Raw genomic sequence first — 57,671 nt, 5'->3', positions numbered from 1 at the left:
TTTTTCAGGCTGAATCCTGTTACCCAACCCATTGCATAATCAGAGTGCAGTTCGGCATTGTAATTGGCGCTACCTTTATAAATTTGTCCACGCAGTTTGATGTTACCTTCAATTTCTTCTAAGGCAGGACCTGCGTAAACACTTAAATTTCTATTGATATTCAAACCGATAAGCCCTGTCAAATTATGGCTGTCTAGTTTGGCTTGAGTACCTTCAGCGGGTTTATTTTCAAATTGAGAAACAAAGTCGCTGTGCCCACGATGTTGAAGGTTAATATTGAAAGGTTGATCATAAATGAGTCCTAGACTTATTTTTTCATTTAAATCTGTTTTTATGCTGCCACGTAAAGCACTATTATTGGCACTAATATTAGGAATTTCATTGGGATTGCCTTGGCTACTCAGTCCTTTATCCTGCCCACTCACATCTGGCATAGAATAATTATAAGAGAGGGATGCATAGGTTCCATTTTGAAAAAAATCAGTAATGGATTGTCCAGAGCGATCAAGGCCTGCACTGTACCCAGTACTGATGATAAATGGTGTTGTGACTAAAGCTGATAAGGTGTGATGTTTGATGCGTGAATACATTGGAGCCTCCAAATTCCTTTTGGGGCATACAACACACAAGTTTTTATTATGTTCTTGGGTGTTGTATGGATTGGTTTTATTGATTATTTAAAGCAGGGATTAAAAATTTCGACTTGATTTGGCATTAGGTAGTTGGTTTTTGGCAGGTATTCTCCCATCACCGAAGCTAAATCTTTTTGCTGTTCGACATTGGCAATGGTGTGTTTAAAACTGCTTGATGCAAGCATGTGTCTGATCTGGACAATAGTCATATCTGGGTCAGCAGCACCGTCTCCATCTTCTGCCATAGGTAACCAACCGATACCACATTCTGGTTTGGCATTACGCGGACGGTCAGCGACTCGACTTACGACAACAGTGTAATAACCATTTTGATCAACCGGAATTTCTTCATCAAATAAGCAATCATTGACGCGTGTATTGGCAAAACCTTGGTTTGAACAGATTGACCAATAACGCAAATCGCCCTGCGTCAAAAGCCCTTTATTGTTGAAGGTCTTAGAAACAGTAGGTGCTTTTCCACGCAGGACAAAGACCTTGCCATATTTTCTATTCACAACTGTTCTAATGTATTGATTATCTAAATTTGGATAAAAGCCACCTTCAGAGCGTCTTGCTTGTTCATTGATCTTGCCCGTAAAGATCCCTAAAAGGCTTTCTCGATCAAGTTGAATAAACCATTGTGCTGGATTCTGTGCTGGCCATGTATCTGGCTTTCCTGCCTGATGGATCAACTGGCGATATTCATTGGAAGGAATACTGACTGCAGCAGAAGTCAGTTGTAATGGCTGATTGGCTTTGAGTTGTGCGCAGGCTTGATCACCCTCTAATACACGACCATCTGCAAGCGTTAATTGAGGTGTTGGTAAACTTACACCTCCTGTGACGCTTTGTCCGTGATCAGGTAAGTAGATTCGATATAAAACGGTTTGTTGTTGTTTTCCATAGGCTGGAGCATATAGCTGGTTAACACTCTGGGCTTGACCGAGCTGTCCAACCTTGCGCTGTGCTGTCACAGGGGTGGTAGATACGTTTAAGCTGTACTCACGTTGTGATGGACTCCGTTGTTGCCCATAAACGAAGGGATTGCCAGAGTTATTATTTGGCTTGATTAAATAGTCTGCAACGGACTCAACTGGTTTCCCAGCTTCGTCATAACTAATAAAAGACATATAACGTGAACGTGGAAATTCACCTTTAAGTTTAAGACTTGCTCCTTGAGGGATGGTGAAAGTACCTGCCCAATAATAAACATTGGCGTCTGGGTAGGCGATATTGATATATGGATCAGCACTGACAGGACCACGAGCCCAAAAACAGGAGCGTGGTCCTGGAATAGCCTCAAGTGTTTGAGGAGCTGCTTGGGCTATGGTTTCTTGTGCTTGTGTTGCAAACGGGGTGGAAATCACGACGCTGCTGATCAGTAGCGGAATTAAAGTGTGTTTCATTTTATATCCTTGCTCATATGACTTTAATTTCTGAATCGAAACAGAACGGATTAAAGGTGCTTAATCTAGAAGCAGCATAGGAAGTTTGACTTATATTGTGTAATGGATTTTTTGTATGGAAGTTATAGCTTTTAGATATACCTAATAGCATCTAAAATAATAAAATTAAGGTATATTTTTAGGCAAAGGCGAATGGAAATGTTTTTTTAGTATGTTTATGAATCACAATAAAATATTCAGGGATGAGAAATGATTAAGCCAAGACATCTACAGCAAATTATGGTGTTAACTGAAATTGGAACGATCAATCAAGCGGCTGAAGCACTTTGTATGACCCAGCCATCGTTAACTAACAGTATTAAAAAATTAGAACATGACTTGGGTGTGACCTTGTTTGAGCGAACCAGTAAAGGCGTTAAACCGACTTTATATACCGAACATATTCTAAAACAAGCCCCTCAAATTTTGCAGCAGTTAGATACCTTACATAAGGAGATTAAACTCCTTTCAAGTGGTCAAGTTGGTGAAATACACATAGGAACAGGGCCTGTCATTATGCATGCATTGATGAAAGATGTGATTCCTTTATTTTCAAAGCAATATCCTGAAATTGAAGTACATCTATATGTTGATCATCCTAAAACTATTATTGAGAAAATAGAAAATGGCATTCTAGATCTAGGGATATTAAGTACAGAGTATGTTGATCTTACTGATGAGTTTATCTCGATTCCATTGCTGCAAGATCCAACCGTTTTTGTAGTGCGAACTGGACATCCTTTGTTGGAAATAGAAGATCTTAAGTTTGAACATTTAATTGATTACCCATTTGCTTTACCAAGAGTTGCTAAGCAAAAAAAGCAATGGCTAAAAGCCCAAACACATGCAGGACGATCAGCTCATATTAGTTTAACTGTGAACGACTATGACTTATTGCTTCATTATGTCATGCATAGTGATGCGATTACGGCTGGGCCAAGCCATTTATTTCAGTCATTACAAGGGGAGCGGGATGTCACGGTCTTAAATTATCAAAATCCTACTTTTTCATGGCATGCATGTGCTGTTTATAAATCGATTAGCATTCATTCGATCGGCATGAAACTATTTTTAGATATGATTCGAGAATGGTTTGAACTGAAGAATACTTGATTTTACTTTAGACCCATTCCTAATTTTTTCATATTGTCACTGTCAATCAATAAAATGCTAAAAAACAGCTCATTTTTTGCTTAATTTTCAATTTTTTGTGCCAATTAGTTTTTGAATAATAGAGTAATCAGCTTAGCTGTTAATCAATTTAGATTATTCAAGTTAGATTTCAGCTTGATGAAATAAGTCACAAAAAAGGCTTAGATAAATAAAGCCAGCTCGATCATCAATGAGCTGATGCTAGGGAAAAATTTAAGAATTAAGGAATAACACATGTCGGGATTGTGCATGGTTCAGCATAGAAAAAATGAATTGGATGTCTTACTCAAGAGTACAATCAGCGCCTGTGTCTCGTTTGTTCTGATTGAAAATAAGGGGGAATAGACATGATGATGATTCGTTATATCAAACAAAAAGATATTCATGATCTTTACCACTTGGCACAAAAAGCAGGCTTTGGTTTGACCTCTTTACAACCAGATATGGAAATACTGGCCGCACGAATTGATCGGGCGATTAAAACGGTTGAAGGCAAACTGGATAAGTCGGAGCAGGGCTATTTATTTGTGCTGGAAGATACCTCACTGCATAAAGTAGTTGGTGTATGCGGAATCGAGGTTGCCTTAGGTCTAAAAGAACCTTGGTACAATTTTCACATCGGCACACAAGTTCATTCTTCCGAACCCTTGAATGTTTATAAATCATTGCCGACCTTATATCTGAGTAATAACCACACTAACTGTAGTGAGCTATGTACCTTATTTTTAGATCCCGATTATCGTTTAAATAAGAATGGCAAGTTTTTGTCTAAGGTTCGGTTTTTGTTTTTATCAGCGTTTAGACAGTATTTTGAAGAAACCATTGTGGCTGAAATGCGGGGTTTTTCTGATGAAAATGGCCATTCACCATTTTGGGATGCGGTCGGTCATAAATTCTTTGATATGGAATTTACCAAAGCAGATTATCTAAGTGGTACAGGCAAAAAAGCCTTTATAGCGGAACTCATGCCACGGCATCCACTCTATGTCGATATGCTGCCTGATGAAGCGAAGGCGGTGATTGGAGCAGTTCATCCTAATACAGAACCCGCGTATAACCTTTTGATTGAAGAAGGGTTACGTTATAAGGGCTATGTCGATATCTTTGATGCGGGTGCAACCTTGCAGGCAGATATCGAGAATCTAAGAGCCATCAAAGACAGCCATGTGTTAACTGTCCATATTGAACAATCTGATCTCATTATGCTCGGTGATGAACCTTATATTGTAGCCAATGATGATTATGAAAATTATCGCGCCATTTTGACCTATAGCAAGCCAGACTCAAACCAAGTGACGTTGAGTGTAGAACAAGCCCATCAGTTACATGTGAAAGAGGGTGCATCGGTACGTTTGCTCAATATCAATATTGCAAATCAGAACAAGCGTTGATGGGCTATGTATAAGTAGAAAATTCACAGATTTAGATGTTAATTCACAACACTTTTACTGTATTTTTTAGCCATATTTTTATTTATATCGATGCATAATTTTTACTATCCTCGATATTCATATCTTTCTCAGATGGAGTGAAATTAGGATAATAGAGCATATTTCATGTTAATTGGGTAATAATTGAGCGAAAATGAAAAGCATCATCTTCAACTCGTTTGGGGATGAGATATGATGCTTGCGGCTAAAATATCTTTGATCAATAACAACAGGTTTTAGTGTGTAGAACAGGGATCTAATACGAACCATTTACAAGTGAGGTGTGTTGATTAAGCTATTAATTTCAAAATAATTTTAGAAAAATGGAACTTTTAAATTAAAGCATTTTAAAAATATTTTATTTTTATTAAGCATTTATAACGGTTGCTGCAAACTGGAGTAAGGATGACATGAGTCAGAATAAAGGAACGCAACTTCTGGATGAAGATTTGCAGGAAAGTTCGCAAGACGAAGAAAAATTACAACGCTCGCTGACCAATCGTCATATTCAAATGATCGCAATTGGCGGTGCAATTGGTACAGGTCTATTTATGGGCTCTGGAAAGACCTTAAGTATTTCAGGTACTTCAATTGTTTTAACTTATTTAATTATTGGTTTTTTCTTTTTCTTTGTTATGCGGGCAATGGGTGAACTATTGCTGGCAAATACCAACTTTAAGACCTTTGCCGATTTTGCGACAGCCTATATCGGTCCTTGGGCGGGTTTTTTCCTCGGTTGGTCTTATTGGTGTAACTGGATTATTACTGCAATAGCCGATGTCATCGTGATTGGGGGATATATGCAGTTTTGGTATCCTGACGTACCTGTTTGGATACCTGCATTTACCTCGTTGGCTATTCTGACCATATTGAACTTTGTTGCTGTTCGAATGTTTGGTGAGTTGGAGTTTTGGTTTTCGTTGATTAAGATCTCCGCCATTATTTTGTTTATCCTTGCGGGTATTTATTTAATCAGTACTGGCTTTACTTCACCCAATGGTGTTAAGGCATCTATGAGCCATGTGTTTGAAACTCAGTCGATGTTTCCTTATGGCATCACCGGCTTTTTAGCAGGTTTCCAAATTGCAATTTTTGCCTTTGTTGGAATTGAATTGGTCGGAACTACCGCCGCTGAAACTAAAGATCCGCATAAATCTCTGCCTAAAGCGATTAACTCAATCCCATTACGTATTTTATTGTTCTATGTTGGCGCATTGATATGCATTATCGCGGTCACATCTTGGGCAAAAATTTCACCTGAAAAAAGTCCATTTGTTGAAATGTTCACGTTGATTGGTTTGCCGATTGCTGCTGGACTGGTTAATTTTGTCGTTGCAACTTCTGCCTTATCTTCTGCAAATAGCGGCATCTTTGCGACTAGTCGGATGCTCTATGGTTTGGCGTTGGATAATGATGCACCAAAGAGTTTTAGTAAATTATCGAAGAAAAAAGTACCTATTCGAGGTCTAGTTTTTTCAATGACCTGCGTCACCATTGGAACCTCTATTTTATTTATTGTGCCGAATGTCATGACGGCGTTTACGATTATCTCAGCATTGACCTCAATTCTATGTGTATTTACCTTCATGCTGATTATTCTTTCGTATATTGGCTATCGTAAGAAATTTCCAGAGTTACATTTACAGTCGAAGTTTAAAATGCCTGGCGGTTTGGTCATGGCATGGCTGACGATGCTATTTTTGATATTTACAATTGTGATCCTTGCTTTAGACCACGATACTCTTATTGCATTGGGGCTTTCACCAGTGTGGTTTATTGGTTTATTGATCGCCTATCGCTATAAAAAGAAAAAGATGCTGCAACTTGATCTGATAAAAACCAGAACAGTGGACTATGTTTAAGCTGGGTTGATTGGTGATTATAGATTGAGATACTTGTAAAAATAAAAAAGCAGAGCCGAAGCTCTGCTTTTTCGAGTCAATCAGTTTTAGATCTTGCTGATCAAATCATTGATTTGTTTTGCTTGTTCAGCTGCATTACCAGTATAAGTTGCAGGTGTTAATTCAGCTAGACGAGCACGTTCGTCTGCAGGAACTTGTGCAAGTTCATCGCCATTGACGAAGTTCACCATCATCTCACGTGTCATTGCCTGACCACGAGTAAGAGCTTTTAATTTTTCGTATGGCTTTTCAACGTTATAACGACGCATAACAGTTTGAATTGGCTCTGCAAGAACTTCTTGGGCTTGGTTTAAATCTTCATTTAAACGAGCAGCATTCAGCTCAAGTTTACCAACACCTTTTAAGCAAGCATCAAAAGCAATTAAGCTTTGCGCAAAACCAACACCCATATTACGTAATACAGTTGAGTCAGTGAGGTCGCGCTGCCAGCGAGAAACAGGAAGCTTTTCACCTAGGTGACCTAAAACAGCATTAGCAATACCTAAGTTACCTTCTGAGTTTTCGAAGTCAATTGGGTTTACTTTGTGCGGCATAGTTGAAGAACCAACTTCACCATCTTTTAACTTTTGTTTGAAGTAACCAAGCGAGATATAACCCCATACGTCACGGTTAAAGTCGATTAAGATGGTGTTGTAACGACGTAGAGCATCAAACAATTCAGCCATATAATCATGTGGCTCAATCTGCGTGGTGTATGGGTTGAAGCTTAGGCCTAAAGATTCGACAAATGCTTGTGCATGTGCAGCCCAATCAATTTCTGGATATGCAGAAAGATGTGCATTGTAGTTACCTACAGCACCATTGATTTTGCCGAGTAACTCAACATTTTCAAACTGCTTGATTTGACGGGCCAAGCGATATGCAACGTTTGCCATCTCTTTACCCAAGGTAGTAGGGCTTGCAGTTTGACCATGTGTACGAGACAACATTGGTTGTTCAGCATGTGTTGTTGCCAAAGCTGAAATCGCATTGAGAAGTTGCTTCATGCTTGAAACTAAAACTTCACGGCCATTTTTCAGCATAAGCGCATGAGACAAGTTATTGATGTCTTCAGAAGTACAAGCAAAGTGAATAAATTCGCCTGCATTTTGTAATTCATCAATGTTGGCAATTTTTTCTTTAAGGAAATATTCAACTGCTTTTACATCGTGGTTCGTAGTGCGTTCAATTTCTTTAATGCGGTTTGCATCTTCTTCAGAGAAGTTTGAAACGATTGCATCTAAAGCAGCATTGGTTTCATTTGAAAATGGCGCAACTTCAATAATTTCTGCACGATTTGCAAGTGCTTGTAACCAACGCACTTCAACCGTGACACGAGCGTGGATTAAACCAAACTCAGACAAAAAAGGGCGTAGGGCATCGCATTTGCTAGCGTAACGTCCATCAAGTGGCGAGAGTGCGGTTAAAGCATTCATACAGATTCCTTAATTTTGGAATAAACATAAAAATAAATTCGTTGTAGCATCGGTCTATACCACCTGATACTGCAAACGAGCGAGAGCTTGAATATCTTGCAATAATTTGCGTTTACTAAAGATCATACTCCAAGAGCTTCCACCGAGCTGTTTCCATAAATGCGCAAGTTGTAAGCCTGTAAATAAGCATGCACGAATACGGTTGGTATGATTGATGTCTTTAAATGCTTCGGCATTACCACGTACTAAAATACGCGGATTAATCTGTCCTGCCGTTTCTACATAGGTTTGTGCAAGGTTGGCAATGATACTTGGGTGTAAATAGTTATTATCGAAAAAGGAGAGTTGCTTTAAGATTTTTTGTTGCGAGCTTTCTATAATTTTTACGTATTCAGGGTTACTGTAGACTTTCTTTTCCAACTGCAACAGGGCCATCGCATAGGACATGGGTAGTTTTGCTGTCGACATTTTTGGAACACGGGATTTTGGTGCGGTATTAAAAGGCTGAGTAATACAGCCTTCTAATGTTTTTAATCCGAGTGAAATGTCTGCAAGTTGATTAAAAAAATCTAAGGTCTGAGTGGCATTGTTTGCCGCAGGACGAATATTTAGACTGGCTTTAATCAATAGTTCAAAATAGAAATTACCACTATCACCAATGCTTTGCTGACCAGCCATCGCAGTCATATGTGTTAACTGAGTTGCCTGAAAGACTGCGGCCAATGCTAGAGCACGGTTCTGTCTAACATTCAACGCTTGAGTGTGCTGAAAGGGTAACTCGACCATGCTTCGCTTCCAATTTCCTTAAATAAAATCTGGTTCAGGTGCATTGGTATGATGAATAACACCACCACCTAAGCAGACCTCTCCAGAATAGAACACCACGCTTTGTCCTGGAGTCACAGCGCGTTGCGGCTCATCAAACTCAACACGGATGCCATGTTCAGTCTGTTCATCGCGATAGATGGTACACGCTTGATCTGGCTGACGATAACGGGTTTTCGCTGTGCAGCGGAATCCAGCCGATGGAATGTCCTGTTCACCTGCAACCCAATCAATTGACTCACTCCAAAGCTGCGTACTTTGCATCAGTGGGTGTTCATGTCCTTGACCAATCACCAAGCGATTATTGGCAATATCTTTATGTAATACGAACCATGCACCTTCTTGTACACCTTTCATACCACCGATACCGATACCACCGCGTTGACCCAGCGTATAGTACATCAAGCCATGATGTTCACCAACTTCTTTACCTGATTCCAAAACAATTTTTCCGGCTTGTGCAGGTAGGTATTGTTTAAGGAAGTCAGTAAAGCGACGCTCACCAATAAAACAAATACCCGTTGAGTCTTTTTTCTTGGCTGTTGCTAAATCAAGTTGTTCTGCGATGCGACGAACTTCTGGCTTTTCAATTTCACCGACAGGAAACAGGGTTTTGTTAATTTCACGGCCATGAACTGCATGTAGGAAATAGGTTTGGTCTTTATTGTTATCAACACCACGGAGTAATGGTGCATAGGTTTCGCCACGCGAGTTTTGCATGCTCGCACCACGACGTGCATAGTGACCTGTTGCAATAAAGTCTGCACCCAAAGTCATGGCATGATCGAGGAAGGCACGGAATTTAATTTCTTTATTACACAAGATATCAGGGTTTGGTGTGCGACCTGCAGCATATTCAGCCAAGAAGTGCTCAAAGACACGATCCCAATATTCCATTGCAAAGTTGGCAGTATGCAGTTTGATGCCAATTTTATCTGCAACGGCTTGAGCATCTGCCAAGTCTTCCAGTGCTGTGCAGTAATCCGTACCATCATCTTCTTCCCAGTTTTTCATGAAAAGGCCTTCAACTTGATATCCTTGTTGAAGTAATAATGCGGCAGAAACGGAGGAGTCTACACCACCAGACATACCGACGATGACACGTTGTTGCATCTAATTAAGCATCCAAATGAGAAGTTAATGAGGGAGAAAAAGGGTGCTCATAAATAAGCGATAAAGGATATTTTTTGCCAGCTAGGGCATCTTCAACGGCTTTTAAAACCAATGGGCTACGTGCACGTGCTGTTTCTTGTAACTCATCCAAGTTCATCCATACAGCACCAACAATACCTGTATCCAGTTGCGCATTTTCTTCAACTGCCGTGACATGGGCCAAGAAGCAAAAACGGTAGTAGGTACGATCAGGAAACATTGGTGGGGTATAGGTATAGATCCCAAGCAGATGATCAATTTCAACATGATGACCTGTTTCTTCTAAGGTCTCACGGATCGCTGCATGAATAATGGTTTCGTCGCATTCGACATGACCTGCCGGTTGATTAAACACAGTATGTACAAAGCCTTCGCTGTGTTCTTCAACAAACAGAAAACGTCCGTCTTTTTCGACAACAGTGGCGACTGTGACATGAGGTGTCCAAGCGGTCATAGAAAGCACCATGATTTTAAAAAACGTATTCTACAAAATTTGACTGTTTTTGGCTACATAGGAAGGTTAATTGGCTAAAGCGGAAGAAAAATATTTGTTGTGATCCGTGTGTATTTGATGTGTTGAGAATCGAAAAGGAATTGCTTCAAAAAAACAGAATGTGCTAGTGTGTTTTTTGACCGCAAGGTAAAAATAATAATTCCGTCTAAGCGATGTATTATTTGCTTAGGCCTTTCAATAATTTAGAAGTAGAACAGATGAAGAATTAGGCTCATATACAGCACACGGAGTTGAAGTATTATGCAACATATTAAAATTAAACCTGGTGTCGCTTTAGCAGAACAAGCAGAGATTGGCCATAATCGCTGGCATCCAGATATTCCATTTTTAACATCGGTGAAACCAGGGGAAGAAATTCTCATTGAAAGTCTGGATTTTCTGGACGCTCAAATTAAAGATACCGATGATGTGTCTGATGTAAAACATGTTGATCTCACTCGAGCACATCCTTTGACAGGACCTTTTTATGTCGAGGGTGCTGAGCCAGGCGATTTATTGGTGATCGATCTTTTGGATATTCAACCGATCTCAGCAGTTGGTTTTTCAGGTGTGTTTGCGAAAGAAAATGGCGGTGGCTTTTTAGCGGATTATTTCCCTGAAGCAGATAAGGCAATTTGGGATTTAAAAGGATTATTTGCAACATCACGTCATATCCCTGGTGTTCGTATTGCTGGCTTAAAACATCCTGGATTAATGGGGACGCTTCCTTCACATGAGCTTTTAAAAGAGTGGAATCGTAGAGAGGCGTTATTGGTACCTAAGGGACAGGCAAATCCACCTGATCCAAGAACTGCGGTGTTACGAGGTGTGACAGGGGCAGAGTTTGATCGGATGGCAGTTGAAGCTGCTCGTACAGTGCCGCCGCGTGAACATGGCGGTAATACCGATATTAAAGATCTAGCTGCGGGCAGTCGTATTTATTTTCCTGTGTATCAGAAAGGCGCTGGCTTCTCGATGGGTGATCTACACTTCTCACAAGGTGATGGCGAAATCGGATTCTGTGGTGCGATTGAAATGGATGGGGTAACGCGTGTTGGTTTTGACCTGATTAAAGGAGGAATGGAAAAATATAATATTGATTCACCGATCTTTGTTCCAAGCAATGTCAGACCTAATTACGATCAGTGGCTAACCTTTGAAGGTATTAGCGTGGAAAATGGGGTAAATCATTACTTGGATGCCACGGTTGCTTATCGTCAGGCCTGTTTAAAAGCGATTAAATATCTTGAGAATTTTGGATTTACGGGATCTCAAGCCTATATGTTGCTGACCGCTGCACCTGTTGAAGGGCGTATCGGTGGCATTGTGGATATTCCAAACTGTGCCTGCACAATTTCTTTACCAACTTCTATCTTTGAGAAGAATATTTTGCCGCAAGGTGCCTTAAACGAAAATAAGTTTTGGGGATATCGTTAGTCTTGGGTGAATGCAAGATTGATCGCTAAAGAAGGATTTTAAGATGCCACTGTATGATTTTAGATGTGAGTGTTGTGAAGGGATTTTTGAGCAGAGTGTCCCAATGGCCAGTATTGCAAGGGATAACACATCTTGCCCGTATTGCCAGAAATCCATGTTGTTGAAACCAATGATTACAGGGCATCAAAAGATCTCAGTCAAAAATAAATGGCGACCCTCATCGAGTGCCGAGCAACTGGCAGGGCCCTTGGTTGAAGGGCCTGGGACCAGCAAAAAAAGTGCTCGGACTTCAGTGTTGCATAACTGCCGAGGTGTGAATTGTTCTTTATGTGAGCTTTAATATCTCACTATTTTAGTGTTTAAGACACATATTTAATCAGCATTTAACACCTGTTATATGCTGATTTTAAAATTACTTCTCTTGATCTAAATAATTATTCTTCACTTTCACATAATGACGTGCTGAATAAGGAAGGAATTCCATTTCTTTTTCGGTCAACGCACGAACTTGCTGTACTGGGCTCCCGACATAAAGATAGCCACTTTTTAAGACTTTGCGTGGCGGCACCAGACTACTTGCACCAATCATCACATCATCTTCAATAACAACATCATCTAACACCACGGTATTAATCCCGATCAAGACACGATTACCAATGGTGCATCCATGTAAAGTCACATGATGCCCAACAGTTACATCTTCTCCAATGACCAGCGGAGAACCATTCGGTTTAGATTGATTTTTGTGGCTGACATGCAACATACAGTGATCTTGCACATTGCTGTTTTTGCCGATTTGAATCGAATTTACATCACCACGAATCACAGCAAAAGGCCAGACGGAAACATTCTCTGCTAATTTGACATCACCAACTACAACTGACATCTCATCTACATAGCAGCTTGAATCAACGTCAGGTTTTTGGTCTAAATAAGGACGGATGTTCTTTGGCATAATGGCTTTCGATCGGAAAATTTAAAGGAATTATAAAATAAAAAAGCATCCATGCCCAAGAGCATGAATGCTTAATCGTACTCTTCTAAAATTTAGAATAAGTTACTGAAGAACATTTTGATATGGTCAATCATACGTGCAAAGAAGCTAGCTTCTTCAACAGGTTTTAATGCAACCAGTGGTTTTTCAGCAATCACTTTGCCATCGAGACTCGCGACTAATTTACCAACCACTTGACCTTTGGCTAAAGGTGCATTCAGTTTTGGTTGAACCACAAGCTGAGTTTTAATCTTGTCTGCTTGGCCTTTAGGCATGGTGACATTGAAGTTTTCAGCTAAGCCAATTTGAACTTCGTCTTGTTTACCAAACCATACTTTTGCTTTAGCAAGAACTTGGTTAGCAGGTTGAACGTTTGCAGTTTCAAAGTTTGCAAAGCCCCAAGCCAATAATGTACGTGTTTGGCTGGCACGTTCATTCATGCTTGGTGTACCAAAGATCACCGAGATCAAACGCATTGGACCGCGTTTACTTGACGTGGTTAAGCAGAAACCTGCTTCATTGGTATGACCTGTTTTTAAACCATCAACACTTGGATCTGTATAAAGAAGGGCATTACGATTGCCTTGCTTAATCCCGTTGAAAGTAAATTCTTTTTCAGAATAGATTGGGTAGTATTTAGAGCTATCTTTGATAATGTGCTGAGCAAGAATTGCCATATCTTTTGCTGTTGAATAATGACCATCAGCTGGCATACCTGTTGAGTTGATGAAATGCGTATTCACCATACCCACACGTTTTGCTTCTTGGTTCATCATGTGGGCAAAAGTACCTTCATTGCCCGCAATGTGTTCGGCCATTGCTTTAGATGCATCATTACCTGACTGGATAATAATACCACGTAGCATTTCTAAAACTGTTGCCGTGCCATTTAAAGGAACGTACATACATGATTCAGAACTGCTACCACGACACCACGCAGATTCATTCATGCGTACTTGTTCGTTTTCAGTCAATTCACCCTTTAAAAGTTTCTGCTCAATGATGTAGCTTGTCATCATTTTTGTCATTGAAGCAGGTGCAAGTTTTTCATCTTCGTTTTTAGCAGCGAGAATCTGTCCAGTCTCGTAATCCATCAATACATAAGATTTATTATTTAATTCTGGTGGAGCAGATAGGACAGTTGCTGCATATGAAAAGCTTGGCAAAAGGAGTAATGCAGCAAGAGCGCTTTTTTGAGTCATTCTAGGTGGTTCCAATATCTTGTATGAAGCAGACGAGCCTAGCATTTTAGGACAAAGCAAAGCCGACTTCTACGGGGGAAGTCGGCTTTTTCATACAGTATTGTAACCTGAAGCTTAATTGGTCGGATTATTTCGAGTAATAATTACGAACATCATCACAAATCTGGCGGTTATCATCATCAGAAGCTGCTTTTGCGTCAGCACGCGCTTCTTTTAATGCCTCTTGGTAGTCCTTGCCTTTGACGCGTTTATTAAGGGTTTCAACGGCATTCGCTTCATTGTTTAAATAAGCTTTAACGAGGTTGTCATAGGCTTTATTAAATTTTAAATCTTTGCCAATTAAACTTGGACAAATTTCAGAAAGAACATAGATAGCAGCAAGTTCTTGCTTGGTCACACTATCAGACATAGGCGTGACTTCAATCTTTTCAGGTTCTGACTTTTTTTCAGCTGCAAATGCTGTTGGCGCAAGTGCACTTGAGGCGATGAGGAATGATAAACCTAGTGTTTTAAAAACATTTTTCTTCATAACAAATCAAACTCAAAAACAAGACTTAAAGAATTTGAACAACTTATAGCACAAAAGCATGTTAAAAAATGTATGTTTGCTGTAGGAAGCGTGGAGAAAATGTGGGTATAGATATACAGAATATAAAACGTAGTGATCTTTTTGAGGTTTGATGAGCCATGTTTTGACATGCTTGCTTGTACATGGTTTGCTTTAAAAGTAGGCGATTTAAGATGAGTTTGTTTTAATAGGGTTGCGATGAGCATGGATGAAGCCACTGCGCCACAAGAGAGGCACGCAAAGTAAATAAAAATGTGAGAGAAAATAAGAAATCTGTAGATAGTAGGAGTAATAAGATGAAAGCAAAATTCACAGGCGGTGTTGATATTGCACTTAAACTTCCACCACATCAATTTGAAGCTACCGTTAAGTTTTATCGTGATGTGATTGGCCTTAAACAAATTACAGATAAGCTGCCTGATATAGGCTTTGAACTTGGACCCGTTAAATTATGGATCGCTGCGGCACCTGAGATGAGTCAAGCTGAGCTTTGGCTTGAATTGTTTACCGATAATTTCTCCGAAGCTGCTGAATATTTGGAAGCGGCGGGTGTAATTCGTTGTGATGCAATTGAACCCTTAACAGAGGGATTTCGAGGAGGGTGGATTACTAGTCCAGCTAATATTATTCATATGGTTCGTGAACCGGATGCTTGGTAAGTATTATTCGAGCAATATCAGAACTTTTATCAATTAGATACAGCGAAGTGGTTTTAACTCATTTAATCGTTAAAACCACATCAGATTTCTAAAAGTGATTAACCTTCAAAATTAATTACTTCTTCACATACTGATTTTTGTTCGGCTTTATCCACTTCAGATGCTGCTTCACGAGCATCTTTTAGCAAAGTTTTAAATTCAGCATCTTTCTGTAAGCTGTCCAAAGAAGCAGATTTATCAGAATAATTACTTAAATATGAACCCATCATTTTTTTGATATTTTGGTCAAATTTAGCATTTTTACCAATCAAGTTCGGGCACATTTCAACCAGTACTTGTGCATTGGCGATATCATCTTTAATCAATGCATCTGCTTCTTTTACAGAAACCGCTTCATCAGCAAAAACAGTAGGTGCTGCTAAAAGTGTGAAACTCACCCCAAAAATTCGGATAAAATTAGATAAATGTCTCATGGCTGTATAAATTTCTAATACTATGAAGACCTAAATATATATAATTCAAGGAATAATTCAATTGGAAAAACTGTTGAGTAAGCTGAGGTCAGTTGACAGTTCAACGATGTTGATGGCATGGGTCGTATTCAGTTTATCTTCTCAACTTTGTTGAACGTTCAAATCAATTTGTGTCAGGTTCTTCGCGCACAGTTTATTAGAATTGTCTCTAATTTGAGGATGAAACTTGACAAGGGCAGTGTCATTGCCTAGGTTTCATGCCTGATTTAAATTATGTTGGCCTAAACACAGGGAGTGGCTGAAATACCAGTTATCCCCAAATAGAGAATAGATTCCAGTGAATATCTTAATAGCAAATGATGATGGTGTGTTTGCACCTGGGCTACAAGCTTTAGCGCAAGCATTAAAACCTTTGGGCCGCGTTGTGGTGGTTGCGCCAGAAAGTGAGCGCAGCGGTTATTCTAGTGCTTTAACACTTGATCGCCCTTTACGACCAATACAAATTTCTGAAGATGTGTGGGCAGTCAATGGAACACCTGCGGACTGTGTTTATTTATCCATGAATGGGCTGTTCGATTTTGAATTTGATCTTGTCGTGAGTGGCATCAATAGTGGTGCAAATCTTGGCGATGATGTTTTATATTCAGGTACGGTGGGTGCAGCTTTTGAAGGGCGCTTGATGAAACATCCTGCGATTGCCGTTTCTTTAGCAGGATCAAATGTACGTTCTTATGAACACCCACAACATTATGCAGTGGCAGCGCAGTGGGTTCATGATTTTATTGCCAAAGGGCTCCCTGTTTTGCCACCACGTCATATCTTTAATATTAACATTCCAGATATTGAACAGCTTAAGGGCGCACAGGTAACCTATCAGGGGCGACGTGCTCAATCCAAGCCGATTAGTAGTCATGTTGATCCGCGTGGTCGTCAGGTGTATTGGATTGGGTTGGCAGGAGAGGCGATTACCGATCCACAAGCGGTATCCAGTGATATTCAGTCCGATTTCTTTGCGGTTTCGAACGGTTATGTCAGCATTACTCCAATCCAGATGGATGCAACCAACTATGCTGTGCTTGAAAATTTGCATGCTCATGTAAATGGTTAGCCGTATGAATGTTATAACTTTGTGAATATAGAAAGTGAGAACTCGTTTTTTCTCACTTTTTTGGTACTCTTAGGCGCAAATGTAATAATGAATTAAGGTTTTTTTCGATGAGGGCGAAGATGCACTTAAACCATGTCTCGGTTTTTCTATCACAGAAAACGATTAAAACAATCGTTTTGTCTATGGCGGTTGCAACAGTGGCAGTTATGACGGGTTGTGCATCTAAACCGCAAGTAAATGGTGGCGCGCGTTATGTGCAAGCACCAAATTATTATACGGTTCGCTCTGGCGATACCTTAAGCGCGATTTCAAATCGTTATGGCTTGAACTACTTAGATGTTGCAGCTTTGAATGGTATTGCGCCGCCGTACCGTATTTATGTCAATCAATCTCTACGTTTAAAAGGTTCTGTCGCACAACGTACAACCTCTACGCAAGCAATGACACAGACCGCACCAATTCAACGTCAAAGCATTAATTTACCGACTCAGCAACCTGTGGCTCCAAAAACACAGCCTGTGATCCCAAGACCAGTGGTTCCAGCAGTGCCTGTTAATCCATCTACGACCTTAGCATCAAGTCTACGTTGGGTGAAGCCATCGAATGGACCAATTATTCAAAGCTATAATATGGCGAGTAATGTAAAAGGAACGCGTTACGGTGGTAATGAAGGGGATCCAATCTTCGCAGCAGCAAATGGGCAAGTTGTCTATGCCGCAGATGGTTTAAAAGAGTACGGTAATCTTGTTTTAGTCAAACATATCGATGGTTATATCACGGCTTATGCGCATAACAGCAAAATGTTAGTCAAGAGTGGCGATACCGTGACTGCGGGGCAAAAAATTGCAGAAATGGGTTCATCGGGCGCTTCACGTGTCATGATGGAGTTCCAAGTCCGCTTAGACGGAAAACCTGTGAATCCAGTCACAGTTTTACCAAATTAACCTTAGGATTATTAACAATATTTCAATTATTTATTAATAATCCTCTAGTGCGTAAATAGACTTCCTTGTATACTGAAATGAGATTGCTTTCATTAGAACAATAAGCATATTAATAAATTAAGGTAAGAGGGAAGTCTATGCTAGATCAATTGCGTGCAATGGGGGTGTTCGCCTGTGTTGTGGAAAAAAGCTCTTTTAGTGGTGCAGCAAGAGACTTAGGAATTACAACCAGCGCAGTCAGTCAACAAATCCGTTCTTTAGAACAAGAAATGGATGTTACGTTACTCCATCGCTCAACTCGAAAACTCAGTCTCACTGAAGCAGGACAAGCATTCTTTTTAAGTTGCCAAGAAATGTTAGCTGCGGCTGAACGTGGCAAAATCAGAATCAATGAATTACGGGACGATCTCGTCGGAGATTTACGTATTGCAACTACGCCAGAGTTGGGTGCACTACATGTCATTCCCGCACTTTCTCATTGGATGTCAGCGCATAAAGGCTTAGCCATCCATTTTGAAGCGGATCACCGTTATATTGATTTAATCGAAGAACGTATTGATATTGCGATTCGTATGAGTCTGAAAGTTGATGATCATCAATTAGCAGCTGTACCTTTGGCTCGTGTAGATCAGGTGTTAGTTGCTTCACCAAGTTATCTCAATCAAGCTCAGCCGATTACTCGTCCTGAAGATTTACGTCACCATGAATTACTGCCAATCACGTTAATGCAAGGCTATCAACATTTTGCATTCCGTCATGGTACCAGTGGTGAAGTTGTCAATGTGGATATGAAATCACGTTTAGGTACGAATAATGTCTTTGTCGCAAAATCACTATGCCAACAAGGGCATGGCGTAGCACGTATTTTGTATATGGATATTCAAAAAGAATTGATTAATGGTTCTTTAGTTGAGGTATTACCCGATTGGCAATTGCCAGCGTATACCTTGCATGCTTTAACCTCTAAGCGTGAGCAATACCCAATGAAAGTACATCGTTGTATTGATGCGCTGAAGCAATATTTTGCTCAACTTCCTGGTGGGCGTTCCTTGCAGGGCGTAGCCTAATAAAAAAAGCCATGTTCCGTCAGGAACATGGCTTTTCCTTTAGCTCTATTTTCGTTTCTTTTTGCTGAGTGGTTTTAAGCTCTTTGCTTCAACAGCTGTTTCTTCAGAAGTTTTCGCCGTAACTTCATCCTTCTTGGTTTTTTTTCGCTTCTTCTTTTTCTTTGGTTCCTCGTCTTCAACGGCTTCGCCATCCTCGATCGCTTGCCAATATTCAAGTTGCTCCATCACCGCAGCATAGATCGAGTTTTTGCTATAGCGACCTTTTTTATCAAGGGTTCCGACTGGGCGTGCCATTAAAATTTCTAAAGCTTGATCAATGGTATCAATCGCATGAACATGGAATTGTCCTGCTTGGACAGCATCGCTTACATCCTGACGTAACATCAAGTGCTGCATATTTTGACGTGGGATAATGACACCTTGTTTGCCAGTTAAGCCTTGCAATTTACAAGCGTCATAGAAGCCTTCAATTTTGGCATTGACACCACCAATTGGCTGTACTTGACCCAACTGGTTCATCGAGCCTGTGATTGCCCAAGACTGATCAATTGGAATTTGGCAGATCGCAGAGATAAGCGCTGAAAGTTCTGCAACCGTAGCACTATCACCATCGACTTGCCCATAGCTCTGTTCAAACGCTAATGCAGCAGAGAAGTGTAAAATTTGCTCACGACCAAAATGAGCTTTTAAGAAGCTCGACATCAGTAAGACGCCTTTGGCATGCAGTGAACCACCGAGTTCTACACTACGCTCAATATCGAGGATATCACCGCCACCTTGATACACAGATGCGGTCAGACGAGAAGGTAGACCAAACTCAACATCAGCATAGTGAATCACAGAGAGGGCATTGATCTGACCAAGACGATGTCCTGAAGTCTCAATCAGCTGTGTTCCACGAGACAGGTCTTGCCAATACAATTCACGTAAATAGCCTAAGCGGTATTGACGATGATGTAAGGCCTGATTAACGTGCTGATCAGTGACGATCTTGTCATCCGCTTTAAAAGCATGATGATGCGCTTCACGAATTAAATCACCCAGCGTTGAGGCATGGAGTGATAGTGAACTTTGATCTTCGGCTTGGCGACTTGAATCGGTCAGTAAAGCTGCGAGCGCAGAGCGATCAAATGGAAGGAGCTTGTCAGCTTGTACATAATCGGCAATCAACTGCATGTACGCTTGTTCGTTACTGTCATTACGTTGTAATGTATCGGTAAAGTCAGCACGGATTTTAAAGACACTGCCTAGCTCTGGCTCAACTTCCAGAATTTCATAATAAATTTCAGGTTCGGCCAATAAAATGACTTTAATATCAAGCGGAACTGAAGCTGGCTCAATTGAAATACTCCCTGTTAAGGTCAGCATGTGTTCGAGTGATGAGAGCTTAAGTTGTCCTGATTTTAAGGCACGCTTTAAACCTTGCCATGCATACGGCTGCTCAAGCAATTGTTCAGCTTCAAGCATGAGAAAGCCGCCATTGGCTTGATGCAACGAGCCAGGACGAATCAAAGTGAAGTCAGTCGTGATCGTACCATTATGTGTGAGTTGCTCAACATGACCCAATAAGTTGTAGTGGGTTGGAAAGTCTTCAAAAATAACGGGAGCACCGCTATTCGGTTTATTGGCAACAATCACATTGGCTTGATAACGTGACGGGACACGATTAAATAAGGCAGGGGTAAAGTCATCTTCTTCTTGCTCTAAGATCAGCTCAACATTGTCAATAATGTCTTCAGCATAGTGTTTTAGGAACAAATCTAAGCCTTTCACCTCTTTATTTTTATTTAAGATGGACTCAATGCGTGGCATGACCACTTGCGTCGCAATATCTCGATTGAGGCTCGAAACTTGATCGCGTGCATCATCTTCTAAATCACCTAGATGTAAACCTAAGCGCTCTAGCTTTTTCTCCATATAACGAATATTAGAATTAATTTCTGTGCGTTCTTTGGTTGGGAGTGCATTGAGCTCATTCTGCGTTAATTCATGATATTCATCATTTCGTAACTGCATTGCTATAAAGACATGTTTGTCATTGCGAGAAACTAATTTTAAATCGAGTTCTTCGCCTTCTTTAGTGAGTTCAACCAAAGCTTGCTGTTGTACATCTCCGGTATCTTGACGAATACGCTCAATACGGTTGTGATAGCTTTCTGCACTAAAACGGCGTTCCAATTGTTTCAAAATGATTTGCCATGCTTGTTGCAATGTATTTTGAAATTTGGTGCCTTGTCCAGCAGGAAAGTGCAGCGCGATTGGTTGTCTTGGATTTTTGAAATTGTTTACGTAGACCCAATCATTTGGTGTCGGCATGGTTTTGGCGTGTTGCTGCAGCAAACGCTTGATCATGGTACGTTTACCCAATCCTGCCGTGCCAACAGCAAAAATATTATATCCTGAGTAGGGTAATGAAATACCAGCTTCAACAGAGGCACGTGCGCGATCTTGCCCTAAAAAATTATTGAGCGGCTTGATGCGTTTGGTCGAACTTGGTATTTCAGCTAGGTCTGGAATATGAGTGAGTTGGTCTGCACGTAGTGCGGTTTTAATCAGTGTTGCTTGTATGTCCGTCTGGTCAAATGCGCTTGGTAAAGAGTTTATATTTGCGGTGATAGTGTTTGTTGGTGTTAATGATAAAGTTGTTGCAGTCATTTGATCGAGTTTTTGGGTCACTGTTGCTATCCAACAAATAAACTAAAGTTGAGTAATTAAAGGTATACAGTTTTAGCCCTAAAGATCAAGCGAACTTGTGTTTTTTATCGACAAAACAAAAGAATGATTGCATAAAGCAACTTGCAAGCAAGGGCAAGAAACGATTGAATAAGCACATTCACGCATGTTCATGGAAAATAATAACCAATGACAACTCAAGCCTCTGGTTGGGCATCGGCATTTAAAGCATTTTTAGATCGCCGTGCTCTGATTATGTTATTTCTTGGTTTCTCCGCAGGGATTCCAATTTTATTGATTTTTTCTAGCTTGTCGTTATGGCTAGGTGAGGCTGGTATTGATAAAAGTGCGGTCACTTTTTTTAGTTGGGCCGCCTTGGGTTATTCCTTTAAATTTGTTTGGGCACCGTTAATTGATGAATTACCCGTCCCATTTTTAACCAAGAGTTTAGGTCGTCGCCGTGCTTGGTTGCTCATTGCACAATGTTTAATTATCTGTGCAATTTGTATTATGGCTTTTTCAGATCCTGCGCTTGGTCAAAGCTATTTAATCCAAATGGCATTTGGTGCAGTATTACTGGGTTTCTCAGCTGCAACACAAGATATTGTGATTGACGCTTACCGTATTGAGTTAGCTGAAACTGAAATGCAAACTGTGTTGGCTTCAACATACAATGCGGGCTATCGTATTGGGATGATTGTTGCTGGTGCAGGAGCGTTATTCCTAGCAGCCTATTTGGGAACGGCCAAAGGTAATTATATCTACGAAGCTTGGAAATATACCTATTTAACCATGGCCGCAGTGATGGTGGTGGGTATTATCACCACCTTATGTGTTCGTGAACCGCAAGTGAATCGCGTTTATAAGCATTATAAAACCACGGATTATTACCGTTTGGTGTTTGTGTTTTTTATCGCGGTTGCAACTTTTGTGGTGAGCTATATTTATTCAGGTAACGTTACTGAAGCCATTGCCAAGGCAGCAGCAATTAAAGACACCGCTGCATTATTTGGTTTAGAAGCGCTGCGCTTTTTAACTGCAACCGCAACTGCCTTATTGATCGGTTTTGGGCTGGTTAAAATGGGTGTTGTCAATCAGCAAATGGCGAAAGAAACATGGGTTGCCCCGATTCTGGATTTCTTTAAGCGCTATGGCGTTAAACTGGCATTGGTTTTATTACTGTTAATTGGTTTCTTTCGTATCTCTGACATTATTGCAGGGGTGATTTCAAATGTGTTCTATCAAGATCTAAACTTTAGTAAAGAGCAGATTGCTGAAGCAGTCAAAATTTATGGTGTAATATTTAGTTTGGTCGGTGGCTTCTTAGGTGGCCTGTTGGCGCAACGTATGAACATTATGAAACTCATGTTCGTTGGTGCGGTATTGGCAAGCTCAACCAATTTGATCTTTATCGGTTTAGTTAAATCTGGCAAGCCATTGGATCAGGTTGAAGTCCAAGTGGGCGCTCAGCATTATCAAGTGCAGACCGATGAGGTGGGATATTGGAAGTTACAAGTTCCAAATGAAGTATTAGCTAAAGCAAATACGGTTCAGGTCAGTACTCAATATCAAAACCAAGCAGACTCGAAGGCTCAGTTTGAAGTTCCTTATCTGGTGAATGCGCAACACGCCCAGATTCAACTGCTACCAATGAGTGGTGATGATCAACTCACGCCGAAAGAGTTAAAACAAAGTCTGGTAATCAAAGGTCAGTTAGCCGGTGTAAAAGCTGAGCAACTCAATGCAGAAAGTCCTGTTGTTTTAACATTAGATGGGCAGGAATTTGTAGCGAAAGTGGATCAAAATGGCTTATTCACAGGCGTGATTGATGGCAAAATTTTGCAAGCATCACCGACCAAGACCATTACGGCTTTGGCTAATTTAACCAACAATACGGGCAGTGAATTGTTGGCAACCAGACAATATCGCGTCGATACGGCATCTCATGCAGAGACGGATTTAAATGTGGATATTCAACCGATTACTGTGGTTGATCCAGCTCAATCAGGTATGGTTGAATTGTCTGGTAAGGTGATTAAAAGTTATAGCTCGTTATGGTTATATTTTGCCATTATTGTCGATAATTTAGCCTCAGGTTTAGCTGGTGCGGCATTTATTGCCTTTTTATCGAGTTTAACCAGCGTATCATTTACCGCAGTTCAATATGCGATTTTCAGTTCATTAATGACTTTAACACCAAAATTATTGGGCGGTTATTCAGGAACGATTGTCAGCAATATTGGTTATCCGAATTTCTTTTTAATGACGACTTTAATTGGTATTCCAATTTTAGTTTTAGTGGTATGGGTTGCGAAACTGTTGCGCGATCATGAAAACCAAACAACTCAACAGACAGGTGAATAACTATGCGCATGTTACATACGATGCTACGAGTAGGTAATTTAGAACAATCTTTGAAGTTCTACACTGAGGTACTTGGTATGAAATTGCTACGCCAACGTGATTACGAAGAAGGGCGTTTTACCTTGGCTTTTGTTGGCTACGGCGATGAAGAAAACAATACTGTGCTTGAGCTCACGCATAACTGGGATACAGCCAGCTATGATTTAGGTAATGCTTATGGTCATATCGCTATTGGTGTAGATGATGCTTATAAAGCATGTGAAGAAATCAAAGCACGTGGTGGAAAAGTCGTACGTGAAGCGGGTCCAATGAAAGGTGGTGTTACAGTGATTGCCTTTGTTGAAGATCCAGATGGTTATAAAGTTGAATTGATTCAACAGGATCAAAACGCACGTAATAACTAGGGTCTGTTGACATTTCACTTTACGAGCTATAGCTCTCATTGCGACAGAGGATGTTTTTTAGACGGTGCAAGGCTGGTTTTGTGAAACCTAGTTATTCTAGGTAAGCAAGATCTAACACACTAGTGGCAAAAAACATTCCTGTCCCGTAGGGTTATGGCTAAAACTTCCATAAACCGCGTTATGAAACTTGACAAGGGAATGCCATTGCCAGCGTTTCATGCCTTGTTTATGTCATTTTAGCCGATAACGCAAGGCATGGCTGAAATATCAATAGACCCTCTCTTTGGTCTATTGGGTCCAAGATTTCTAATCTAAAGCCCTAGCTTTATTTATTCAGCCCAGTATGATGGTGCGATCAAATGATCAACAACATCATATTGGGCTTTTTAGTTTTAGTGAGTAGATAGGGATAAGTTATGTTGAAGCAACTGGCAGTGGACCGCTTTACAATATTATTAATCGCAATGGTAGTACTGGCGACTTTTTTACCCGTCTCAGGTCAGATTGCACATTATTTTAATATTTTAACCACGGTCGCAATTGCAGTGCTGTTCTTTTTACATGGCGCTAAGTTATCACGTGAAGCCGTGGTTGAAGGGATGCTGCATTGGAAAATGCATGCTTTGGTGTTTGCTTTTACGTTTGTGATTTTTCCTGCGATTGGATTGCTGGCTAAACCTGTGTTGGAACCTCTACTGGGGCAGCAGTTGTATTGGGGTTTCTTATTTATGTGCTTTTTGCCATCAACAGTACAATCCTCTATTGCATTTACTTCGATGGCTAAGGGTAATGTGGCAGCCGCTGTATGTAGCGCATCCTTCTCCAATATTATCGGGATGTTTATTACCCCGATTTTGGTGAGCTATTTTATTTTGGGACAAAGCCAACATGGTTTTGATCCGACCACATCAATTATTCAAATCACCTTGTTACTACTGGTGCCTTTTATTTTAGGGCAATTATTACGTCCGTATGTTTTTCCATATATGGTCAAAGTACCTAGTATCGTCAAAGCGTTTGATCAGGGATCGATCTTAATGGTGGTTTATGGGGCATTCAGTAGTGCTGTAGTAGCAGGTTTATGGCATCAGGTCAGTGGTTTAACCTTGTTGTATCTGGTACTTGCGTGTTCGGTATTATTGACTCTCGTGATGTTGCTTGCGTTGTATGTACCTAAGTGGTTAGGTTTTAATCATGCTGATCAAGTGACGATCTTCTTCTGTAGCTCCAAGAAAACCTTAGCGAGCGGTGTACCCATGGCTCAAATCCTGTTCATCGGGCAGCCTTTAGGTATGATCGTACTGCCAATTATGATTTTCCATCAAATTCAGTTGATGGTTTGTGGGGTGATTGCGAATCGTTGGTCAAAATCAAATCAGGAATAGTTCGCAAAATTTAATTTTTTGGCGTATAATCTTCGGCACTTGTTGGCTTTGCTCTGACCTTTAGAGTCTCGGTGAGTCAAAAGAAATGGTCTGTTGTGGTGTTGATCTGCAAGTGTGAAAACACTTTGCTTTCCTCAAATTGAGAGTGATCAATTGCGATAACAGCTTAAGCCTTTCTTACTAAATAGGAGCATCGACCATGCGCGCCGATATTCACCCTAAATATGAAAACTTAGTTGCTACTTGTTCATGTGGTAACGTAATCGAAACTCGTTCTGCTCTTGGTAAAGAAACAATTTACCTTGACGTATGTTCAGCTTGCCACCCATTCTATACTGGTAAACAAAAGAATGTGGACACTGGCGGTCGTATCGACAAATTCAAACAACGTTTCTCTGGTATGTCACGTTCTGTCAAACGTTAATATCAAGAAAGAAAAAACGGGCGATATGCCCGTTTTTTTGTGCCTATATTTTATCGATAATGTATATAGACAGTGGTGTACAAGACCTTATTGGTCTTGTACATCGGTTAAGCGATCAAGCTTTTTCTGGAAGTAGTTCCCTTGTAAAAAACGTGCTTCAACATTCCATGCATTGGCAAACAGGTTCATGTCATTGAGTTCCATCAAGAAAATTTCCACAGGTTTTTGGCCAATAAAATGCAGGATTTTTTCTTGTAAGTTTGCCATGTCTTTTTCAGAGGCAAGCATTTTGGTCAATTTGCCATGTAGACTCAAATATTGAGCATCAATCTGTTGCAGCATCGAGTCACTATAAAGTGAATCACCGAAACCTCGGATCGAAACTTCAGCACCATGTTGACGCAACAAGGCAATTTGTGGCTGTGCTTGCGATAGGTTCTGTTGCAGTGCTTGTTCAGAAAATTGCAGAATTAATGGGTGTGCTTGTTTACTGCCAATAATAGTGAGTAATTTTGCAACTAACTCTGGGAGTTTTTGATCATTCAATAACACATGATGATTGAGGTTGACAATCAGCTTGGCTTTTGGATATTGAGTGATGAAGTTATGTAATTGCTTACATGCCTCAACAAGAATCCAGCGGTCTAGTTGAACTGATAATTCAACATCATCTTTAAGATCGGCTAGATCACTTAAGTCTTGCCATTGATTGTTATAGATAAAGCCGCCAGAAACCTCATAAGTATGTGTATGCTGATCTTGTTTATCATAAAGCTGCTGATATTTAAGATGAATATCACCGATATCCAGTTTCTGTTTCAGTTCTTGTAACAAGCTTAACTGGACTTTTGTTGGAATGTGTTCGGTTGTTAAACCAATATCAGTATCAATTTTTGGACTATTGAATACTGGTAAAGCTGCAGTGAATGCTTTACTTAGGACCTGCTCAAAAACCGCTTCATCTGGAATGGCTTGTGCAAGTTCGCAATAACCCAATTTAAGGTGTAAAGGGAAGGTGTGCTGAGTAGTCGCTAAAAGTTGTGGTTTCTGCAAGCTGTTTAAACCAATCAGCAGTGAATTCAAAACATTTTTGGATTCAGCTTGAAACAATGCAACGTAGAGTGTGCTATCGACTGGATAAACAGGAACACTGACTTGTTCTTTGATAAAGTTTTGGATATTGGCAAAATACGCTTTGGTGCTACGCCAATCACTTTGAAAAACCTCATTTGGACAACTGCTCAGGCTAAACAGCACAACTGCATTGGCATTGGCTGGATGATTGGTCAGCTGTCGATTAATCTGTTGTAAAGCACTATTTAAATTGGATACTTTCTCAGATGAAATGACAGTTGCAGGTGCTGCAGTTACTTGTGATGATGTTCCACATTCAATATTGAGTTGAATTTCCTCTTCATTGCCTGAAGGTAAAAACTCAAGATGTAATGGGTTGTTCTTCACAGTTGCATTTTGAGTACGCAGCTCAAAACGTCCTTGCTCGAACTGACCTTGAGAAATCTTTTTAAAGCGCAGTTTAAATTGTGCTAAATCTTCAGGTTGCAAAACATCGAGGATCGGTAAGCCAATCAGTTCATCTTCACTCGCAAATCCAAATAGGTTGGCATATTCAGTATTGGCACTGATGTGAATACCTTCTTGTAAAATGGCAACAGCTTTATGCGTCTCTGCGACTAAGGATTGAGCTTGCGTTTGTGCTGCTTCAAGCTCATTGAGCAAGCGGTGTTCAGCTTGAACCAGACGACTATAAGACAATGCACGGATCATGCTAATATAGAACGTTTCAGGTATTTTAAGATTCAAAACATCATAGATGCCTTTGTGAATATAGGTCTGATATTGATCATGGTTATAGTCATCAGGTTCCAGTAACAACACAGGCAAGCTTGGCTGCGATGAAGCTTGAATCAAGGATAGAGTTTGTTCGATTTTTAAGTCATAAGCACGACCAAAAATCACAATATCCCAGGGTAAATTTAACTGTTTTTCAAATGTTTTAAGATCATCTAATAAGGTGGCATGAATTTGATGATCTTGCGCCTTAAAGATCGCGGCAATTTGATTATAACGAAGTTGATTGTCGTCAATAATTAGTAAACGGGTTTCTGTCCGTTTGAGTTTCTTAGACAGTAAAGAATTTCTCACTTTAATGCTTCCCATAAATCTTGATCAATTGTGTCCATATTTTTTTGTGCCATATATTTTTGAAGAACCGGAAGTTCCTCATCATTTAGCAGTTCAAATTCAAATTGAACAAAACTCTGGGTAATTAATTGTGCGTTTAATAAATACACCTTGACTTCCTCTTTCCCCAATCTTAAATGAACAGCTTGATGTTCTCTAAAAATTTGTGAACCTGGTAAAATTAAAGTTGTTTTTGTTTCATCCAGATTTTGGTTTTTTAATAAAAGTGTTGGATGATAATTACTGATATGTCGATCAGCCTGTATGCGAACAGCACAAGGGAAGATCTCTTGTGCCAATACTTCTAAACCGAGTTCTAGACTTTTCTCGCTTGATTGTTTGAGCCAACGGATTACGCCTCCACGCCAATGCCCATGTGATGTTTCTTTGACTAAAATATATTCGCCAGTTCTTAGATTCTTTGGTGCTTCTCCAGACCACTTAATACGATAACCATTGACACTGATATCTAGAATATCAGCTTGATAAACGGCTTTACTTTCACGACTTAAACGTTGAATCGCAGACTCTTGGTTGTCAGAAGCACTTTTTTTGTCCCAAGCCGACATAAACTTCGATTCATTTTGTAGACCATAACTGTGGTCTAGCAATAAGGTCTCTGCGAAATTCTTAGCTTTGGAGAGATAGAAGTGCGCAGTCAGTAAACCAAAGCAAATATGCAGTTGCGCTGAGTATTCATAACGCTCATGACGGCGTTCTGCAGTTGTACCTAAAATAGTTTGCACATGAAATTTCAGTGCTGGGGTTAAATAGATTTTTTCATTTTTAGAAATATATTCTGCATTTTTATGCAGTGTTGCTGTGACATGATCCAACAAACTATGTGTGCTGATAAAGATGTTTGGGTTGAAGCCAGAACTTTGTTTTTTATTATAAATCGGTGGATGGTCTTTGCTGGTATCTACGACATACTTGGTTAAATCAGTTTCTTTAGCCAAGATTTGGACCATTTTGGCCCAGTCAAAACTACACTGGAACAGAGCTTGTATTTCAGATTGACGAATTTGATTGGTATTAAAAATATCCATCAAGATCAGCTGGGCATAGGCCTGAGTAATATTGGTAATCGAACTTGGTTTACCCTGAGACTGATCTAAGTTGGTATGCTGATACTTATGTGTCACTGCTGCATCATAGAGTTGATGGGCAATTAACCACTGCCCAGCAACTGGCTCGCTATACAACATATGTTGTTGATAGAGCAATTGGGTTAATTGCTGTAGCGATTGAAAGGTGGCTAAGGTTCTTGCCGTTTGCAGATTTTTCTTTTGATTCAGCGCGAAAATAGAAAACTTTTGCTGATCAAGCTGGTCATTACTGCGACGCACAATATTGATATAGATTGCTGCAAAGTAGCAACGCAATAACATTGCTAGTTCAATGATATGCTCATTACGATCTGAGCTAATCACGCCCTGATTGAAAAAGTTCTTTTCCAGACTTCCCAAAACATTTTCAATGGTTGGGTGCAGAACCTGAACCAAGTCAAAACGTAAAGTTTCCGAACATTCCAGTTCACTCAGCTCTAATAAAGCTGCAAATAGTGCTTTGGAGGTATCGCCCAACTGCATAATGGATAGATTTGAAATCCATTCATTGAGACTTTTAGAATTGGTATCACAAAAGCTAAGTTTGTCCCGTCTTAAGACTGTTGGAATTTGAAAAATATCCGAAAAAGCATTATTCATCATTGTGTTATCAATCTCAGAATGTTTGAACCCCAAAAAGCGGTGTTTTATTTTTTTCGCCCGCAATTTCCCTGACGAGTTTCGGGACGAGATATCCTGGTAAACTCGCTAATACATCACTGTATATCTGATCTATCTCTGAAGATCTTAAATCAAAATGCTGAGCACCTTTAACTTTATCCAAAACATGAAGGTAATAGGGCATTACTCGTGCTTCAAATAAACGGCTACTCAATGCATTTAAAGTTTCTGCAGAATCATTCACACCTTTGAGCAAAACTGCCTGATTTAGGACGGTTATATGCTGGAATGACAACTCTAGCAACTTCGAGCAAGTGAAATCATCAAGTTCAGCTGCGTGGTTTGAGTGTACCACTACTACAATACGTAGCCTACTGTTTTTTAATATAGAAATCAGCTCTTCATCAATACGATTCGGGATCACAATCGGAACCCGTGAATGAATTCTCAATATCTTAATCTGAGGGAGAGATGCGACTCGTTCTAGCCACAACGAAATTTTTCGATTGTTTAGTGTGAGGGGGTCACCACCACTCAAAATCACTTCATTGATTTGTGGATTTTGCTCAATATACTGTTTGATATTTAACCAATCGTCATTTTTAGGCAGATTTTCCTGATACGGGAAATGACGACGGAAACAGTAGCGACAGTGAATCGCACATGCACCTGTTAAGGTCAACAAAAAACGTGATTGATATTTATGTAAAACCCCTGCCATTTGATTTGCGGCTTCTTCACCTAAAGGATCCGTCACAAACTCAGGATGTTCTTCCAGTTCGAGATGATGGGGTAAGACTTGCAATAGCAGAGGGTCAAGCGGATCGCCAATGGTCATTTTTCCGACGAATGCACGTGGCACGCGCAATTTAAACTGTTCAGAGGCGAGGATTGCCCCTGATAATAGTTGATCGGTAGATAACTCAAGCAGATTTAACAGCTCTAAAGGATCAGTAATTAGGTCACTGAGTTGTGATTGCCAGTTTTGCTCTTGATGTAAATAGTTTATCATGCCATACGTAAAAATAGTGTTAGCCGCAGCTGTGTGCCTAGTCTAGCATTGGGGCTTGTTTAACGTTCATATATGAATTGCGTTATTGGTTAAAATTTAATCATGCGAGGCGTGAAACGCAGGGAATGGCTATTCCCTTGCCAAGTTTCATAACGAAGTATGAGGAAATTTTAGCCATAACCCTACGGGACAGGGAGATTTTTTGTAGCTACTGCGTTATGTATGGTTCATTTAGAATAACTAAATTTCACCATCCATGCCTTGTATCGTCGAAAAAATCTCCTGTGTCGCAACCAAATATGAATGTTAAACAAGCCCATAAGATTTGATTTTTAAGTTTGGAGTGCGCCTTTCATGGCCTATTATTCTACAAATGATTTTAAAGCAGGCCTTAAGGTTATGCTTGATGGCAACCCATGTTCAATCATGGAAAATGAATATGTAAAACCAGGTAAAGGTCAAGCGTTTAACCGTGTGAAATTACGTAACCTTCGCTCTGGTAAAGTATTAGAAAAAACATTCAAATCAGGTGATTCTTTAGAAGCAGCTGATATTGTAGAAGTTGAAATGGATTACCTCTACAACGATGGCGAAATGTGGAACTTCATGGATCCTGTATCTTTCGAGCAAATCGCTGCTGATAAAACAGCAATGGGCGATGCTGCGAAATGGTTAAAGGACGATTCAAATGAAAAATGTACGATCATGTTATTCAATGGCGTACCTTTGAACGTAAATCCACCAAACTTTGTTGTGTTGAAAATTATTGAAACTGATCCAGGTGTACGTGGTGATACTTCTGGCGGTGGCGGTAAGCCAGCGAAGCTTGAAACAGGTGCAGTTGTACGTGTTCCATTATTCGTACAGCAAGAAGAAAGCGTTCGTGTAGACACACGTACTGGTGACTACCTAGAACGTGCATAATTGTGAATGAGTAGCCAAGCTACTCAAGATATACAATTATCGAAGGGATGATTAAACAATCATCCCTTTTTTTATGCCAAAGTATTAGATAAATAATTGAAGCTAGAAGGTAAACTTACAAAGATATTTCTTCTACAGAAAATATGGAAAGGGAAATCTAATAGGGCTTGCTGACATTTTTTGTTGCCACTACATTATCTTGCGTAGCTGTAATCGCTACTCATTATTTAGAATAGCTAAATTGCATAAGACATGCTTTATGTCTTCTAAAAATGTTCTCTGTCGCAATGATAGCTATCGCTCGTAAAGTGAAATGTCAACAGACCCTAACCACGCATTATGTATTTGAGAGGTTTTGAATGGAGACAACACAAGCAAAGTCAACACTTCCCTCGAAACTCCTTTGGAGTTTGGTTGCCATCGTTGGGGCAATTTCATTTGGGATCTTGGCGGTTAGTCGTGGTGAGCATGTTAATGCGGTCTGGTTAGTTCTTGCCGCAGTCTGTGTATATAGCATTGCATATCGGTTCTATAGTTTATTCATTGCAAACAAAGTTTTTGAATTAAATCCTAAACGGTTAACCCCAGCTCATCGCCTTGCCGATGGTCTGGATTATGTTCCGACCAATAAGTTCGTTTTATTCGGTCATCACTTTGCCGCGATTGCAGGTGCAGGGCCTTTAGTCGGTCCAATTCTCGCAGCGCAAATGGGTTACTTACCTGGGACGATCTGGCTTTTAGTCGGTGTGGTGATTGCAGGCGCGGTACAAGATTTCCTTGTTCTATTTATTTCAACACGACGTGATGGTCGTTCTTTGGGAGAAATGGCCAAACAGGAATTGGGTACCTTTGCGGGTGTGATTGTGATGCTAGGTACGCTGGGGGTGATGATCATTATCCTTGCTGTGCTGGCTTTGGTCGTCGTGAAAGCATTGGCGCATAGTCCATGGGGTGTGTTCAGTATTGCTGCAACCATTCCAATCGCCTTGTTCATGGGCGTGTATATGCGCTATCTACGCCCAGGGAAAATTGCAGAGGTGTCGATTATCGGTTTTGTACTGATGATGGCGGCAATTGTGTATGGTGGGGATGTTGCAAAAGATCCATATTGGGGGCAGTTATTTACCCTCAGTGGTACTCAATTGACTTGGGCCTTAATTATTTATGGTTTTATCGCCTCTGTTTTACCGGTTTGGTTGCTGTTAGCACCACGTGATTACTTATCAACCTTCCTTAAAATTGGTGTGATTGCAGGCTTGGCGATTGGGATTATCTTCGCGATGCCTGATATGAAAATGCCAGCAGTGACCCATTTTGTTGATGGTACAGGCCCTGTATTTGCGGGTAGTTTATTTCCTTTCCTGTTTATTACCATTGCTTGTGGTGCGATTTCAGGTTTCCATGCCTTGGTTGCATCTGGAACGACACCTAAATTGGTCGATAACGAAGTCAATATTCGTATGATCGGTTATGGTGGTATGTTGATGGAATCTTTCGTCGGCATCATGGCAATGATCTGTGCGACAGTACTCGATCCAGGCATTTACTTTGCGATTAATGCACCAGCAGCAGTTTTAGGGACCTCGGTAGAGACCGCTGCGGAAGCTGTGCGTAATCTTGGTTTCGTGGTGAGTCCAGAAATGTTGACCTTATTGGCTCAGGAAGTGGGTGAGAGTTCAATCCTGTCTCGTACAGGTGGTGCGCCTACATTTGCAATTGGTATGGCACATATCATTTCAGAGATTTTTAACAATCGCTCAATGATGGCGTTCTGGTATCACTTTGCGATTCTGTTTGAAGCATTATTTATTCTAACTGCTGTAGATGCGGGTACACGTGCTTGTCGTTTCATGGTGCAGGATACAGTCGGTATCGTGGTTCCAGCGATTAAACAATCGAGTTCATTCTTTGGGAACTTGGTCGGGACTTTTGTCGCAGTGGCAGGTTGGGGCTTCTTCGTGTATCAAGGTGTGGTTGATCCACTTGGTGGGATTAACTCATTGTGGCCGTTATTTGGTATTGGTAACCAGATTCTTGCTTCGATGGCACTGATTTTAGGAACCGTCATTTTATTCAAGATGAAAAAAGAGAAGTATGTTTGGGTCACCATTGTCCCGACGATTTTCTTATTCATTACTTCAATGACTGCGGGCTGGCAAAAGATTTTCCATGAAAATCCAAAAATTGGCTTCCTTGCACAAGCGAATCGTTTCTCGGATGCAATTGCGCGTGGTGAGGTGCTTGCACCAGCCAAAACCGTTGCTGAAATGCAAACGATTGTGATGTCAAATCAGATCAATGCTGCACTGTGTGGCTTCTTTATGATTGTTGCGATTGTGATGATCATTGCTTCGATTGGTATTGTACGCAGAGCATTGGCGAGCCCGACACCAACAGTGAACGAGGCACCAGCAGTTTATTCAGAAACCCCGATGACGGCGAATAGCATCAAAGGAGAGTAGCGATGGATTTTAAAATTGCTCGACAAGGCAGCGCAGTGATTGTGAAGATTATTAAATTCACCATCATGTCGCAAAAACATTTGCTTTTATCACCCAAGAATTGGTCGCGTATTGCTGTGTTATGGCAGCGTTTGCAGCAGAGTTTTCGGTTGATGGTGGGTGTGCCAGATTATGAAACTTATGTACAGCATATGAAAGCGCATCATCCTGATCTAACCCCGATGGATGCCAAGACTTTTTATCGTCATTGTATCGATGCACGTTATCCTTCTGCGGGTGGTAATATGAAAAAATGCCCTTGCTAGAAATCAATTGATTTCGTTGAAAAAAAACCAAAACAGTGTATGTTGAAACATGCACTGTTTCATTTTGGGGATAAAATTATGTGGGGCATGGATCAGGCTTCAATTCAAGACAAAAAAAGACAAAACCAAGCATTAGAACAAGATATTAAAAGCTTCGGTCAAAAGATTGAGCACTTTTTAATTGAAGTGAATCAGCTGATTTTAGATAAGCCACAACAGACCAAACTGGCTTTGACCTGTCTATTGGCTGGTGGACATGTATTGTTTGAAGATCTACCTGGATTGGGGAAAACCACATTAGCCAGTGCCTTGGCTCGGTTGGCTGGATTACATTTTCAGCGCATTCAATTTACCAATGATATGTTGGCCAGTGATGTCATCGGTATCAATATTTTTAATCAAAAAGAACATGTGTTTGAGTTTAAGCAAGGCCCTGTTTTTACTCAAATCTTACTTGCCGATGAAATCAATCGCTGTAGCCCTAAAACCCAAAGTGCTTTGTTGGAAGCGATGGAAGAAGGGGCTATCACTGTCGATGGCGTGCATTATGAGTTGCCACAACCTTTTTGGGTGTTGGCTACGCAAAATCCACTGTTTCAAAGTGGAACTTATACATTACCAGAGTCTCAACTAGACCGCTTTTTGATGCGATTGTCATTGGGTTATCCATCTCGCCAAGCAGAAAAATTACTGTTACAACAAAGCTCTCGCCAAGTCCTGATTCATCAATTAGACGCAGTCTTTACCCAAGCCGATATTTTACATTTGCGTGAATTGGCAAAACAGATTTTTCTCAGTGACGCCGTACTCAATTATATTTTAGATTTGGCTGCTGAAACACGTAAGCAACGACATGGCCTGTCTACACGTGGAGTATTGGCACTGAAAGCTGCAGCACAAGCTTATGCGTTAGTTGAAGGACGCAGTTTCGTGACCACGGATGATGTACAGACGGTATTTGTGGCTGTAGTTGCGCATCGTTTAAGTTTGGGGGAGATGGAGGTAAAACAACTGTTGCAGTCAGTTGATGAATTATAGGTGAGTACAGACTATGCAAACTGGACTTAAACAACAGGTCAATCAATGGATCGCAAAGCGTTTCCAAGTGGATCGTAGTAAAACCTTGCGACAAAAGGACGTTTTGGTTTTTGTCTATAAACAAGGTTTTCTATATCTGGTCCTGATTTTAATTACCTTTATTGCTGGAATTAACTATGCAAACAATCTGATTTTAGGATTTTGCTTTTTAATCAGTGCCATTCTTTGTATTAGTTTTTATCTGACCTTTAAGCAATTACATGATTTACAAATTGATATTGTGCTGCCTGAAGTCGGACAAGTCGATCAAGCAATCATTTTAAAGCTGCTATTTAAACAACCTGTTCGTTCTGTACGTTATCTAAGGATCCAGTGGCAAGCTCAAGAGCAATTGGTTTTTATAGATCAGACACAACATAGTGTTGAGCTTGCAGTTATGCCTGACAAACGTGGACTCTATGAATTTGAGACCATTAAAATTTATTCTACTTATCCATTAGGATTAGTCCGCGCATGGACTTATTTATATCCAAAACATAAAGTCTGGGTTGCCCCGAAGGGCTATGATTGGCAGAAAGAGCATAAAAATAAGCCGACTTCTGCCCAAGATAGCTTAGATGAATTTAAAGAGTTACGTGGCTTTCAACACGGTGATTCTTATCAAAATGTGGCATGGAAACAGGTCGCACGGGGGCAGGGATTTTTGATCAAAATGTTTGAAGCTCAGGCTAATCACCAGCATCTGGAAATTGACTATCAGCAGATTCCAGCTCAAAGCCATGAAGATAAATTAAGCTTTATGATGGGTTTGGTCGAGCAATGTGAACAGTTAGGTGATGATTATGCACTTATTTTGCCGCATGCTCGCTTAGAAAGCGGGCAAGGACAATCTCAGTTAATTCAGGCCAAACTTTTATTGGCGCAGGCATAATGATGACTAAGCAAATCTACTTCTGTGTTTTAGCTGTCTTGGCTTTTGTATTACTTGGGCAAACCGCTTTTGCACCTGCTGCTTTAACGGGATTATGGGCGGTGGTTTGGCTGTTATTGGTTCGTAGATATCGTAAACAAAGCTGGGTGCCTTTTCCTAAATGGTTTTTGGTGATTTTTATTCTATTGTCCTTGGGTATCGTTTATATCAATTATCAAACGATCTTTGGGGTGGAAGCGGGCGTCGCCTTTTTAAGTACCTGTTTATTTGCCAAATGTTTAGAAGCTAAAAACACTCGTGATTTATTGATTGTCTTTAATTTTGCTCTATTTGTCAGTGCCAGCCTATTGTTACATAGCCAAGCTTTTTGGATGGCGTTGATTGTATTTACAGTCTTTATGATGTGTTTATTGGGTTTGTATCGGATACAGACGGGATTGTTTAATCAAACGAAACTTTCATCAAACCAACTTAAACAAGATGTGAAGCAAATTTTTAAATTTGTTGGCATAGCAATTCCTTTCTTTCTCATCTTATTTATTTTCTTTCCACGATTGCCACCGCTTTGGGCAGTACCAATTCAGACTAATCAAGCCACGACTGGGATTAGTGATCGCATGTCACCTGGAGATATTGCACAATTATCACAGTCCTCGGCTTTGGCCTTTCGGGTAGTGGCAAATATGTCGCAATTTCCAAGTCGATCAGAATTGTACTGGAGAGCTTTAGTCTTAGATCAATATGATGGAACGACTTGGACCAGTAGTTTTTTTAATCAACAAATTAAAAATGTGCAGTCCACCCAAAGAAGCGTACCTTATCAATATTTAGCAGCAGATGAACAAGCCAATTGGATCATGGGTTTGGAATACTCGATTCCGCAAGAACGTTATTTGCAGTTGTATCAAGATAATAGTATTCGCCCAACAAAATTAGTTAAGCGCAATGTACCGATACAGATGTTGTGGTTGGGGCGCATGTCGGCAGAGCCTATTTTGTTGTCAGCACGTCAACTTGAGTTAAACCTTAGGTTTGATGAGGGACGGGATCTTAAAGCACAGCAATTGGCGCATGAGCTGTTTGAAAAAAGTCAGAAGCAACCTGAACAATATCTACAATCAGTGCTGTCATGGTATCGAAAGAATGGCTTTGTATACACTTTGACGCCTGGGACTTTAGGTGGGGATCGTATAGATCAATTCTTGTTTTCCAGTCGGAAAGGATTTTGTGAGCATTATGCGTCTAGTTTTGTCATGCTAATGCGTTATGCGGGTATTCCCGCACGGGTAGTGACGGGTTATCAAGGTGGTCAACTGGCGCCTGATGGGCAAAGTTGGGAGGTTCGACAACTGGATGCACATGCTTGGAGTGAGGTCTATCTAGATGGAAAATGGAAAAGAATTGACCCAACAGCCATGATTGCACCGCAACGAATTGATACGGGCATGCAGGATTATTTGGCACAAGATCAAACTGTATGGGGAGATGAAAGTAAAGCTTGGCGTTTGCAACAGTTTAAGTTTCTAAAAAATATGCGGATTTGGAGTGATTATTTAAGTTATCAATGGCAAAGTAAAGTCGTTGGTTATGATGCAAACAAACAGAAGAACTGGTTATCTCGATTAGGTCTGGATTCAAGTTATGCATATGCAATTGTGTTGATTGTTGGCGTATTCGCTATTTTGATGGTTTACGTGGGTATCTATTGGTGGAAGCAAACAAGGCAGCAAGCTGATTATCAAAGAGCTGTACTTAAGTTTCAGAAGCAACTACCTAGAAATCTGCATAAACAACACGCAGAGACTTTTCAAGTGTGGATGCAGCGTTTGGCAAGTCAGGTTGAAAATAAACAGGTGTTTGAACAAGCGATTGTGTTATATCAACAAATTGTTTTTTTAGAGCAGCAAGATGGTGCAAATATTGAAGAATTTAAGCGCTTGCTTAAAGACTGTGCGATTGCACTGAAACAGTCACAAAAAAACTTGTGAAGCTGATAAAAAATGAATATGATGCTTCTCATTCTAGGTGTATAGCTCAGTTGGTTAGAGCGCTACGTTGACATCGTAGAGGTCTCCAGTTCGAGTCTGGATATACCTACCAAGATTTTTAGGTTTTATAGCTTCGAATGAAGTTACGAAAACTCCAAAGCTCTGAGTCGAAAAGATTCAGGGCTTTTTTTATTCCAGCTTATTTTTAGAAAATTAAGCGACTTGACCTAACCCACTATTGGTGCTAATTTAATCAATAAGGAAGTCATATACTATTTGGGATTTAAGAGAATCTTGCCTAAATGAACAAAGATATGACAACCTGAACACACAGCTAACAACGAACGAAACGGTTCAGATCGTTTTTAAAAATGTTCAAGGTTGTAGAAAAGCCCGTTAATCGGGCTTTTTTAATGCCGATTATTTTTGAAAAGAATTAAGCTATAGTGTGAAATAAAGATTGGAGGAGCAAGAGGGGATTGTGAGGCTGATGTTTATTTTTTTAGTTATTGTGGCTGGCTTGATTTTATTGTTTTTCTTCGCAAAGAAAACAGATGCTACACAAGATACTTCTGATTATAGCCATTCATATTCTTCAACCACATCCAGCTGCAATTCAGTCCAGCATAATAATGATCAAGGTATAGATAATTGTGGTTCTAATGCTGACTCTAGTTCTGACTCAAGCAGTTGTGATAGTAATAGCAATAATGATTAAAAAAGCTTGTACCCCTTGAGGGTAAGAGGTACAAGTTAAACCGAGTTTAAGGTAAGTCAAACCAGATCATTTGACTGTCTTGTAATGCAGTAATCGTTGCAGTCTCATCAAACAGTAGGGCATCACCCGCTTTAACCAAATGATCGGCAATCATCACTTCACCTGAAATCACATGCACATAGTTGACTTTTTTCCGTGCTGCAATTTCTAAATGTTGATCTTTCTCAATGACTGCAGTTTTCACTTCAGCATTTTGACGGATCGACATTGGCGCAGATTCATCACCAGCAATCAAGTGCCATTGGTTTGGATGATCTTTCGGGTTTAGATGAATTTGCTGATAAGTTGGTTCAGCATCTTGTATATTCGGTTGAATCCAAATCTGTAATAGATGCACCGCTTTATCATGCTTGTTCATTTCACTGTGGGTGACCCCAGTTCCAGCGCTCATCAACTGCCATTCACCTGCATTGATTTGACCTTCATTGCCCATGCTGTCTTTATGGGAAATGGTGCCATCAAGTACACAGGTTAAGATTTCCATGTTGTCATGGGGATGAGTACCGAAACCATTATGTGCAGCAACCGTATCATCATTAATCACGCGAAGCGCACTGACGCCCATATATTTCGGGTTATACCAGCTACCAAATGAAAAGCTATGATAGGTGTCTAACCAGCCTGCTTTGACATGACCACGGTTTTCACTACGATGTAGATAAGCATTCATCTTTCATCTCCCAAATTATTGTGTTTTGCTTAATGCTTATATTATCGATTCATTATGATGATAAATAGTCTTTAATTGCGACATATTGTTCTATAAATGCAATGATTCGGTAATGCGTATGTTCTTGGATAAAATAAAAAAGGCTGAATAAAAATATTCAGCCTTTCAAATAGGTAAATTAATTTACCCATCTTTTATTTTGATTTGTTTTCCAACTGTGGAATTGCAGAACCTTGGCCCACTGCGAGTAAACCTGTTTCAGTATAGATACCCAATTTTGCACGGGTATCGGTAATATCGAGGTTGCGCATAGTTAACTGACCGATACGATCCATTGGCGTAAACATTGAATCGCCTTTCTCCATGGTTAAACGCTCAGCTTCATACGTGAGGTTAGGAGACTCAGTGTTCATGATGGTGTAGTCATTACCACGACGTAATTCAAGTGTTACAGTACCGGTAATGGCTTTCGCAACCCAACGTTGTGAAGTTTCACGCAGCATGAGTGCTTGAGAATCGAACCAACGACCTTGGTAAAGTAGGCGACCTAAACGTAAACCGTTAATACGGTATTGTTCAATCGTATCTTCGTTATGAATACCAGTCACCAAACGCTCATAAGCGATATGTAATAAAGCCATACCTGGTGCTTCATAGATACCACGAGATTTCGCTTCGATGATACGGTTTTCAATTTGGTCAGACATCCCTAGACCATGACGACCACCGATACGGTTTGCTTCAAGAATGAATTCAACTGGATCTTCGATACGTTGACCATTCAATGCAACTGGCATACCTTGTTCAAAAGTAATGCTCACTTCTTCTGGTTGGATTTCAACGTCATCTTTCCAGAATGCAACGCCCATGATAGGGTCTACGATTTTAATACCTGCATTGAGGTATTCTAAATCTTTGGCTTCGTGCGTTGCCCCCAACATATTTGAGTCAGTTGAATATGCTTTTTCTTTTGACATTTTATAGTCAAAACCGTTGTCGATTAAGAATTGCGACATTTCGGCACGGCCGCCTAACTCATCAATAAAGGTTTGGTCTAACCAAGGCTTATAGATTTTAAGCGCAGGGTTGGTCAATAAACCGTAACGATAGAAACGTTCAATATCGTTGCCTTTATAAGTTGAACCGTCGCCCCAAATGTTGACGTCATCTTCTTTCATCGCGGTAACAAGCATTGTACCTGTCACTGCACGACCTAAAGGTGTGGTATTGAAGTAAGGAACGCCGCCAGTGCTGATGTGGAACGCGCCACATTGAATCGCAGCAATACCTTCAAGCGCAAGTTGTAAACGACAATCGATTAATCGAGCTTTGACTGCGCCGTACTGTTCAGCTTTCTTTGGAATAGCATCATAGTCATCTTCATCAGGCTGACCCAGATTTGCAGTATATGCATAAGGCTCTGCGCCTTTCTGTTTCATCCATAATAAAGCTGCTGAAGTGTCTAAACCACCAGAGAAGGCAATCCCAACTTTTTTACCTACTGGTACATGCTGCAAGATCGTTGCATTATCAGTCATTGCTAGTCCTAACTATTTCGAAATAGGCACCCTAATACTTCGGTGACCAAAGAGAATTTATACGTCCCGTACTATATCACTTTTCAAATCGATTTTTTTTCTGTTAGGAAAGGAATTCTTTTTTTTTCATTTAAAAAATAGATTAACATCGGAAAAATATAAAGTTTTACGATAAGCATTCACAATAAGGCGTTAACAGGTCGTGAACTTGAAAAAATCTCACGTGAAAAGTACATCAAGAGGTTGCAAGCACTGTTTATAAAAAGTGTTTCGTTCAAAGTGAATCATTTAAGCCAATAAATTGTTTCTCGATTGGGGTAAATACATGATCGTGACGTGCAATCAGATAAAGGCCGATATCTCGATACTGTTCAGGCGTTTCTCGATAGTATTGAATGTTATATTTTTCAATCAAAGATTTGGCAATCATCGAGATGCCCATACCTAACTGGGTAAAGTGAATTAGAGCTTCATGATCGTAAATATGGGTGAGTTCACCCTTTTTAAGGTTATAGTCGGTGTAGATGCTGTCTAAGGTGGTGGCATAGCAGCATTGTTCAGAAGCCAGCAAGATATTTTGATGATTCAGACATTTTTCGAGACTGTCATGGTTGATCATGTTTTTACCAATAATTACCAGTTGATCATCCGCTTTTTGAATATATTGCAGATTTTTATGTTTAGGATGTCCTAGGGCATAAGCAATATCCAAATTGCCCGCTAAAATCTCATCCTCAATATAACCTGTTGGACCTGTTTTCATGGTGATGGAAAGATCAGGGTAGGCTTCATAGAGCTGACTAAAGGAAGGGTAGAAACGCATCCCACCTAGACTGGTATTGGTGCCAAAGCGTAAAACGCTTTCTTGTTGGTAGATTTTATTTTCAGTTTCTTCCCAAGTGAAAATCATCTTTTTATATTGGGCATATAAATTCATGCCAGATTCAGTCAGTTCGACGCCTTTAGGCTTACGGATAAACAGTTGGCGTTTATAGTGATTTTCAATCTTTTTAATTTTTGCGGTCATATTGGACTGTAAATAATTGAGCTTATTTGCCGCGGCGGTAATGCTCTTCAGCTCGGCCACTGTCACAAATGATCGGATATCACTAATATCAATATTCACGGTAAGTCCTCAATATTTCAATTCGAAAGGTGCTATTAAAAAGAATGAATTGAATTAGGCATCAAAAAAAATGATGTATCTATTAAAACATAGCATTATTCATGATGTCATTTATTTTATACACTAAGCTTACTTTTTATCGGTTGAGTACAACACGTGAATATTCGAGTCGTGAGTGCAATCGCGTTGCTGTGTCTGGTTTGGGGTTCGTTATGGGGCTTGGTCAAACATAGCTTACAAGTGTTTCCACCATTTCTATTTATCTCTACACGGTTGATTTTAGCTGCATTGACATTAATGCTGGTACAACGGATTTTAAAAAAATCCATTTTGCCTGAGCAAGCTGAGTGGAAGCCCTTAATCATTTTAAGTGTATTGATCTGTTTTGGTTTTTATGCCACGCAGACCTTTGCAATGCAATTTGTTGGTTCAGGTTTATCAGCTGTACTGGTATTTACCATGCCGATTTTTATTGCTGTATTAGCGCATTATTTTTTAAATGAAAGGTTGAATACCCAGAAAATCTTGGGGCTCGTTTTAGGAACCTTGGGACTCATCGCAATTTTATGGCCGCAATTACATCATGTGCATATGAATATGTCATTGCTGGGGCAGGTGTTACTCATTGGTTCAGGCTTTTTCTGGGCACTATCGACGGTTTACATCAAAAAGAATTTTGCCACCTATGACAAAATTAAACTGACCATTTGGCAGCTTCTGCTAGGTGGAAGCTTAATGTTTGTTATGGCCTTATTGTTCGAGCCTGTAGATGCTCAGGTTTGGCTGAATCCGCTGAATGAATCTGCTTTATTCTATATTGCGGTGGTAGGAACGGGTTTTGCCTTTGTGCTTTGGAACTGGATTGTCAGTCAGGTAGATACTTTTGTCGCTTCGATTTCGATTATGTGTATCCCGATTCTGAGTCTGTTTTTTGGTTCGTTGATCTGGCATGAAGCTTTGACGCTCAATATCCTAATTGGTGCTGCTTTTATCTGTATGGGGATTGTGATGAGTTCACTTAAAATGAAAGTACAGAAAAGTCGCTTAGCTTATTCAGGTAATCAACAACATTAAATTGGGCAGCATTGGTCAGCATGAGAATAAGCCGAAGCGACTATCAATAAGTCGGAGCTTAATGTTTTAGATTGAATAAAAGCAGTCACTATTATTGTGGCTGCTTTTTTATGTCGACCTGCTTCTGTAATTCAGCAATCTTTATAGAAGATGTAGCAGAATCTTAAGTAGGTTTAAGTCAAATTGACACTTTCAACAGCTAAATTTTTAGATAGAGTCATCCCAAATCAACAAAAAAGTATTAAAGTACTATGCAACAAGTTGCAAAGCCAAAATTAGAGAAGGAATACCATGACTAGCTATGCAAATATCTTAAAACCATTACATTTGGGTTTTACTACCATTAAAAACCGTGTGGTAATGGGTTCGATGCACTCCGGTTTAGAAGACCGCTTCTTTAACTATCCTAAACTCGCTGCGTATTTTGGTGAGCGAGCAAAGGGCGGTGTAGGTCTAATTATCACCGGTGGTATTTCTCCAAACCGTCAAGGCTGGTTGTTGCCAGCGGGCGGAACCATGAATAGTTTGGCAGATATTCCTCATCATCGTTTAGTTACCCATGCAGTACATAAGCATGGTGCAAAAATTTTGATGCAAATCCTGCATTCTGGCCGTTATGGTTATCATCCATTTTCGGTATCTTCTTCTCCGATTCAAGCACCGATCAATCCATTTAAGCCTCGCCAAATGTCTGATTCTCAGATATTAGCAACCATTGATGATTATGCACGTTGCGCGAGCTTGGCTAAAAAAGCAGGTTATGATGGCGTAGAAATCATGGGGTCGGAAGGTTATCTAATTAACCAGTTTCTCAGCAGCCATGTGAATAAACGTACTGACCGTTGGGGGGGTGATATCGACAATCGTATGCGCTTTCCAGTGGAGATCGTCAAAGCGATTCGTGCTAAAGTCGGTGAAAAATTCATTATTGCATTCCGTTTGTCTTTGCTTGATTTAGTACATGATGGCAATACCATGCAAGAAGTGATTGTGGTTGCCAAGGCATTAGAAAAAGCAGGGATTACACTGTTAAATACAGGGATCGGTTGGCACGAAGCCCGTGTTCCTACCATTGTAACCTCTGTGCCGCGTGCCGCTTTTGTGGATTATACCGCAGCAGTCAAACAGCACGTTTCTGTTCCAGTGATTGCATCAAATCGTATTAATATGCCTGATGTTGCTGAAGAGATTATTGCTTCTGGCAAGGCGGATATGGTGCAAATGGCACGTCCATTCTTGGCAGATGCTTATTGGGTGAATAAGACTGCAACCAATCGTGTGGATGAAATTAATACCTGTATCGCGTGTAACCAAGCCTGCTTAGATCACGCATTTAAAAATGAACGTGTCAGCTGTTTAGTCAATCCGCAAGCGTGTCATGAAACAGAATTGGTTTATATCAAAACTAAAAAACCAAAGCGTATTGCGGTTGTCGGTGGCGGGGTGGCGGGTATGTCTGCTGCGACAGTAGCTGCAAGCCGTGGTCACGCCGTGACCTTATTTGAAGCAAATCATGATGTTGGCGGTCAGTTTAATTTAGCCAAAGTGGTACCTGGAAAAGAAGAATTCCATGAGACCATCCGTTACTTTAAAGTGCAGCTGAAACAAACGGGTGTAGATGTTCGTTTAAATACACGTGTAAACCGTGAACAGTTAGAACGTGAAGGTTTTGATGAAGTGGTTGTGGCTACGGGTGTTGTACCACGTGCATTGAAGATTCAGGGCAGTACTGCACCTCAAGTGTTGTCATATGCAGAAGTATTACGTGGCGCAGAAGTGGGTCATAAGGTTGCTGTGATTGGTGCAGGTGGGATTGGCTTTGACGTATCAGAGTTCTTATTAAAACCACCACATCAACCACAGCCGCAACCCTTAGCAGAATGGCAACGTGAGTGGGGTGTAGATCCAGATCCTAACTATGTCTCTGAAGGTGGAATACAACGTCCAGAAGTTGAAATTCCAGTGCGTCAGATTTATTTATTGCAGCGCAAAACCACACCACTCGGAATTGGTTTGGGTAAAACCTCTGGTTGGGTACATCGTGCGCAACTGAAAAAGCATGCTGTGCGTATGCTACGTGGTGTGCAATATAAAGCGGTGACCGATGAAGGTTTGTGGGTTGAGCATAATGGTCATGATCAATTGTTGCGCGTAGATACCATTGTCGTATGTGCGGGGCAGGAATCTGTTAAAGATTTAATGCCTAAAGAGGGTGAAAACACTTCTGCGAACTATCATATTATTGGTGGTGCGAAGCTCGCAGCAGAGCTAGATGCCAAGCGTGCGATCCGAGATGGTGCTGAATTAGCCGCAAAACTCTAAAATTGATGAAACATTATGCATTTGAATACATTGCAATTAAATTTCTCTTGTATAAAGAGGGCAAGCTTTGTATTCTTACGCACATGGAAGCGTGGCAGAGCGGTTTAATGCACCGGTCTTGAAAACCGACGAGGGTGTGAGTCCTCCGTGAGTTCGAATCTCACCGCTTCCGCCAAATTCAAGTTTCTGACACTGTTTAACACTATATAAGTTTATGATTTATAAGGTTAAAGTTGGAAATATACGATATGACAAGCCGTGACGCACTACGCCAATCGGTAGTTATAAAGTAGTAAAAAATGCAGTAAGATTATTTCTTACTGCATTTTTTTATGTCTGAATTATGGCGACTCGTGGAATCAATAAGCTTAGTGCTTTACAAGTTAAAAAAGCTAAACCTGATCCTGACAAGATGTATAAGCTGTCTGATGGGGGAAACCTGTACCTGCGTATTGATCAGAGTGGTAGCAAGTACTGGATATTCAATTACACACGTCCATTTTTAGCCAAACGTAATGATTTATCTTTAGGTACTTATCCTGAAGTTTCACTGGATGATGCTCGCACTATTCGTGATGAATATAAGAAGCTCATTAAGCAGGGCATCGATCCAGCAATGGAGCGGATTGAAACCAAGTCCCAGAAACAGAAAGAAGCAGAAAATACCTTTCGTATTGTTGCTGAAGCATGGCTATATAAACGTGAGCTAGAGCAAAAACAGGATGAAGAGACGATCCGTCGTTTAAAGCACGATGTCTATCCCTATATTGGTGATTTAACCTTTCCACAGCTTACCTTGGAAATTCTTGAGATTAAGGTCTTTAAGCGCATTATTGAACGTGGTGCATTGTCAGTTGCCAAACGCCTAAAATCGGACTTGAACCAGATATTTAAGTCAGCACGTAAAAAGAAGCTGATTCAATACAATCCTATTGAGGATATTGAACTGCCCAAACCACAGGGTGGGAACTTTGCAGCCGTGACAGAGGAGCAGGAACTAGCTCCAATGCTCAATAAAATTTGGAACTACTCCAAACTTTATCCACGTTGTTCACATATCACACAAGTGGCGTTAAAAATCTCCGTGTTGACCTTTCAGCGACCTGGGGAGATACGCAAGCTGAAAAAGGAGTATTTCTATTGTGAAGAAAGATGCTTTAAATTTACAGCTAGTAAAACCAAGCAGCTTCATATTGTACCATTGTCAGATCAGGCCTTTGACTTAATTGATTCAATTATTGATCTGCACCCATACAGTGAATACATTTTCGTGGGTCGGGATGGTAAAACTTTTATTTCTGATAATACGATTAACTCAGCGTTAAAACGCTTGGGCTATGCTGGGAAGCAAACGGCACATGGATTACGTGCAACCGCACGAACCATGTTGGATGAAATATTAGAACAACGTGTAGACTTTATTGAGCATCAATTGGCACATAAAGTAAAAGATAATAATGGTACAGCCTACAATCGAACCAAATTTTTAAACAATCGTCGGGAGATGATGCAGGAGTGGGCGAATTACCTAGAATCATTGCTGGATCAGCAACAGTAAAAAGATGAAAATCCAATGATAAAAAAATAGCCTGTCAAACGACAGGCTATTTAATTTATGCTGCTTTAAGCTCTTTGAGTTCAAGCCATTCAATAATCTGGCTTTCAGCCCATGTGGGCATACTTGCTGTTAAATAGGTAGGTTCAGGAAAATCACCCCGACGAATCATTTTCCAGAAGGTGGATTCTGCAATATTCAATATCCCTTTGGTTGCAGGCTTATAAGATAGCTTTCGTCTGCGACCACCACGATCTACATAGTCCTTGGCAGGGCGTTCAGGGTAGTTGACTAAGTCTTTGACACGATAATGCTGTTCTATCATTTTCCACCTCTAGGATTTTATACACATAAATATTAACAGTATGAAAGTATTGATATTGAACATTGCATACTTTCATATGGCTCATGATAGACAGTGGTATACAGTGATAAAAGAACAGTGCATAATTATAAAAAAATAGTACTATTATACATTGTTAACATATTGAAATATAATGATATGAGTATTATGAAATTTGAAGACTTAAGCGAACTGGAGCAGGAGCTCTTTGATTGTCTGTTTAATTATTATGAATCCAGCTTTCTACAGAGTGAGGCAAGTGGAAGTATAAAAACAGCTGATGAGCCAGAAAAAAGAATTATCGTTTCTGAGTTAAATGAGATGCAGCGGAAGGTGCTGAACGAGCGACTACACCTTAACGATTTAATTCCGAAAGAAATAAATGAATTTCATCAACTGATTTTAGGTGAGAATACGGTCATTTCACCTATGCAGATATTGGTACTATTAGAACAGCTGGATGTATTAAAAGACGAGTTTGGTACGCTTTCAAATACAATTCAAAAAAAACGTTATAGTGTAATTTTACAGGCTTATCAGGCTTTGGATGAAAATATTTGCACCCAACGCAATTTAAAGATTCTGAAACGAATGAGAGGTATTCGTGCAGTCAAAGTTCGTAATGATAAGAATGTATACCCACGCCATCAAATTCTGTATCGGGTTTTAAGGGATGAAGCTCATAAAAATGGTCGGTGGGAGAATTTATCACAGGCGGTAAAATCAATTTTGCCAATACTTAGACTTGAATATCAAAAAAATAATCTGGTCTGGATTCAGAATGAAATAGATTCTAAGCTGGCATTGATTGAAGAATTGGAAAAGGGACGACTCATTAATTCCCATAATAAACAGAATGAAAATTATCATGGAAAGGTTTATCAGAATCGTAAATATCAGAACAGGATCGACAAACTTCAGTTAGAAATAAACGAATTAATCATTGCTCAGAAGTCAACTGACCCTGCTTTGCTGCTGGGGAAAAAAATACCCTATAACACCATTTATAATGATGAAAGTATTCTTCACCACTTAAGAGATTGTCCTGAACTGTTACAGGATATTCTTATTCAAAAGTGATAAGAAGTACTCAAAAAAACAATCATCAACTTATTCATTACCAAAAGTATCAGAAGCAATTTGATCAACGGATAGGTGCCTGATTTGCTCTAGCTGAATATTTTTCTGTATTTCCTTTAAAAACTGGAGTTTTAATTTCTGAATTTCACTGGCGTCCTGAAGGGGGCTATTGGTTAATTCATTAATGGTAATTTTACTATTGATTAATTCATTAATGAGATACTTCTGGATAACTTCATCCTGTTTGCGTACCTGAAGCTGTTTAATATAAAGCATTTTATCAAGGGCTTTGATGCGTTGGTTCAATTCCTCAATAATCATGTCTTTTTCATTTAATTTTTGCTTATAGGGTAGAGGGAGCGTTTGCTTTGTCTCATACGTATTCATCAGGAATTCTAGACACTCTGCCTCAGTTTTAAGTTTGAGTTTTTCAGTCAATGTCTCCATTTTTTTTGCTGTATGTGAGGTTAGATAAAATTGCTTTCTCACATTCGCATGATTTTTCTTGGAATATTTGAAATTTCTGAATCTATTTTTCAGATCGGAAAAATATTTTTCATTGAGTAAAAGTACCCATTGATTCGTTATTTCTGCTACGAGTAATGGGTGGATCATGGTTTCGATGGGCTGAATTTGCAATCGTCCATCAGGAAGCTGGACTATCTGCAGTAGTGCCTGTTCTTTGTTACATTCGTGCTCTAAAAACAAGGATTTTAATGTCTGATCTTTATCAAGCCATTGTTGCAATGTCAGTTGTTTTCTTGCCATTTTGATGTTCTATGATGTTTGAAATTCTAATATGATTATAGATTTTAATTAAGGTGGAATAAACATTTCTAAATACGTTTAGTAAATGTTTATTTGTTTTAAATTTATTTTATAGTAAATATTTGTGCCTATCTAAAAATAATTCTAAAATTTACTAATAGCAATGTTGAATGAATAAAAATGTATGGATGAAATGACAGAAGAGCATAAGCAGCTCATTTTTAATTTTAATGAGTTATCACCACATAGATTAAGTTCCTACGCTAGACTGGTGCTGATTAAATTTATTAGTCTCTTTGGTACACAAAAAACCAACGATTCATTGTTGGAATTGTCTGAAAAGATAGGTGTGCAACATAAAAAATTAAAACTGGTATTGGAGGAGTTATCAGGCTTTGAGATATTGGAGTTTTCATATCCAGAAACAGGTCGGCGGGCAAGAGTTACAACCATACAGCTGAATTTAGATTATTTAAATCAGCTATTGAGTAAAGTTAATCAACATGAAACATCCCATCATAGGTATGTCCGCCTTAAGAGAGCGATTAAGCAGTTTGACCTTTTAATGCTTATTTTTATCAAATTATCTCAAGTCAGAGTGACCACTAAAAAGTTTGATTTACTACCCGAACAAAAACTGGATTTTAGGGTATTATTGACGCTATTACACCTGACTCGCTCATGTGATGTTTATGGGGTGATACGTAATATAGGTACAACACAACTGGTTGCTAAAACAGGGTTAAATAAGCAAGCAATATTTGATTCGATCTGCTTTTTGAAAAAAATAGGTTTGCTTCGGGTACATGTGCATGGGACGATCAATAACAAATTTATAAAAAATATAACGCCAATCTACATGTTGAATTTATCTCATGCCTTTTGGGGCAATCATGCTCGGTATGGTCGGTTTTATATATCGGAAGCCAGTGAAAGACATCATTTTGAAATAAAAATGATTGCTGATATTTTTACGGTAATTTCTGAGCAGGTGCAGCCGTTGGATTCTGACAACTCACGCGATCTCAATCATCTTACGGAATTGGTTCTTAAGCGTCTTGATTCAGATATAATCAACATTATTACTGGAACAATGATTGAGCGTATCCAGGCTTCATCACAAGTTCAGGAGACGATTTCTAGTTTCATTAAAGAATGTCTAATTCATTATTTACAATTACAACAATGCCATCAGGAACAAGGAGATTTGACAGTATTTGCAAAAGTGTTCAAACAAGCATCAATCAATAAAAAGAAACAACATATCAAATTGAATGATTTGGATTCAAATTTGACCATGATGCAATGTTATTTTGAATCATGGTGTTGCAGACTGCTTGATCAGCGGGGTTTACGTCAGCAGATTATACAGGGTTCACTGTTATATGGTGTGGATATTTTAAATCGAACTACAATTGAAAAAGATATTTATCCTTTTGTCTTTCAGGAAAAATACCGTTTGGAATTGATTGCAAATCCTGGCTTAATCAAAAAAGGCGACCTAGATGCAGACATTCAAATACAGATTCAGAAGCTGGAGAAGCAGGAGCAACTAGTCATCCTGGAATTCTTATTATTTTGTTTGAATTTGATTGCCAAAAATCAGATTTTACCATTTTTAAAAAGTACACGAAGACTCAGTCATGTAGCAGGCAAGTTTTTTCAAATTATACCAAAAGTCGAGTCGCAGAAAATGTATAGTTGTATCTATGTGCCCGATTCAACACTCACTAAAGATGAGTTTTTTCTGATCGATATGCCTTATCCAATTCGTGAGAAAGAGGATGAATTTTCGAGTGAAGACTGTTTGCTGAAATTCACTGAACCTAGTGTTAATGACATGAAAAAATATGGATTGCTGGATCAGTTTTATACAGGAGGAACTGAATTGCTGAATTAAAAAGTAGCGTAACTTTAGCTTCTGCAACATTCCCATAATTTGGTTATTCTCGCTGTATGGGACAGCGGGGTAATGGTCAGTCTAGACAGGTTTGCTTAACAGGTAATATATATTATTATCTATTAATAATATAAACAATAACTTATATCGTTGATTAAATACAGTGAGTTATTTAGTTAAGTATAGCCCATACTCAAATGGGTTATAGACAATGTATCAATATCAAATCACTAAAAGCATTCTAAATTAACCCTATAGTATGTTCCAAAGTCTCTAAGCATGTTCAGCTAAGCAGGATGACCACAACATCCTGCTTTAGAATCATGATCAGTAAAATTTTACATCTCTCACTTAGATATGAACCTTATGTTTCAGTGAGAACCTAAATGTACCAGAATAATCCATTAGAAAGTGAATCATCCATTCTTATCTCAATCGAAGATTTTATGGTTAGTACATGCCATGAGCAATTTGTTGATGATCATGAAGAATTCAAGCGAGAGCTGTTGGATGCTGTGTGTGCTTTTAAGGTGATTTACAGAGAAGATTTTACTTATTCCAGAATCATTAATGTTTTCAAAAGAGTGATTAATCTCGTAGATTACATTATGGATAAATTGGACTCCCATCTTTATGAAGATATTTTACGATTTGAACTAAACCACATCTTCCATATTCAAGGCATAATTCAACATGAGATGAAAAATACAATACGAGAACAATTCGATTTTCAGCGTCAAGAACAACGTAATCGCTTTAAACTGGAATGCTACCTAAATAAACTGCTTACACACTATGCTAGATTACAGTTTGTTCGAGTAGATATCTCTATTCTTAAAGAATATCAAATCCATTGGGGTATTCAAGACTTTAAGTATGCATTGGATATTCTATGTAATCGTATGTCAAATAAAGATACCTGTTTTAAGCACTTACAAGGTTATGTATGGGCATTAGAGCAGGGTGTAGAAAAAGGCTATCACTGCCATTTATTACTCATCTATGATGGGAATAGTCGTATAGAGGATTCAGGTTTAGCAAAACTGGTGGCTGAGTATTGGAAGCACATCACCAATCAACAGGGTACTCACTACAACTGTAATACCAAAGACAACAAGGAAAAATTTGATAAAAATGGATTGCTTGGGGTTGGAATGATTCATCGTGATCAACCAATACAAGTTACAAATGCGATTCGTGCAGCGATGTACTTGGTCAATCCTGAAAAAGAAGATCAGCGCTTACGGGCTAAAACCTCTCCACAGATGCGGACTTTTGGTACAGGTCAGTTTGAAGTAAAATGGCGCAGAGATATTGAACAAAATGAGTCATTATGATATTAAAAATAGAGAACACGACTATCAGATGTATTCTCTATCTTGTACAGTTTGACATCAAAAAGACAAACTTACATTTCCTTGATCGGTGATTAATTCAGCTTCAAGCACCTGATCACCACGGCATTTCAATAAGTACGATACTGTAGAGCTATAGCTCATTTGCACAGGCATCTTGCTATGAAAGTCAGCGGTGTAATAACCACAACGACCACGATTAATTTTCATGCCTTGTAGAACAAAAGGCTGATTGCTGGTCGATTGAATTTCAAGAATATATTCAATTGCCCCTTGTACATTAAAAGCAGATTGAGATTCTCTAGCACTAATGCGAGCCTTAACATTTAGATCGCTAACTTGTGCAGATTCATTCTCAAGCGGAATGTCAGCAGCTTCCTGAGTGTTGTTTGGATTAAGGTCAGTTTCCATCATGGCTTTCAGCACATCAGGATACTTATTCCATCCACTGATATAAGACTCCGCTTCCTTGACCTCAGCAGGTAAATAGACATGACCATTGTCAATAATCATCTGCATTTCATTGAGTTTAGCTTTAACTGCTTCCTCGGTATAAGGAGCATAGATTGATTGAGTATGCTGAGCAGCATTATTGGTAGGCTCACCTGAAGTATCAGTTTTTGGTGGTTGATTGTTCTGGCTACATGCCATTAACAGGGAACACAAGGCAATGGTGGAAAATAATGATTTCATGATTGCACTCCCTTATAATTTAGGACGAATAACAACAAACCAGACGAATAGTAGAATCAAAATTCCACCAACAATTTTACCGATGACTGGAAACATTACAGCAGGCCACACTAAGCCTTGCCCCAAATTGTAAGTAAATGGCTTGTAGTTATACTGTCCCCAAAAGTGTTGATAGATGGCAAAGAAAAAACCAATCACCAAGTAGCTACTAATCACCCATGTCTTAATATTTGAATTCATTTACTTTCCCCCAATTGCATATTTTGCCAATGCAATAAATAGTCCCATCACGATCATGAAGCTAATGAAGGGTAGACCCAGTACACAAATCACAGCGATGACGCAGATAATGCCTGCAAGTGTTCTCATGGCTACTCCTTCATACACTGATAGGACACATTGACCATATCCATCTGGAAGGATTCAGTTTGTTGAAGGGTGTACAGATTGTTTTTAAGACCATCCTCTCCATATTTATCTTCAAGTTTGTCGTAGATACATGAACAGGTATTGCCATCAATGCCGCCTGTTTTACAACCACTGATAAATTGGCGTTCTGTTTTACTGGCACAACCTGCAATCATCAATGTAAGTGAGATGAGTGCAAGCGAAGTAAGCGTTTTCATCATTTCCCCTAATTTTTTATTGTGTTATTTGATGTGTAATAAATTTTGCTGAATGAACTAAAGTGTAGATGTGACAAAGCTTTCCAAGGCTAGACAGCGTTTAGATTAGTCAAATAAGCAAAAAATTTATGAATGCTGTTAATGCAATAGAGGAATAGAAAATCGTTTTAGGAAAAACAATAAAGATAGAAAAAGTTTAGTCATGGCGACTACTCCTGTATGTATTAAGAAGCTCTACCAACTTACTGCTAAATAATGGTGGCAGAACGAAAAGGGGTTAGCAGACTGGACATACAGAACCAGCACGCGCGGACGCGTCCCCCTCCCGTTCTACCGCAAAGGGGGACGAGAAGGTTTTACGCATAAGAGATACTCAGAAGAATAAACCCTGATGCGCTGTATGAAACGGTCTGCTAAAACCGACTGACAATGTAGGCCAGCAGTTGAATGATAAAATTAAGGATGGGTTTAGTCAATTCAGCTAATGAAAATATATAAATAAATCAATAATTTTATTATTTTTAATACACTAGTACTTTTTCAATTTTAAGTAATATAATTCTGATGTCTAAAATAGTAAATTATCTGAAAATTCAAAAAATTAGGGGGATATATGAATTTTAAATTACTTAAAGTACGACTAGATAGAATTAAAACTCAAAAACATACACTTACTCCAGAAGATATGTTGATGTTAGTTACTCAAGAAAAAGCTGATCTTAATTCGGGGTTTTTCTCTCGCTTATTTAGTGTGACTATTCCACAAAAATGGGAATTTTCTATCAATTCATCTGAGGAAATTGGCGTTGCTTTAGAATTGGTTGAATTGATTGAAACAGTATTTATCCCTCACTATCAGGGGCATGCAAAAAATTATGCTTGGTTAGAGCAATGTATTTTATTCAAACTCAAGCATCAAGCGTCGATGAATATTTCTGAATTAGTCAGTCGGTATTTATCGAAGATTGAAAAAAGTGAACATTTACAGATTAGTCGAGAGATCTTAAAAATTTTATTTGAGCGTGAGCCTAGCAATGCTGTCATTAAAGCACAGGCGATAGTGTACAAACGTAGTCAAATCTATACTAGCGCTATAGAAAAGTTTGAGTACTATTTTGAGCATTGTTCTTATCAAGAAACATTATATTTTGATTATCTTGAATGTTTAATAATGCGGAAGAATGTTATCTATAATCAGGAAAAAGGAGAGTTTGGTGATTTGCAATATGCTGTATATTTACTTTGCTCTATAGACGATGCGAAAGATAGAGCATTACAAGGGAATCTACTCAATCGTGCTATAACAGCCCTTTTACCAGAAGACGTTATTGCAACTCGTCCTGAAGATACGAATTTCTTAGCTGACATGGGACGTGGGCTAAATAGTTTTAGTAAGGGAGTTGGTACATTTTTTGGAGGGCGTGATTCGCAGATTCCATATAGTGAAGGAATTATTGCGAGTGCACCAAAACTTTTGAAAAATAAAAAAATTGTTGAGTGTCTTAACCAAAATCAAAAAGCACAAAAAGAGCTAGAAAAAATATTATCTGATCAAGGGCTAAAGGTGGGTGTGGGCTTAACGGCATCCGCATATTCTTTAGGATTAATTTGGGATTATGCACATATTGATCCATCTGTATTAGATGCATTGAGCTTTGCATCAAAAGGAAATCCTGAAAACTTAAATACTTTACAAGACATTTCAGCGAATACACTAGATAGTGCAGGAGCAGTGACTCGTTTAACTGGTTATGTTGCTGAACAACAGGTTGCACTGAATTTACAACAACAAGGACATACAGTTGAATTTCCCGATAGCGCAAACCAAGCTGGTTATGATTTGATTGTTGATGGCACACCGATGCAAGTTAAGTGCTCAATGGATGCTGATTATGTATTAAGTCATTTTGATAAGTATCCAGATATTCCAGTGATTGTGAACAGTGAACTTGCAGAGCAGCTAGGTAATCATCCGATGGTGTTAGTGGATACCACTTTAAGCTATGAAGCTGTTCAGGAAACTACTGGTGTAGGACTAGAGCAAGTTTCAGATTTTGCGGATGTAGGAGATATGCTACCAATCCCACTATTAACGATTGGTTTAGCGGCATATCGTAATTATGGTGATTTTAATTCAGGTAAAGTGGATGGCGAGCAATACTTAAAAAATGTTGGCAAAGAAACTGCTGCAATTGCTGGAGGTGCAATGACAGGGTCAATGCTACTCGGCGCATTAGCAGGTCTTGCTACAGGTGGTGTTGGAGTCATTGTTGCGAGTGGTATTGGTGCATATATGGGAGGGGTTGCTGGTTCTACAGGTGCAAATAGTATGAATCGAGAAGCCTTGTGTAATCAGAGAGATATCGTAGTGAAATTACTCATTGAATTCGCAGCGTGGTTCAATGAAAATTTATTGGTTCATCGAACAAATGTGCTATTCAAACAGCTACAAAGTTTTGAAACTCATATGTTGAATAATGCTGATCGTATTATTACTTTTAGTACTTTATTGATCTATCAACATGAAGCTTATATGCGTGCCTATCATCTGAACCAATGGATATTACATAAGTTGCAAAAAGGTAATGAAATGGAAAAGGTTCAAGCTGGTTGGGTGGCTATTGATGAGTCAAGTAATTTTATATCAGTTGATCTACAGCCAAAAATTAATGAAATTAATCGTCAATTAGAGATTTATAGGGAACTTGCCAAACCTGATTCAGCACAGCCTAATCGTACTCATCAGCTTAAACCTGCTTGAGTGTTGGAATAATATTGATAGTTGTATTTGAAATAAAAAATTGGAGAGATTATTTACTAATTGAATTAGTAAATTAAAAGTTATTCCAAATAATTTCAGACACATAATATCCTAATGAGAATCATGAAACTCTTTTGAGTTCTTCATGAAAATATGAAAACAAAGTCTGCCATCGAGCAGGCTTTTTTTATGCACAAAATTTAAGGAGTCGAGCTATGAGCTTGAGCTGTCCCTTTTGCCATTCAACGAATGTGATATTGGTTGAAGCAAGTACACAACAATCAAATACGACCTTAACCAATTTGGTCACACCGACCACATT

Annotated in this window: 50 protein-coding genes and 2 tRNA genes (1 of these 52 running past the window's edge); 29 read left to right on the top strand and 23 right to left on the bottom strand. The window is 39.5% G+C overall.

Annotated elements, in window-relative coordinates:
* On the bottom strand, positions 1-590 hold the 5' end (the start) of the coding sequence (locus tag MN869_RS17955) for an outer membrane protein transport protein (protein ID WP_005202597.1). Its footprint begins 604 nt before the window's first position; 590 of the gene's 1,194 nt are visible here — the first part of the coding sequence; it begins with the start codon at positions 588-590; the stop codon falls past the left edge of the window.
* 83 nt (positions 591-673) lie between these two features.
* Entirely contained in the window at positions 674-2,038 is a 1,365-nt protein-coding gene (locus MN869_RS17950) for a hypothetical protein (protein ID WP_005202601.1), read from the bottom strand.
* A 249-nt stretch (positions 2,039-2,287) separates the two neighbouring features.
* Here MN869_RS17950 and MN869_RS17945 point away from each other — a divergent pair, with 249 nt between their 5' ends.
* The 3 genes from MN869_RS17945 to MN869_RS17935 all read left to right on the top strand — a co-directional run bounded on the left by MN869_RS17945 (position 2,288) and on the right by MN869_RS17935 (position 6,521).
* A complete protein-coding gene (locus MN869_RS17945) occupies positions 2,288-3,190 on the top strand; it encodes a LysR family transcriptional regulator (RefSeq protein WP_005202602.1) in 903 nt (300 codons plus the stop codon).
* Positions 3,191-3,576: 386 nt separating this feature from the next.
* Positions 3,577-4,620 carry an arginine N-succinyltransferase gene (gene astA / locus MN869_RS17940; protein WP_005202603.1) on the top strand — a complete coding sequence of 348 codons (1,044 nt, stop codon included), beginning with the start codon at positions 3,577-3,579 and terminating at the stop codon, positions 4,618-4,620.
* Positions 4,621-5,069: 449 nt separating this feature from the next.
* Positions 5,070-6,521 carry an amino acid permease gene (locus MN869_RS17935; RefSeq protein ID WP_005202604.1) on the top strand — a complete coding sequence of 484 codons (1,452 nt, stop codon included), beginning with the start codon at positions 5,070-5,072 and terminating at the stop codon, positions 6,519-6,521.
* 86 nt (positions 6,522-6,607) lie between these two features.
* On the opposite strand, the gene purB is transcribed toward MN869_RS17935, so the two are convergent.
* Genes purB through MN869_RS17915 form a run of 4 tightly spaced genes read right to left on the bottom strand, consistent with a single transcriptional unit; the run spans position 6,608 to position 10,427 of the window.
* Positions 6,608-7,996, bottom strand: a complete 1,389-nt coding sequence (gene purB / locus MN869_RS17930) for an adenylosuccinate lyase (protein WP_005202605.1) — start codon at positions 7,994-7,996, stop codon at positions 6,608-6,610.
* Between the two features lie 54 nt (positions 7,997-8,050).
* Positions 8,051-8,782 (bottom strand): high frequency lysogenization protein HflD, encoded by a 732-nt coding sequence (hflD, locus tag MN869_RS17925; RefSeq protein ID WP_004652818.1) that lies wholly within the window; start codon positions 8,780-8,782, stop codon positions 8,051-8,053.
* Positions 8,783-8,800: 18 nt separating this feature from the next.
* Positions 8,801-9,934 carry a tRNA 2-thiouridine(34) synthase MnmA gene (gene mnmA, locus MN869_RS17920; protein ID WP_005202606.1) on the bottom strand — a complete coding sequence of 378 codons (1,134 nt, stop codon included), beginning with the start codon at positions 9,932-9,934 and terminating at the stop codon, positions 8,801-8,803.
* Positions 9,935-9,938: 4 nt separating this feature from the next.
* Positions 9,939-10,427 (bottom strand): NUDIX hydrolase, encoded by a 489-nt coding sequence (locus MN869_RS17915; protein WP_017402020.1) that lies wholly within the window; start codon positions 10,425-10,427, stop codon positions 9,939-9,941.
* Between the two features lie 300 nt (positions 10,428-10,727).
* Here MN869_RS17915 and fmdA point away from each other — a divergent pair, with 300 nt between their 5' ends.
* Positions 10,728-11,903, top strand: coding sequence for a formamidase (fmdA, locus tag MN869_RS17910; RefSeq protein WP_005202608.1), 1,176 nt, complete (start codon positions 10,728-10,730; stop codon positions 11,901-11,903).
* A gap of 43 nt (positions 11,904-11,946) precedes the next feature.
* On the top strand, positions 11,947-12,243 hold the full coding sequence (locus MN869_RS17905) for an FmdB family zinc ribbon protein (protein ID WP_005202609.1): 297 nt from the start codon (positions 11,947-11,949) through the stop codon (positions 12,241-12,243).
* Between the two features lie 72 nt (positions 12,244-12,315).
* Here MN869_RS17905 and MN869_RS17900 read toward each other — a convergent pair whose 3' ends face one another.
* From MN869_RS17900 to MN869_RS17890, 3 genes are all read right to left on the bottom strand, one after another.
* On the bottom strand, positions 12,316-12,858 hold the full coding sequence (locus tag MN869_RS17900; RefSeq protein ID WP_005202610.1) for a gamma carbonic anhydrase family protein: 543 nt from the start codon (positions 12,856-12,858) through the stop codon (positions 12,316-12,318).
* Positions 12,859-12,950: 92 nt separating this feature from the next.
* Positions 12,951-14,099, bottom strand: coding sequence for a D-alanyl-D-alanine carboxypeptidase PBP5/6 (gene dacC / locus MN869_RS17895; RefSeq protein WP_004808276.1), 1,149 nt, complete (start codon positions 14,097-14,099; stop codon positions 12,951-12,953).
* Positions 14,100-14,226: 127 nt separating this feature from the next.
* The gene (locus MN869_RS17890) at positions 14,227-14,628 is read right to left on the bottom strand and encodes a hypothetical protein (protein WP_004808275.1); all 402 of its coding nucleotides are present in this window, start codon (positions 14,626-14,628) and stop codon (positions 14,227-14,229) included.
* A gap of 335 nt (positions 14,629-14,963) precedes the next feature.
* On the opposite strand from MN869_RS17890, the gene MN869_RS17885 reads away from it, so the two are divergent.
* Positions 14,964-15,326 (top strand): hypothetical protein, encoded by a 363-nt coding sequence (locus tag MN869_RS17885; RefSeq protein ID WP_005202618.1) that lies wholly within the window; start codon positions 14,964-14,966, stop codon positions 15,324-15,326.
* Positions 15,327-15,424: 98 nt separating this feature from the next.
* Here the strand turns inward: MN869_RS17885 and MN869_RS17880 are convergent, their stop codons facing one another.
* The gene (locus MN869_RS17880) at positions 15,425-15,799 is read right to left on the bottom strand and encodes a hypothetical protein (RefSeq protein WP_005202620.1); all 375 of its coding nucleotides are present in this window, start codon (positions 15,797-15,799) and stop codon (positions 15,425-15,427) included.
* Between the two features lie 337 nt (positions 15,800-16,136).
* Here MN869_RS17880 and surE point away from each other — a divergent pair, with 337 nt between their 5' ends.
* From surE to MN869_RS17865, 3 genes are all read left to right on the top strand, one after another.
* Positions 16,137-16,907, top strand: a complete 771-nt coding sequence (gene surE, locus MN869_RS17875) for a 5'/3'-nucleotidase SurE (protein ID WP_005202622.1) — start codon at positions 16,137-16,139, stop codon at positions 16,905-16,907.
* A 119-nt stretch (positions 16,908-17,026) separates the two neighbouring features.
* Positions 17,027-17,851, top strand: a complete 825-nt coding sequence (locus tag MN869_RS17870) for a peptidoglycan DD-metalloendopeptidase family protein (protein ID WP_004808269.1) — start codon at positions 17,027-17,029, stop codon at positions 17,849-17,851.
* A gap of 137 nt (positions 17,852-17,988) precedes the next feature.
* Positions 17,989-18,918 carry a LysR family transcriptional regulator gene (locus MN869_RS17865; protein ID WP_004808267.1) on the top strand — a complete coding sequence of 310 codons (930 nt, stop codon included), beginning with the start codon at positions 17,989-17,991 and terminating at the stop codon, positions 18,916-18,918.
* A gap of 45 nt (positions 18,919-18,963) precedes the next feature.
* Here MN869_RS17865 and MN869_RS17860 read toward each other — a convergent pair whose 3' ends face one another.
* Positions 18,964-21,594, bottom strand: coding sequence for an ATP-binding protein (locus MN869_RS17860; protein WP_005202623.1), 2,631 nt, complete (start codon positions 21,592-21,594; stop codon positions 18,964-18,966).
* 186 nt (positions 21,595-21,780) lie between these two features.
* Between MN869_RS17860 and MN869_RS17855 the strand changes: the two genes are divergently transcribed.
* From MN869_RS17855 to rpmE, 4 genes are all read left to right on the top strand, one after another.
* Positions 21,781-23,955, top strand: a complete 2,175-nt coding sequence (locus tag MN869_RS17855; protein ID WP_005314422.1) for an MFS transporter — start codon at positions 21,781-21,783, stop codon at positions 23,953-23,955.
* A 2-nt stretch (positions 23,956-23,957) separates the two neighbouring features.
* Positions 23,958-24,359, top strand: a complete 402-nt coding sequence (gene gloA, locus MN869_RS17850; protein ID WP_004808260.1) for a lactoylglutathione lyase — start codon at positions 23,958-23,960, stop codon at positions 24,357-24,359.
* Positions 24,360-24,775: 416 nt separating this feature from the next.
* Positions 24,776-25,744 carry a bile acid:sodium symporter family protein gene (locus MN869_RS17845; RefSeq protein ID WP_005202627.1) on the top strand — a complete coding sequence of 323 codons (969 nt, stop codon included), beginning with the start codon at positions 24,776-24,778 and terminating at the stop codon, positions 25,742-25,744.
* Between the two features lie 199 nt (positions 25,745-25,943).
* Positions 25,944-26,168 carry a 50S ribosomal protein L31 gene (gene rpmE / locus MN869_RS17840; RefSeq protein ID WP_004808257.1) on the top strand — a complete coding sequence of 75 codons (225 nt, stop codon included), beginning with the start codon at positions 25,944-25,946 and terminating at the stop codon, positions 26,166-26,168.
* Positions 26,169-26,255: 87 nt separating this feature from the next.
* On the opposite strand, the gene MN869_RS17835 is transcribed toward rpmE, so the two are convergent.
* The 3 genes from MN869_RS17835 to epmB are packed head-to-tail and all read right to left on the bottom strand — an operon-like array spanning position 26,256 to position 31,112.
* Entirely contained in the window at positions 26,256-28,346 is a 2,091-nt protein-coding gene (locus tag MN869_RS17835) for an EAL domain-containing protein (protein WP_005202629.1), read from the bottom strand.
* Entirely contained in the window at positions 28,328-30,082 is a 1,755-nt protein-coding gene (locus tag MN869_RS17830) for a hypothetical protein (protein ID WP_005202631.1), read from the bottom strand. Before MN869_RS17830 ends, MN869_RS17835 begins: the two co-directional genes overlap by 19 nt.
* A gap of 13 nt (positions 30,083-30,095) precedes the next feature.
* Entirely contained in the window at positions 30,096-31,112 is a 1,017-nt protein-coding gene (gene epmB / locus MN869_RS17825) for an EF-P beta-lysylation protein EpmB (RefSeq protein WP_005202633.1), read from the bottom strand.
* 354 nt (positions 31,113-31,466) lie between these two features.
* Here epmB and efp point away from each other — a divergent pair, with 354 nt between their 5' ends.
* The 8 genes from efp to MN869_RS17785 all read left to right on the top strand — a co-directional run bounded on the left by efp (position 31,467) and on the right by MN869_RS17785 (position 39,478).
* Complete coding sequence (gene efp, locus MN869_RS17820; protein ID WP_004808248.1) at positions 31,467-32,036, top strand: elongation factor P; 570 nt, start codon at positions 31,467-31,469, stop codon at positions 32,034-32,036.
* Positions 32,037-32,395: 359 nt separating this feature from the next.
* Positions 32,396-34,498, top strand: coding sequence for a carbon starvation CstA family protein (locus tag MN869_RS17815; protein ID WP_243308897.1), 2,103 nt, complete (start codon positions 32,396-32,398; stop codon positions 34,496-34,498).
* Positions 34,499-34,500: 2 nt separating this feature from the next.
* Positions 34,501-34,803 carry a YbdD/YjiX family protein gene (locus MN869_RS17810; RefSeq protein ID WP_004770453.1) on the top strand — a complete coding sequence of 101 codons (303 nt, stop codon included), beginning with the start codon at positions 34,501-34,503 and terminating at the stop codon, positions 34,801-34,803.
* Between the two features lie 78 nt (positions 34,804-34,881).
* On the top strand, positions 34,882-35,841 hold the full coding sequence (locus MN869_RS17805; protein WP_243308896.1) for an AAA family ATPase: 960 nt from the start codon (positions 34,882-34,884) through the stop codon (positions 35,839-35,841).
* Between the two features lie 13 nt (positions 35,842-35,854).
* On the top strand, positions 35,855-36,772 hold the full coding sequence (locus MN869_RS17800; protein ID WP_005202636.1) for a DUF58 domain-containing protein: 918 nt from the start codon (positions 35,855-35,857) through the stop codon (positions 36,770-36,772).
* 2 nt (positions 36,773-36,774) lie between these two features.
* The gene (locus MN869_RS17795; protein ID WP_005202640.1) at positions 36,775-38,760 is read left to right on the top strand and encodes a DUF3488 and transglutaminase-like domain-containing protein; all 1,986 of its coding nucleotides are present in this window, start codon (positions 36,775-36,777) and stop codon (positions 38,758-38,760) included.
* 35 nt (positions 38,761-38,795) lie between these two features.
* Positions 38,796-38,872 (top strand) — tRNA-Val (locus MN869_RS17790).
* A gap of 378 nt (positions 38,873-39,250) precedes the next feature.
* Entirely contained in the window at positions 39,251-39,478 is a 228-nt protein-coding gene (locus MN869_RS17785; protein ID WP_017402025.1) for a hypothetical protein, read from the top strand.
* A gap of 46 nt (positions 39,479-39,524) precedes the next feature.
* Here MN869_RS17785 and MN869_RS17780 read toward each other — a convergent pair whose 3' ends face one another.
* The 3 genes from MN869_RS17780 to MN869_RS17770 all read right to left on the bottom strand — a co-directional run bounded on the left by MN869_RS17780 (position 39,525) and on the right by MN869_RS17770 (position 42,872).
* Entirely contained in the window at positions 39,525-40,208 is a 684-nt protein-coding gene (locus tag MN869_RS17780) for a pirin-like bicupin family protein (RefSeq protein WP_005202644.1), read from the bottom strand.
* 194 nt (positions 40,209-40,402) lie between these two features.
* A complete protein-coding gene (gene argG / locus MN869_RS17775; RefSeq protein ID WP_004652848.1) occupies positions 40,403-41,746 on the bottom strand; it encodes an argininosuccinate synthase in 1,344 nt (447 codons plus the stop codon).
* A 274-nt stretch (positions 41,747-42,020) separates the two neighbouring features.
* The gene (locus MN869_RS17770) at positions 42,021-42,872 is read right to left on the bottom strand and encodes a LysR family transcriptional regulator (protein ID WP_005202645.1); all 852 of its coding nucleotides are present in this window, start codon (positions 42,870-42,872) and stop codon (positions 42,021-42,023) included.
* Between the two features lie 156 nt (positions 42,873-43,028).
* Between MN869_RS17770 and MN869_RS17765 the strand changes: the two genes are divergently transcribed.
* The 4 genes from MN869_RS17765 to MN869_RS17750 all read left to right on the top strand — a co-directional run bounded on the left by MN869_RS17765 (position 43,029) and on the right by MN869_RS17750 (position 47,826).
* Positions 43,029-43,946 carry a DMT family transporter gene (locus MN869_RS17765; protein ID WP_005202646.1) on the top strand — a complete coding sequence of 306 codons (918 nt, stop codon included), beginning with the start codon at positions 43,029-43,031 and terminating at the stop codon, positions 43,944-43,946.
* Between the two features lie 291 nt (positions 43,947-44,237).
* Entirely contained in the window at positions 44,238-46,268 is a 2,031-nt protein-coding gene (locus MN869_RS17760) for an NADPH-dependent 2,4-dienoyl-CoA reductase (protein WP_005202647.1), read from the top strand.
* Positions 46,269-46,353: 85 nt separating this feature from the next.
* Positions 46,354-46,443 (top strand) — tRNA-Ser (locus MN869_RS17755).
* Positions 46,444-46,611: 168 nt separating this feature from the next.
* Positions 46,612-47,826, top strand: coding sequence for an integrase arm-type DNA-binding domain-containing protein (locus tag MN869_RS17750; RefSeq protein WP_000235462.1), 1,215 nt, complete (start codon positions 46,612-46,614; stop codon positions 47,824-47,826).
* 55 nt (positions 47,827-47,881) lie between these two features.
* Here MN869_RS17750 and MN869_RS17745 read toward each other — a convergent pair whose 3' ends face one another.
* A complete protein-coding gene (locus MN869_RS17745) occupies positions 47,882-48,148 on the bottom strand; it encodes an AlpA family phage regulatory protein (RefSeq protein WP_000572501.1) in 267 nt (88 codons plus the stop codon).
* A gap of 177 nt (positions 48,149-48,325) precedes the next feature.
* Between MN869_RS17745 and MN869_RS17740 the strand changes: the two genes are divergently transcribed.
* Positions 48,326-49,246: a hypothetical protein gene (locus MN869_RS17740; protein ID WP_005271772.1), complete on the top strand. Its 921-nt coding sequence runs from the start codon at positions 48,326-48,328 to the stop codon at positions 49,244-49,246.
* A gap of 30 nt (positions 49,247-49,276) precedes the next feature.
* Here the strand turns inward: MN869_RS17740 and MN869_RS17735 are convergent, their stop codons facing one another.
* The gene (locus tag MN869_RS17735; protein WP_005271770.1) at positions 49,277-50,014 is read right to left on the bottom strand and encodes a hypothetical protein; all 738 of its coding nucleotides are present in this window, start codon (positions 50,012-50,014) and stop codon (positions 49,277-49,279) included.
* Between the two features lie 184 nt (positions 50,015-50,198).
* Here MN869_RS17735 and MN869_RS17730 point away from each other — a divergent pair, with 184 nt between their 5' ends.
* Entirely contained in the window at positions 50,199-51,914 is a 1,716-nt protein-coding gene (locus tag MN869_RS17730; protein ID WP_005271769.1) for a hypothetical protein, read from the top strand.
* Between the two features lie 386 nt (positions 51,915-52,300).
* Entirely contained in the window at positions 52,301-53,251 is a 951-nt protein-coding gene (locus MN869_RS17725; RefSeq protein ID WP_000284561.1) for an inovirus-type Gp2 protein, read from the top strand.
* Positions 53,252-53,308: 57 nt separating this feature from the next.
* Here the strand turns inward: MN869_RS17725 and MN869_RS17720 are convergent, their stop codons facing one another.
* Genes MN869_RS17720 through MN869_RS17710 form a run of 4 tightly spaced genes read right to left on the bottom strand, consistent with a single transcriptional unit; the run spans position 53,309 to position 54,588 of the window.
* A complete protein-coding gene (locus MN869_RS17720) occupies positions 53,309-53,962 on the bottom strand; it encodes a hypothetical protein (protein WP_000838342.1) in 654 nt (217 codons plus the stop codon).
* Between the two features lie 12 nt (positions 53,963-53,974).
* Complete coding sequence (locus tag MN869_RS17715) at positions 53,975-54,202, bottom strand: hypothetical protein (protein WP_005271766.1); 228 nt, start codon at positions 54,200-54,202, stop codon at positions 53,975-53,977.
* Entirely contained in the window at positions 54,203-54,331 is a 129-nt protein-coding gene (locus MN869_RS20430; RefSeq protein WP_005271762.1) for a hypothetical protein, read from the bottom strand.
* A 2-nt stretch (positions 54,332-54,333) separates the two neighbouring features.
* Entirely contained in the window at positions 54,334-54,588 is a 255-nt protein-coding gene (locus MN869_RS17710; protein WP_005271760.1) for a hypothetical protein, read from the bottom strand.
* A gap of 613 nt (positions 54,589-55,201) precedes the next feature.
* Here MN869_RS17710 and MN869_RS17705 point away from each other — a divergent pair.
* The gene (locus MN869_RS17705) at positions 55,202-57,349 is read left to right on the top strand and encodes a glycine zipper family protein (protein WP_001009680.1); all 2,148 of its coding nucleotides are present in this window, start codon (positions 55,202-55,204) and stop codon (positions 57,347-57,349) included.
* Positions 57,350-57,671: the final 322 nt, after the last annotated feature.

It is taken from the genome of Acinetobacter sp. NIPH1876 (genome assembly GCF_022808535.1).
Classification (GTDB): domain Bacteria; phylum Pseudomonadota; class Gammaproteobacteria; order Pseudomonadales; family Moraxellaceae; genus Acinetobacter; species Acinetobacter higginsii.
This window is presented reverse-complemented; position numbering and strand designations above follow the sequence as displayed.

Excerpts from the sequence above, each read along its gene's own strand:
- MN869_RS17950 (WP_005202601.1), bottom strand. The coding sequence starts at position 2,038 with ATGAAACACACTTTAATTCCGCTACTGATCAGCAGCGTCGTGATTTCC.
- MN869_RS17945 (WP_005202602.1), top strand. The coding sequence starts at position 2,288 with ATGATTAAGCCAAGACATCTACAGCAAATTATGGTGTTAACTGAAATT.
- astA (WP_005202603.1), top strand. The coding sequence starts at position 3,577 with ATGATGATGATTCGTTATATCAAACAAAAAGATATTCATGATCTTTAC.
- MN869_RS17935 (WP_005202604.1), top strand. The coding sequence starts at position 5,070 with ATGAGTCAGAATAAAGGAACGCAACTTCTGGATGAAGATTTGCAGGAA.
- purB (WP_005202605.1), bottom strand. The coding sequence starts at position 7,996 with ATGAATGCTTTAACCGCACTCTCGCCACTTGATGGACGTTACGCTAGC.
- hflD (WP_004652818.1), bottom strand. The coding sequence starts at position 8,782 with ATGGTCGAGTTACCCTTTCAGCACACTCAAGCGTTGAATGTTAGACAG.
- mnmA (WP_005202606.1), bottom strand. The coding sequence starts at position 9,934 with ATGCAACAACGTGTCATCGTCGGTATGTCTGGTGGTGTAGACTCCTCC.
- MN869_RS17915 (WP_017402020.1), bottom strand. The coding sequence starts at position 10,427 with ATGACCGCTTGGACACCTCATGTCACAGTCGCCACTGTTGTCGAAAAA.
- fmdA (WP_005202608.1), top strand. The coding sequence starts at position 10,728 with ATGCAACATATTAAAATTAAACCTGGTGTCGCTTTAGCAGAACAAGCA.
- MN869_RS17905 (WP_005202609.1), top strand. The coding sequence starts at position 11,947 with ATGCCACTGTATGATTTTAGATGTGAGTGTTGTGAAGGGATTTTTGAG.
- MN869_RS17900 (WP_005202610.1), bottom strand. The coding sequence starts at position 12,858 with ATGCCAAAGAACATCCGTCCTTATTTAGACCAAAAACCTGACGTTGAT.
- dacC (WP_004808276.1), bottom strand. The coding sequence starts at position 14,099 with ATGACTCAAAAAAGCGCTCTTGCTGCATTACTCCTTTTGCCAAGCTTT.
- MN869_RS17890 (WP_004808275.1), bottom strand. The coding sequence starts at position 14,628 with ATGAAGAAAAATGTTTTTAAAACACTAGGTTTATCATTCCTCATCGCC.
- MN869_RS17885 (WP_005202618.1), top strand. The coding sequence starts at position 14,964 with ATGAAAGCAAAATTCACAGGCGGTGTTGATATTGCACTTAAACTTCCA.
- MN869_RS17880 (WP_005202620.1), bottom strand. The coding sequence starts at position 15,799 with ATGAGACATTTATCTAATTTTATCCGAATTTTTGGGGTGAGTTTCACA.
- MN869_RS17870 (WP_004808269.1), top strand. The coding sequence starts at position 17,027 with ATGCACTTAAACCATGTCTCGGTTTTTCTATCACAGAAAACGATTAAA.
- MN869_RS17865 (WP_004808267.1), top strand. The coding sequence starts at position 17,989 with ATGCTAGATCAATTGCGTGCAATGGGGGTGTTCGCCTGTGTTGTGGAA.
- MN869_RS17855 (WP_005314422.1), top strand. The coding sequence starts at position 21,781 with ATGACAACTCAAGCCTCTGGTTGGGCATCGGCATTTAAAGCATTTTTA.
- gloA (WP_004808260.1), top strand. The coding sequence starts at position 23,958 with ATGCGCATGTTACATACGATGCTACGAGTAGGTAATTTAGAACAATCT.
- MN869_RS17845 (WP_005202627.1), top strand. The coding sequence starts at position 24,776 with ATGTTGAAGCAACTGGCAGTGGACCGCTTTACAATATTATTAATCGCA.
- rpmE (WP_004808257.1), top strand. The coding sequence starts at position 25,944 with ATGCGCGCCGATATTCACCCTAAATATGAAAACTTAGTTGCTACTTGT.
- MN869_RS17835 (WP_005202629.1), bottom strand. The coding sequence starts at position 28,346 with ATGGGAAGCATTAAAGTGAGAAATTCTTTACTGTCTAAGAAACTCAAA.
- MN869_RS17830 (WP_005202631.1), bottom strand. The coding sequence starts at position 30,082 with ATGATGAATAATGCTTTTTCGGATATTTTTCAAATTCCAACAGTCTTA.
- epmB (WP_005202633.1), bottom strand. The coding sequence starts at position 31,112 with ATGATAAACTATTTACATCAAGAGCAAAACTGGCAATCACAACTCAGT.
- efp (WP_004808248.1), top strand. The coding sequence starts at position 31,467 with ATGGCCTATTATTCTACAAATGATTTTAAAGCAGGCCTTAAGGTTATG.
- MN869_RS17815 (WP_243308897.1), top strand. The coding sequence starts at position 32,396 with ATGGAGACAACACAAGCAAAGTCAACACTTCCCTCGAAACTCCTTTGG.
- MN869_RS17810 (WP_004770453.1), top strand. The coding sequence starts at position 34,501 with ATGGATTTTAAAATTGCTCGACAAGGCAGCGCAGTGATTGTGAAGATT.
- MN869_RS17805 (WP_243308896.1), top strand. The coding sequence starts at position 34,882 with ATGTGGGGCATGGATCAGGCTTCAATTCAAGACAAAAAAAGACAAAAC.
- MN869_RS17800 (WP_005202636.1), top strand. The coding sequence starts at position 35,855 with ATGCAAACTGGACTTAAACAACAGGTCAATCAATGGATCGCAAAGCGT.
- MN869_RS17795 (WP_005202640.1), top strand. The coding sequence starts at position 36,775 with ATGACTAAGCAAATCTACTTCTGTGTTTTAGCTGTCTTGGCTTTTGTA.
- MN869_RS17785 (WP_017402025.1), top strand. The coding sequence starts at position 39,251 with ATGTTTATTTTTTTAGTTATTGTGGCTGGCTTGATTTTATTGTTTTTC.
- MN869_RS17780 (WP_005202644.1), bottom strand. The coding sequence starts at position 40,208 with ATGAATGCTTATCTACATCGTAGTGAAAACCGTGGTCATGTCAAAGCA.
- argG (WP_004652848.1), bottom strand. The coding sequence starts at position 41,746 with ATGACTGATAATGCAACGATCTTGCAGCATGTACCAGTAGGTAAAAAA.
- MN869_RS17760 (WP_005202647.1), top strand. The coding sequence starts at position 44,238 with ATGACTAGCTATGCAAATATCTTAAAACCATTACATTTGGGTTTTACT.
- MN869_RS17750 (WP_000235462.1), top strand. The coding sequence starts at position 46,612 with ATGGCGACTCGTGGAATCAATAAGCTTAGTGCTTTACAAGTTAAAAAA.
- MN869_RS17745 (WP_000572501.1), bottom strand. The coding sequence starts at position 48,148 with ATGATAGAACAGCATTATCGTGTCAAAGACTTAGTCAACTACCCTGAA.
- MN869_RS17740 (WP_005271772.1), top strand. The coding sequence starts at position 48,326 with ATGAGTATTATGAAATTTGAAGACTTAAGCGAACTGGAGCAGGAGCTC.
- MN869_RS17735 (WP_005271770.1), bottom strand. The coding sequence starts at position 50,014 with ATGGCAAGAAAACAACTGACATTGCAACAATGGCTTGATAAAGATCAG.
- MN869_RS17730 (WP_005271769.1), top strand. The coding sequence starts at position 50,199 with ATGGATGAAATGACAGAAGAGCATAAGCAGCTCATTTTTAATTTTAAT.
- MN869_RS17725 (WP_000284561.1), top strand. The coding sequence starts at position 52,301 with ATGTACCAGAATAATCCATTAGAAAGTGAATCATCCATTCTTATCTCA.
- MN869_RS17720 (WP_000838342.1), bottom strand. The coding sequence starts at position 53,962 with ATGAAATCATTATTTTCCACCATTGCCTTGTGTTCCCTGTTAATGGCA.
- MN869_RS17715 (WP_005271766.1), bottom strand. The coding sequence starts at position 54,202 with ATGAATTCAAATATTAAGACATGGGTGATTAGTAGCTACTTGGTGATT.
- MN869_RS20430 (WP_005271762.1), bottom strand. The coding sequence starts at position 54,331 with ATGAGAACACTTGCAGGCATTATCTGCGTCATCGCTGTGATTTGTGTA.
- MN869_RS17710 (WP_005271760.1), bottom strand. The coding sequence starts at position 54,588 with ATGAAAACGCTTACTTCGCTTGCACTCATCTCACTTACATTGATGATT.
- MN869_RS17705 (WP_001009680.1), top strand. The coding sequence starts at position 55,202 with ATGAATTTTAAATTACTTAAAGTACGACTAGATAGAATTAAAACTCAA.